The sequence below is a fragment of the Bacteroides sp. HPS0048 genome (assembly GCF_964240755.1).
In the GTDB taxonomy this organism is placed as follows: domain Bacteria; phylum Bacteroidota; class Bacteroidia; order Bacteroidales; family Bacteroidaceae; genus Bacteroides; species Bacteroides nordii.
In genome coordinates, this window is record NZ_CAXSVC010000018.1 from 57,672 (window position 1) to 115,342 (window position 57,671).

The window sequence follows — 57,671 nt, forward strand, 5'->3', positions numbered from 1 at the left end:
TGGTCACCTCTTTCAATCCGGGTAGTGGAAAGAGTTTCTTTTCAGTGAACATAGCCATGAGCTTTGCCATTAAAGGGAAAAAAGTATTAGTGATAGATGGAGACTTACGGCAAGGATCCACTTCTGCTTATGTAGGGTCGCCTAAGAAAGGCTTGAGTGACTATTTGGGTAACAGGGTGGCCAATTGGAATGAAGCACTTGTAACAGATAAGAAACATGCCAATTTGCATGTTCTTCCTGTGGGAACTATTCCCCCAAATCCGACAGAGCTGTTGGAAGATGGAAAATTTGCAACCTTGATGCAAATCTTGCGCAACGAATACGATTATATCTTTGTGGATTGTCCACCGATAGATATCGTGGCAGACACACAAATCATAGAACAGTATGCAGACCGGACACTTTTTGTAATACGAGCCGGACTGTTGGATCGCTCACTGCTGTCCGCATTGGAAACTTTCTATCAAAAAAAGCGTTTCAAGAACCTTGCAATTGTACTGAATGGCACGGAAAGTACTGGTGGACGCTATGGCTACCGTTACGGATATAGTTTTGGTTACCACAATGCCTATACATCTTATTATGGAAACAAATAATATAATCTGTAGTATTTAAGTTGAAATATGTGGTTTTTTGAATCTTCTATTTCCATTACAGAAAGTGGTGTCTTACAAGGGATGACTGATTGCCATAGTCACTTGTTGCCAAGTGTAGATGATGGAGTAAAGACGGAAAAGGATACGTTCGTTATTTTGGACGAGATGGAGCGACAAGGAGTTCGAAAAGTATGGTTGACTCCTCATATTATGGAGGACATACCCAATGAAACCGTTATGTTGCAGCAGAAGTTTCAGAATTTGAGGCAAGAATATCGGGGAAAAGTGGAATTGTCTTTGGCGGCAGAATATATGCTGGATGCCCTCTTTGAGAAACGATTACAACAAGATGATTTGCTTCCATTAGAAGAGGACAAACGATACCTATTGGTTGAAACTTCTTACTTCAATCCACCGATGGATTTACTTTCAACCTTGAAGCGAATTCAATCAAAAGGATATTATCCGCTATTAGCTCATCCGGAGCGGTATGAATATATGCAAATGAAAGATTATAAACATTTGAAAGAAGACCGAATCTCTTTTCAGTTGAATGTACCTTCGTTGACAGGAATGTATGGTAAGCATGTACAGAAGAAAGCAGAAATACTATTGAAAGCTGGGATGTACGATTACATCGGTAATGATACCCACTCTGTGGATTTTTATTTACGACTGTTACAATGTAATATTCGAAAAAAAGTGGCAATTAACCTCGCCAATCGTAACCGTGGTTTCGATTGACCTTTAATTTATCGAAAGTATATAAATTCAGTTTGCAAAACTTCAATAATAATAAAATAAATCAATGAAAGCTTGTTTTATGGGCTTGGGCTACATCGGACTACCCACAGCCATTATTGCCGCCAAACACGGTGTTCAAATAACGGGAGTTGATATCAATCCCCATGTAGTGGAAATGACTAATGCAGGACATCTGCACATTATTGAACCGGGTATGGAGAAAATGTTACAGGAAGTAGTGAAAACTGGCATGTTGAAGGCTTCGGTTACCCCAGAAGTAAGTGACGCTTATTTTATGGTAGTTCCTACCCCTTTCAAGGGGAACCATGAACCGGATGTAAGTTACGTGGAAGCTGCTACTCGTGCTGTATTGCCGTTGCTAAAAGAAGGAGATCTTTATGTAATAGAATCCACTTCCCCCATAGGAACCACAGAGGCCATGGCACGCATCATCTTTAATGGACGTCCAGAACTGGAAGGTAAGATTTATATAGCCTATTGTCCAGAACGTGTATTGCCCGGTAATGTAATTTATGAATTGGTACACAACGACCGTGTCATCGGTGGTTTAAATATCGAATCGACCGATAAGGCCATTGAATTCTATTCCCAATTTGTACAAGGTACGCTTCACAAAACGAACTGTCGCACGGCAGAAATGTGCAAACTGACAGAGAACTCCAGTCGCGATGTACAAATTGCCTTTGCCAATGAGCTCTCACTTATCTGCGATAAGGCGGGCATCAATGTTTGGGAGCTTGTCAACCTTGCCAACAAGCATCCGCGTGTAAATATCCTGCAACCCGGTTGCGGTGTAGGGGGACATTGCATTGCGGTGGATCCATACTTTATCACAGCAGATTTCCCTGCAGAAAGTAAGTTGATTAGCGATGCCCGTGATATTAACAACTATAAGAGTTTCTGGTGTGCCGAGAAGGTAAAAAACGCCATGTTAGAGTTTGAATTGAAACATCATCGCAAACCTTGTGTCGCCATGATGGGACTTGCCTTCAAACCCAATATCGACGATTTACGTGAAAGTCCTGCGAAATATATTACCACGAAAGTGATGCAAAGCTGTAATAATGCCGACATTTTGGTTGTGGAACCGAATGTAAAAGAGCATAACGTGTTTAAGTTAACCGATTATCGTGAGGCTTATGATAAAGCAAACATCGTGGTATTCCTTACGGCTCACAAGGAGTTCAAAGAGCTATCTTGGAGAGAAGATAAGATGATGTTGGATTTTTGTGGGGTATTTAAGAAGTAAAAGTATATGAAAGAATTATTTCGCTATATACAATCTGATTATTATCGATATACAGGGGAAATGAGGGGGGGGGGTAAAATACTACTTTACCTTCTTTTCAAACGGAATCACTGCTTTAATTACAGTTTTTGGTTACGGTTGGCATCAAGGAAGAACATATTGTTCCCTTTAGCCGTTCTGATGCATCGTCACCTAACCAATAAATATGGAATACAGATCCCACGAACTATAAAAATAGGGTATGGATTCTATATAGGCCATGGTATAGGCATTGTGATTAACGCCGGAACTGTGATAGGAAATAATGTAAATATTAGTCAGTTTTTATCCATCGGAACCAACAAGCGGACTCCGGCAAGAATAGGCAATAATGTCTATATCGGTCCTAATGTTTGTATTGTGGAAGATGTTAACATTGGTAATAACAGTTGTATTGCAGCAGGTGCGGTGGTTGTGAAAGATGTACCGGAAAACACTACTGTGGCAGGATGTCCAGCAAAAGTGTTAGGTGAAAACAAGCATTCCGAATATGTACACAATCGTTATAATATCAATCATTAGGTAAAAAATTGACCGCTTTACAATACATCAACTACACAAATAACAAACTGTTGGAAGAACTAAGTACGTACCGTTCTAATTCTACTAACGAGCAATTCAAAGTAGCACATTACAGCTTAAGCAATAAGCTATTTTTATACAATCGTTTCATGAGCACAGTATCTGACAATAATAAACGAATCGCCAAGAATACTCTCATACTTTATGCGAGAATGTTCTTGGTAATGTTCATATCTCTATACACCAGCCGTATCATATTAAAAACGTTGGGTATTTCTGATTTTGGTATATTTAATGTTGTTGGAGGCGTGGTAATGATGATGAATGTAGTAAACAGTGCTATGTCGGTGTCTACACAGCGATATTTGACTTTTGAATTAGGGAAAAAAGATTATGTCCAATTTACCAAGACATTCAGTATGTGCATGAATATATTTTTTCTCTTGTGTGTTTTGATATTAGTTTTAGGAGAAACTGTTGGTTTATGGTTTGTAAACACATACTTGATTATTCCTCAGGAAAGAATGGAAGCAGCTAATTGGGTTTACCAATTCTCTTTACTTTCATGTATGTGTACACTTTTAAGCAACCCCTATAATGCCACAATTATATCGCATGAACGAATGAATGTATACGCTTATATCGGCATTACGGAAGTCTTTCTTAAACTTGCCATTGTTTATGTTTTACAGATAATTCAGATAGATAGGTTGACAACTTATGGAGTATTGACTTTTATCAGTTCGTTAACAATAACACTAATTTACCGCTGGTATTGTGTGAAACATTTTGCCGAGGTACGGTATTCATTTTATTGGAATAGGCAATTATTCAAACAATTAGCTTCTTATTCAGGATGGAATCTATTCGGTTCTCTTTCCGGAGTAGCCAAAGGGCAAGGATTAAATATTCTTATCAACATATTTTTTGGTCCATCGGTGAATGCTGCACGTGGAATAGCTTATCAAGTCAATGGCGTGATTCAATCTTTCTTCTCTAACTTTTATACAGCAGTGCGCCCACAAATCACAAAATACTACGCTCAAGGTAATAAAGAAGATATGTTTAAATTGATATTCAATAGTTCTAAAATGGCATTTTTTCTTATCTTATTTATTTCTCTTCCATTGGTTATAGAAACTCCATTCATAATACAATTATGGCTTGGGCAAATGCCAGAATATGTTGTACCGTTTGTTAGATTGGTAATTGTTATTACAGCTATAGATTCCATGTCTACTCCATTGATGACAGCCATTCATGCCACAGGCAATAATCGTTTATATCAATTTTCGGTAGGTTTAATTATGATAATGACCTTACCTATTTCCTATATATTTTTAAAATCAGGTTATTCTCCGTTATCTGTTTTTGTCATATCATTGGTATTAAGTATGATTAGTCTATTTGTGAGACTTGGAATAGCACACAGACAAATTGGATTACCATTCATGGAATATACAAAGCATGTAGTGTTCCGTTCATTTCTTGTCGCATCATTGGCCTTTATAATTCCAGCATGGTTGCATTGCATAATGCAGCCGGGTTGGATTGCAACTGTTAGTGTGTGTAGTATGTGTGTAGTAAATAGTCTTTGTTTTGCATTTTTTGCTGGACTTAGTTTATCCGAGCAGCAAGTTTTAGCCAACCTACTAAAAAATAAACTAAAAATAAACAAATGATAAAACTCGTATCCAAAGATAAATGTACCGGATGTGGCGCTTGTTCCTATATATGCCCCAAGGGATGTATAGAAATGAAGGAAAACGATATGCATGAATTACTGCCTGTTATCAATGCATATATGTGTGTGGAGTGTGGGAAATGTGTTAAGATATGTCCTGTTCTGAATCCCGTGGAAACTTATGTTCCAATAGAGGCTTATGCAGCACGTAGCAACGACAAGAAAGAGGCTTTCAATAGTGCTTCCGGTGGAATTGCCAGTACTTTATATCGTGACGGCCTCAAAGAAAATGCCTATATTGCAGGTGCTGTGCAGAATCCTGATTTTAGCGTAAATCTTATCTCTGGGAAAAATATTGAACTTATTAACCAGTTCAAGAATTCCAAATATGTATTTAGTACGGCTTATCGGTTATATCCAGAACTGGCAACTTTATTGAAACAAGAAAAACAAGTAATCGTAGCTGGACTTCCATGCCAGATTGCAGCTATCCGTAAGATATTCAAGGATAATCCTAAGTTATTCTTGATTGACATAGTATGTCATGGTACTACACCAACGGCTTATTTACAACAGCACATCAAAAAGATAGAACAAGAAATGGAACAATCTGCCACAAAGATGTTTTTCAGAGACCCTTATGTTTATACTTTTACTTTTACTTTTACTTTATATAATAAACATGGCGAGCGCTTCTATGCAAAACGAACAAAAGATGGTGATACATATCAATTTGGCTATCATCGAGCCATATCCTATCGCGAAAGCTGTTATTATTGCCCATTCGCATGCAATAAACGAACCGGTGATTTATCCTTGGCAGATTATCCGGGTTTAGGTTGTATTATCCCTTTTACTCACGAACGGGAATTTATCAATTGTGTATTGGTCAATACGCTTAAAGGTAAAAATTGGTTTCGGAAATCAATAAACAAAGGGAGTATTCTTGCATGGGAGCGTCCTATAGACGAAGCTATTGCCTATAATAGGCAGTTAAACACTCATGCAGAAAAAAGTGCCTATCGTCTTATGTTTGAGAAAACGATGCGAACAAATGGAGCAGATTTTGAGAAAGCGATGGTTCCACTTATGCGTAAAGGTTTACGTAAAGAAAAGATAATCCGCTTGTATATGTTACCGAAACGTATAGTAGGAAAAGTTAAACGGGTAATAAAGAATTTAATAAAATGAAAAGAGTAGGAATTATAACCATACATCATTCTCCTAATTATGGAGCATGTCTCCAATCATACGCCCTTTATAAATACATAGTACAACAAGGGGCATATTGCGAAATAATTGATGTACACCGTCCGATTCATTCAGATTATATTTATGAAAAACGTTATTCGTCCTATAGAAACAATCAGTTCAAACCTTCTGTACGAATTAGAAAAGCTTTAAAAAACATAATTAAGAAGGTACTGGGACGTGAAACGGTTGTAAAACAATTTACTTCTCCAATATCTGAACAGCGTTTCAAAGAATTCAATTCCATTATAAAATATTCACAAACATATAATCGACTATCGGATCTAAAAAAAAATCCTCCCGTTTATGATTTGTATATATCAGGAAGCGATCAACTTTGGAATCCAGCGCAACCCTACTGTTTGGAACCTTATTTTCTAACATTCGTTCCTGATGGAAAGAAAAAAATATCTTTTGCCACAAGTATAGGACTTACCGAATTAACTCAGCAAGAAAAGTCTGATTTTAAAAGATGGTTAAGAAGTTATGATGCCGTTTCCGTCAGGGAAAAACAAGGCAAAGCACTACTTGATGCATTTGTAGAAAGAGATATTGAGCAGGTTGCAGATCCCACATTCTTATTGGACACATCATACTGGAATGAAGTAGCAATATTTCCACAAACAAAGAAAAAGTATATCCTACTTTTTCTGCTAACTGCAAATGCCGACATTTTGGATTATGCAGTACGTTTAAGTCATGAAAGTGGACTTGAACTAATTGTTTTAAAGACTTCACAGTTGGCAACTACAGAAGAAATGTATACTGTTGATAATGATTGTGGTCCACGGGAATTTATTGGATATTTAGGGCATGCCAATATGGTAATAACCGACTCTTTTCACTGTACGGTTTTTTCTTTATTAATGGGTGCGAAAAACTTCTATACATACATAAATGTAGCCACCAAACGTGGAAGTCGTATCACAGATTTGTTGAGTACATTCGGATTAGAAGATCATCTACTACCAACAGATTTTTCTAAAAGTTATCAAGAACTCACTCTAAAGCTAATCAACAGAGAGAAGATATTCAAAATTATTGAAAATGAAAAAAAACACGCAAGAGCATTTTTAGATAGATGGATAAAAGCATGAATAATATAACTCAATTTTCCGATTGCTATGGCTGTGGCATGTGTGCCATAGTGTGCCCAAAACAGATTATATCTATTCAACAAAATATAAACGGTTTTTATGAACCTGTGATAAATAATGATAATGAATGCATCCATTGCGGTCAATGTTTAAAAGTTTGTTCTTATGCTGACGAACAATTGGCACAAAACAATGATGTACTGGCAAGTTATGCTGCCTGGAGTAAAGATCCTGTTATACGAAAAAAATGCTCGTCCGGCGGCGTAGGATTCGAAATTAGTAAAATACTACTTGAGCAAGGCTATAAAATATGTGGCGTTCGTTATAATCCAACTTTAAATCGCGCAGAACATTATATTTCGGTTTCAAAAGAAGAATTAGTACAATCGGCAGGAAGTAAATACATTCAGAGCTATACTGTCGATGGTTTTCGTTCAATTGATCGCAAAGAAAAATACCTGGTGGTAGGTACTCCTTGCCAAATAGATTCATTTCGTAGATATATTCGCAAAAATCATATAGAAGAGAACTTCATTTTGATGGATTTCTTTTGCCACGGTGTACCATCCAAAAAAATGTGGGATAAATATCTGTCAGAGACGGAAAAAATTACAGGAAAAGTGATATACGCTTCCTGGCGTAATAAGATAACCGGTTGGCACGATTCATTGGCAATGGACATTGATGGTGAACATACCGGAGAGAAAGTGAATTGGCATGATTCTTACAATCTGTTAATAAAGGGGGAAAAAACTTTCTTAAATTCCCGGTATTCTCAAGGTGATGCCTTCTATCAGTTATTCCTCAGTGACAACTGTTTGGGTAAAGCTTGCTATGACCATTGTAAATTCAAGTTTCGTTCATCTTCAGCAGACATTCGTATTGGTGACTTATGGGGAAAGAAATATCAGGAAAATGAAGATGGAATCACCGGTGTAGCTGTATTTTCGAAGAAAGGAAAATCTGTTTTGATGCAGTCTAATTGTGAATTTGTGGAAGAGCATTTTGATACTGTTGCCGAAGGGCAAATGAAAGCCCCTGCAAAAAGAGGTAGAATGTATCCTATAGTTCAAAAAATGTTACTTAATGATGATACTTCTATAAAAGAAATCAATTTGTTGATATTAAAAGAAAAAAAGAGACGGATGAATATTGAAAGGATAAAACATCCGTTACGCACATTACTTAATATTATAAAAAAAATAAAATAGATGAAAATTTGCACAATTACCTGCCACGATGTATATAATTACGGAGCTTCACTTCAAGCATATGCTTTGCAACAGTATCTGTCATCATTAGGGCATGATGTGAAAATCATAGATTACAAACCAGATTATATGCGAGTTCATTATAAATTTTGGTTTGTACCGCAAAGTTCACATTACTACAAACGAGCTATAAAGTCTCGTTTGTTCCGATTCTTTTTATGCTGTTATTTTGCGCCTAAACGTTATTCCACATACGGTAGAAAACTAAAATTTGATTCTTTCACAAAAGAATATTTGCTGTTGACACGACGTTACAACTGTTACCAAGAATTAAAAGACAATCCTCCCGTAGCAGATATCTACATCGCTGGTAGCGACCAGATATGGAATAGTGTACTCCCAAACGGAAAGGATCCTGCCTATTTTTTACAATTTGGAGATGAAAATGTAAAGCGAATTTCATATGCTGCAAGTTTTGCTATATCACAGATTGCATGCGATATTAAACCTCTCAATAGCAAATGGTTGAAAAAGTTGGATGCCATATCTGTAAGAGAACATACAGGTCTATCTGTACTTCAATCATTAAAAGTGAAGGGTGTGGAAGTCGTTGATCCGGTTTATCTATTAAATCGTATGCAGTGGTTAAATTTTGCAGGAAAGGATCGTCTAATAAAACAAAAATATGTACTTGTTTATGATTTATACATGAATGATGAACGATTATGTATTGAAGCCAAAAGACTTTCTAAATTATATCATTTGACAATCGTTTCAGTGGATGGAAACATTAAGTGTCCATATGCACAAAAGAACATATCTAATGCCGGACCACAGGAATTTGTCAATCTCATTTTCCATGCAGAATATGTAATAACTAATTCTTTTCATGCCACTTCGTTTTCTTTAATACTGAACCGCCCTTTTGCCGTATTTTACAATTATGATAATATTTCCCGTATATCAGATATTTTAAATCACGTAGGATTAAGTCATTGTCTTAATGCGGATAATCCAATATATAATTATAACTGGATGAATATAAACCAATATCTGGCCGAAATGTGCAAAAAGAGTTATCAGTTCTTAGTTTCTAATCTGAAATAGCATGCTATACTGGTTATTTGTATTAATTTGGTTTTTTTGTGGTATCCAAATATTAAGAAATAATGGGATAACGAGAATGTGTTACTTTTTTGTAGGCATTTTTTTCGTTCCTTCCGTCTTAAAGATTATTCCACAAGCTCTTTTGATGGGACATACCTTTTATGCTACTACATTTATAGTTTCAATGTTCCGATTTCGGGAATTGAAATTGGAAACGTTTTTATCTTGCCCTTTTTTTTATAGTCAATTTTTCATTTTATTAGCATCTTTGCTCATTGGAATTTTTGACTTTAGAATAGGTGTTCCATTAGGCCTTTTAAGAGGAATCACTTCGTTTGTAAGTTCTTATTTCTTGTTTTTTGTAGGCTGGGTATCTTTAACATCAGCATCACAAGCAGACTTTGTATCTAATGACACAAGTGCGATAAAAGAACAGACCTTCTTTGAAAGAATACTTCCGTTAATCATGCCAATTTTATTGTTTGGGGTTTGGAGCGCATTTTCTCGCAGTAACCCCATCTTAGATGCTGTAGGTCTTAATGGACGTTTTTTTTATGAAAATATGGACAATTTCCGTAGCTTTAGAGTTACTGGAGCTTGCGTTTCTTCTTCGGTTTATGGACTTGCTTGTGCCACACTTTTTCTATGCTCTTTTTTTCTTACTAGATATAGAACTAAAACCATGATATTTACTATGATTTTATTATTAGTAAATTTAGCTTTGTCTGCCACTCGTGCTGCTATCATTCCATTTTTAATAGGATTGTGTACATTTATTATACTTAATAAAAATATAAGCAATGTTGCACAAAAATCAATCATTAGCATCCTTGTTTTGTTATTAATATCTCCATTATTACCTCATTTTATAAATGATTTCATAAGCCAATTATTAGATTCTGTAATGGACGTTTTTCTTCCCTCAGGAAGCGGAGGTACTAAATATGGAGGAAGTAATGTGGATGCACGCGAAATGCAAATTATGGCAGCTTTCCAGTATCTGAAACAAAAACCATTTTTTGGACATGGATTTGCGTATTTTGCAGAGGTAATTTCCCATGGTAAGAAACACCAAGAACTGTTAGGAATGGAAAGCTATTTGTGTATAATCGGAGTTGAATATGGTCTTATCTATTTAATCACTATTATCGCTTTTTATGTACAGTGTTTTATCTATTTTTGGCGTAGTAGAGTATATAATAAACTTTATTCAGATTTAGGTTTGTCATTGATAACTATGTTTATACCGTTTCTGATTTTCGCATGGGTAGGTGGCTGTTGGTTCTTTTTCCTTCCGCTACTTGGATATGTAGCAAAAGCTATTTATATAAGTAAAAACGAACAAATTGTCTAATGAACTTTAGAATATGAAATCACAAATCCACTTTGTATTAGGAGCCGGAGTATATCCATACCTTACTGGAGGTATGGAAATATTCAATTATTATCTCATTCAAACTTTACACAATAATTTCAAGATTTCGTACACAAGTTACTTCCGCTTAAATTATGAAGGTGTGAAATTTAAACGTTGTTTACCTATTAAGCCTACCAAATATCTTTTCCCTATACAACTGTTTTTTCATCTGCTTTTCACGAGAAAAGTCAAATGCGTACTTTTTTCATATTCGGCAGCTCACGCAATTGTATGGCGTTCATACAACTTGATTTGCAGGGCATTGCATAAGAAATATATTGCTGTAATTCATTATGGCGATGTTACACCAAGTAAAGATATTGAAACATATAAGCGCTTTTTTCGTGATGCTGAAATTGTTATTGCTGTTTCAGAGGACATAAAAAAGAATTATGATTCTAAGTATGGTATCAATTGTAAGGTCATCTATCCTCTTGTACCATTCTCAGAAGCAGAAATGGACAAACAGACATTAAGAAACAAATATCATATACCTACAGCACCTCATGTGATCTGTATGATAGGTTCCTTAAAAGATATGAAAAATCCGGAGACAATTATCGAGGCTTTGAAACTTTTCTCTTCAGAGGAACTGAAACTGTTCAATCCACACATAGTCTATGCCGGTGATGGAGCATCGCGAGAATATTTGAAAAAAAAAGCAGCAGAATATAAATTAGAAAACAGAATATCTTTCTTAGGAAATATCCCTAAAGAAAAGGTAAAAGATATATATAAGTTATCTGATTATTACCTGATAGCATCTGATTTTGAAGGAACATCCGTTTCTCTGCTTGAAGCGATGTTTAATCGCAAGCCAATCATAGCCTCACGAGTATCAGGTATTGTAAATACAATTCGAGAAGGAAAAGATTGTCTAATGTTCACGGTGAAGAATGCTGCAGAATTGAAAGGATGTCTTATTAAATATATACAGCAACCGCAACTAGCGAAAGATTTGTCTTCAAATGCCTATGAGCATTATTTATGCAATTATAATTATGATAATGTTGTTGCAGAGTATATTGAAATTCTAAATCGATAAAGATTGCATTATGAAGATAATTCAAATAATATATAGCCTTTGCCCTGGTGGGGCAGAAAAGTTTGTAGTCGATTTGTCCAACCAATTGGCAACAATGGGGCATGACGTGACTTTGTGTATGCTGCGTGACGTTACGGATGAATCATTAACCTTCAATAAGCAGTTCCTGCAAAGTAATGTCAAACTACATTCCATGAAATTCTCCAGAGGATTCTCGTGGGGCAAGTGCCGTAGCGTGGAGAAGTATATTCAAAACGAACGGCCAGATGTAGTGCATTGCCATCTGAATGTCATTCCATATGTGTATAGACTTGCTTTATGTTGTAAAAAAATAAAGTTTTTTCATACGTTGCATAGCGTAGCTTCAAATACAGGGGGAACAGGTCTACAATATCAACTAAATCGTTTGTTCTATAATCATAATTGGATTCGACCTATATGTATATCTAAACTGTGTAAAGATTCCTACGAAGATTATTACAAATTGTACAATGCTCCATTTATAAATAACGGACGAGCCTTGGTTGCTGCTTCTCCCTACTATGAAGAGACTAAACGAGAAGTAGAATCTTATAAGACGTCTCCTGACACGCGGATATTTATTCACGTTGCACGTTTCAACCCACTAAAAGACCAACAACTATTAGTGGATTCATTCAATCGACTTAATCAGGAGAATATTGATTTCACCTTGTTGGTTATTGGCAGTGATTATGACTGTGAAGAAGGACAGAAATTGCAGCAAGTTGCATGCTCAAAGATTCACTTTTTAGGTAAAAAAAATAATGTGAACGACTATCTATATTGTGCAGATGCCTTTTGCTTGACCTCCGTTTATGAAGGACTGCCGATTAGCTTACTGGAAGCCCTTTCGTGTGGTGTCACACCTATTTGTACTTCTGTGGGTGGTATTCCTGATGTGGTTATTGATAACGTGAGTGGCTATTTATCAATAAACAGAACAATCAGTGGGTATATGGAAGCAGTGAAACGTTTCCTTACTTATCCACTTCCTCGAAAAGAATTAATACGGTACTATCACAAACATTATTCAATGGCAGTGTGCGCAAAGAAATATGTAAATTTATACGAACAATAAAGATAGTTCAAATGAAATGTAAAATTTGCCAAATAGAAGAAGCAAACAAGACTAATTCGCATCAATTTCCAAGTTTTCTTGCTAAAATAATTAAATTCAACAGTAATTATAAAAGAGATACAGAGTTGATGTTCTCTTTTGATAAATACAAAACAAATATTTATGCTAGAGAACATAGTCAAATAAATGGGATGACTTGTTTGATAGCCTCACGGATAATGAAAGATTAAAAGAATTAAGTGTGAATCCTGTTTCTGAAAATTACGTGTTTTGTGAAATTTGCAAAAAGGCACTAAGCCAATATTTAGAATCACCATATAGCTCGTTTCACAAGAATAAGCAACACGTTTCAGCAGAAATTCCCTTGATATTTTTATAGTTTGGAGAATCTCTACACAACGGAAGAGCGGGTTTTCGTTAGGTAAAGAATTAGAAGAACAACTTCGTTTTATTTTATACCAATATATACTTTTAAAACAAGAAAAGAAAGATGCTACTTCACTTGTACATTCTTTAAACATTAAATGTCGAATAGAGACATATAGGGATTATTGTCGTAAAAATGCAGTTTTTATCATTGTAATTATGATGCAAAAAAATAAAATTTCCTCAATGATAGTTGGAGATATTTGTATTTACATAAACTTTGAAAATGAGAGTATTTCATCTCATTACAATTTTGGGAATTGGAAAGTTTCTTTCGTGATGCCGCAATAAACAGTAGGAAAGAAACTGAAAACACACAATCTATAGATTGTGTGTTTTATCAATCTGTCATGTCTCGATTTATTAAAAAAGCCACAACGATAAAAAATGTGGGCTTTTTGAAATAGCCGATATCATGTGGCATAAATCTGGACGTTTTGATTTTATGCCTATCAGAATGAAAATAGAATTTATATCAGGCATAGTAAATGAGAATATGAAATTGGGAGACCGATACCAGCCTCAATATTTCATTGATAATAAAAAAAATGCAGTGTCAAATCCTATGCTTTATATTTAAGATGCTAACAAGAAAAATTTCAGGACATATTCTAACCATAGGCTGCGAATATCGTCATCCTAAGGGAGGAGTGGCACAGGTGATGTACAACTATGAGAAATATGTATTCCCTGTGTTCAATTGCATAGTTAACTCAGGAGGAACAAATAATGTAGCGAAGCTGCTTAAAGCCATTTCTGGCTATTTACTTATGGCTATTCATTTGACAACAGATAGTCATCTTCGTATTGTCCATATCCATACGTCTTCTTACAACAGCTTCAAACGATCTGCATATTTCGTAAGGTTGGCAAAAGCATTCGGGAGGAAAGTAGTATTACATATTCATGGAGGTGACTTCAAAAAATATTACGTTACAAACCCGAAATGGATTGCTTCCGTGTTGAATCGGTGTGACATGATTGTTACCTTGTCCGAATCATGGAAAAATTACTTTCAGACCATTACTAATGGTCCTCAAATACGCATCGTGGAGAATATCGTGGCACCTCCCCAAGAAGGATGTCAGTTGTGGAACGATGGTAAATGCCATTTGCTTTTTTTAGGAAAGGTATGCAAGGAAAAAGGCATCTTTGACTTGCTGGATGTAATACGCAAGCATAAAATGGAGTTTGAGGGTAAAGTTGTACTTCACATTGGGGGAAACGGAATGACGAACGAACTAACTGGTAGAATGCAACAGGACGAGTTGAGGGACATAATTGTGTATGAAGGCTTTGTGCTCGGTACACAAAAAATTGATTTGCTATATAGCTGTAGCGCATTCATCCTGCCCTCATATACCGAAGGCTTGCCTATCTCCATCCTCGAATCCATGTCATATGGCAAACCGATACTAGCTACACCCGTAGGAGGAATCCCTGAAATAGTGAAACAAGGCGAGAATGGCATACTGTTTCAGCCAGGAGATAAAGAAGCTATCTATGCAGCGTTAACTCAGTTTGTATGCGACAAGGAACAGCAAAAGTACATGGGCAAGAAGTCCGCTGTGATGATTGAACCACATTTCCCCAATAACGTGAGTAAGAAATTAGATAAACTTTATAGAGAGCTGCTGTAAGAAATGCAACAGTTTAATAATGAAAATATGAAACTAAAGAAATATCTATACGAAACAGCCAAGTATGTCTTGCGCAGTTATCCTGTCATCTATCCTTACATCAAGGAGGTTGAAAAACTATATGCTATGTCTCCGGAGGAATTAAACCAACGAAATGAGAAGCGATTCCTGGAAATTTTTCACCGGGCTTACGACAAGTCTCCTTTTTACCGTAAACTATATACGGAGGCAGGCATACGAAAAGAGGACATCACTAGTCTTACCGATATCAAGAAGTTACCTGTGGTTACCAAAGATATGGTGAAACAACATGCTAACGAGATGCTAACGGTGCCGAAAAGGAAAGTGCGTAAAGGTAATACCAGTGGAACTACAGGCACACCACTGTCTGTGTACAGCGATTGGAAATCTATTTGGATGGTACAGGCATACTTGTATTGCACTCGAAAACGCTATGGTTTCACTTATGGACAACGATTCGTTTCTCTTCGCGGACATCTAGACAAGAACAACCTTTCTCTGAAAATACATTTAAGTAACACGTTGTTCTTGTCTAGTTATAACATCAATCCTGCTAATACCCAATTTTATTATGACAGCATTAGAAAATTCAAGCCAAGGGCTATAGAAGGTTATCCTAGCAGCCTTTATACATTGGCTTTGTTATTAAGTGATGCCGGATTAAAGTTGGAAATTCCTGTTGCATTCACATCTAGTGAAACTTTGCTGCCTTACCAAAGGGAAAAAATAGAACAGCAATTTAACACTCAGATATTCGACTTGTATGGCATGACGGAACGAACCATTTCGTTAATGGAGGCCTACAACCATCAAGGGTATTACGAGATGCCTGGATTTAGTATCAATGAGTATCTTGAAGATGGTGAAATTTGTACTTCGCTCATCAATGAGTCTTTCCCCATGATTCGTTATAAGTCAAATGATGTGATGGAAATGATGGAAACCACCGAGGACAATCCTCAAATCGTGGTGAAACATATAGAGGGCCGAAAAGCAGATTACTTGTGCTGCAAGGATGGCTCCCATATTATACTTTTGGACTTTTTGTTTAAGGGAGTGAAACACGTGAAGATGAGTCAACTTGTACAAACTAAAGATGACACATTGGAAATCTACGTAGTTCCTGAGCCTGACTTTGAAGATGTGGATAAGCACCAAATTGAGTACAACTTGATGGATCGTGTAGGAACAGGGAATATAGATTTTCGCATTAAACTGATAAATGAAAAAGATATCAGATATACTCCAAGAGGGAATTTTAAATATCTAATTAACCTAACGTTTATTAAATATCAAGAGACGATTTTTAAAGTAGTAGGTAGAGAAGATGATTATGTAATATGTAAGGATGGCACCCGAGTAACCCGAATAGATTTCATAGAAAACGGAGAACATATCAAGGCTTGCCAATGGATACAGGAAGAGGATGGAAAAGTAGAAATACGCATCGTTCCAGACAAGGGCTTTACAGAAAAAGATCGTTTGTATGTTGTTCGCGAAACTGAGCGAAAAGTCGGCCAAGGCAATCTGGACATAAATACAATCATTGTATCGATAGATAAACTGATATATACCCGCAGAGGGAAATTCAAATTGATAGTGAGGAAATAGCTAATAGTTTAGCTCAATGAATAATGTTGGGATATTCAGTAAATAGTTTTATTTTTCATCGTTTTAAGACAATATTTGTGTCATGTTTTCAAAGAATTCATAAAAAATTATCCTTCAATAGCAAAATCCCCAAATCCAGCTTTCTTGTAGACGTGTCAATTCGCCTATAGCATGAGTACTTATCGTTCCAGATGAAGGTTTTATAGAGAAAGACAGCCTGTTTGTAAAAGAGACAATCTAGAGGTGCATGGAGGTGAACAATTTAAATGTAAAAATAAAAAAAGTCTCTTGGGATAATCTTCTATATACTTTAAGAGAAAAGTTTAAGTTGACAGTAGATAAGTATCTTAATAACTAAAATTAAATAAATTGTCTATAAAATACGGTCAGGTAATCCAGCACGATTTATCAGAAAAAAAATAGAATTCATGCCAAACGAATATTTTTATAGAATTTCAAAAGTGATTATATCTGCATCATATATTTTTTAAAATTAATTTAAATCTTTATTTTCTAGCTTTAAAATACCAAAATCACTACTAACTCTTAAATCCATAAAGGAACTTATTTTACATATAAAGATATAATAACATGTTGATTCCAATGTAGTATTTTTTATCCTGTTTAGAACGAAAATTATTGCATGGGTAATAACAATCTATTTATAAATAAATCATTATACAGAAAAAAGTGATTATAATAGGAAATTCTATAAAAAATCATTGGTTTTAGAAAAGATATGAAATACAACATATTTTCTATGTAGAAAAAACGTAGAAGGTATTATTCTTTTTCAAAATTAAAATAACCATAATATGTTAGAAATAGATAATATTATCAATTCTTTCCTTGCACTAAAAAATTATTGTGAAAGGGAACAATTTAAAGGTTGGGATCCGTATGATGGGTTGAACTCCAAAGTATTTCAAGCATTGCCATTGTTGAAAAAGTCGGCATTATGCAGATTGGTAGTGATACAGGGCTTTAAACGTTGTCCTTTTAATTTGCGCAAATTGGTCCTTGTCCCCAAGGAATATAATGCCAAAGGAATCGGGTTGTTCCTTTCTGGATATTGTAATCTTTATCATGTTGTACATAAACATCCAGAATGGTCGGAAACTTTAGGAACACTTGAAGAGATAAAAAATAGGATCAATGAATTGTCTGAGTTGCTTATCTCTTTGCAATCAAAAGGATATAGTGGCGCTTGTTGGGGATATAACTTCGATTGGCAAGCGAGAAGGCTTTTCCTTTTTCCGAAATACACTCCTACGATTGTGGCAACAAATTTTTGTGCCACAGCTCTGATAGAGGCATACGAAATAACAAAACATATGAAATATTTAGAGGTGGCACTTTCTGCAGCGAATTTTGTAATCAAAGATTTGCATCGGACATCTTATAAGGAAGGTTTTTTGTTCTCGTATAGCCCGCTGCAAGGAAACGATACGGTATTTAACGCTTCATTACTGGGGACTCGACTGCTAAGTTTCTGCTATCATTATACACAAAAAGAGGAATATCGAAAATTGGCCGTACAAAGTATACGAGCTTGCTGTGCAGGACAGAGGGACGACGGTGCTTGGGTATATGGAATGTTACCTATACAGAATTGGGTGGATAGTTTTCATACCGGCTATAATCTGGATGCACTTATCGCTTATCAGGAAATAACAGGTGACGAGAATTTCAAACGATATATAGAGAAAGGATTTAACTACTATATCCAGCACTTTTTCGAACAGGATGGGACACCTAAATATTACAATAGCAGCATGTTTCCCATCGACATTCACTGTCCAGCTCAGTTATTCGTAACACTTTCGAGATTGCACAAATTTAGCGATTACCGTGATTTGGCAGAAAAGGTGATGCTATGGACTATACTGAATATGCAGGACAAAAAAGGGTATTTCTATTACCAATTGAAACCCAAAATCAGTTCTAAAATATCATATATGCGATGGAGCAACGCATTTATGTTTAATGCTATGAGCCATTATTTACTTGCCGAATAATATTTTTTAATCTTATGGATAAAGTTTCATTGAATGGGGTCGAAATATTCCCATTCGATTCCGACCAGCAACTACTGCATTATGTGGACACACATAAGGGTATATTGGTGGCGATCAATGCTGAAAAGATACTGCATGCCACGGAACAGACACGTGCCATCATCAATCGAAATATTGGGTATTGTGATGGAGCCGGTACACAAATAGCTTTAAAGCAGAAAGGTTATAAAGAAGCTTGTAAGATTCCTGGATGCGAACTATGGTTAAAAATTATTACTCACTTTTACAAGGAAAAAACATTCTATCTAGTTGGAGGAAAACAGCAAATCATAAATGAGACCGTAGAGAAACTACGTTCTGAATATGAAAATATCCGAATTGTAGGCTACCGTAACGGCTATATCAAAACGGATGATGAGAAACGACGATTGATAGACGATATTTTGGAGAAGAAACCGGATGTCGTGTTCGTGGCCATGGGGTCACCAAAACAAGAACTGCTGATGGAGGAGATACAGCAACGACATCGTGCCATCTTCCAAGGCTTGGGAGGAAGTTTCGATGTCTATACAGATCATGTGCAGCGCGCACCGAAATGGTGGGTAGAGCATAATCTAGAGTTTGCCTATCGTCTGATAAAAGAACCGAAGCGCTTCAAACGGCAGATTCATTTGGTAAGATACGCATGGTGGTTACTAAGGAGAAAATTATAAACAGAGGATATATGAAGAAAGTAATGTTGGTCTTTGGCACCCGTCCGGAGGCCATTAAGATGGCTCCGTTAGTGAAGGAGTTTCAGAAGCAGAAAGAACGGATAGAGACTGTGGTGTGCGTAACCGGACAGCATCGGGAAATGCTGGATCAAGTGTTAGAAATATTCGACATCAAACCGGATTATGATTTGAATATCATGAAGCAGGGACAGGACCTGTATGATGTGACAGCTCGTGTGCTGACTGGTATGCGTGAAGTATTGAAAGAGGTAAAGCCCGATGTGGTATTGGTACATGGCGATACGACTACCTCAACAGCCGCAGCGTTGGCAACCTTTTACCAACAGATACCAGTGGGACATGTGGAAGCAGGTTTACGTACACATAATATTTATAGCCCGTGGCCAGAGGAAATGAACAGGTTATTGACGGGACGTCTGGCGACCTATCATTTTTCTCCCACTCCGTTAAGTCGTAATAATCTGATTAAAGAAAGCATTGATGACCGTAATATAATTGTAACTGGCAACACAGTGATTGATGCGCTCTATTGGGTAGTGGATAAAATAAAGAACAACAAGGAACTGAATAATGAATTGGAAAATGTATTGAGCAAAGCGGGTTATGATGTAAACCGCTTGAACAATGGCAAGAAGCTGGTATTGATCACGGGGCATCGTCGTGAGAACTTTGGTGACGGATTTATCAATATGTGTACAGCTATTAAAGATTTGATGGTTAAATATCCGGATGTGGATTTTGTTTATCCTATGCACTTGAACCCTAATGTACGCAAGCCGATTCATGAGGTGTTTGGAGAGAATCTTTCTGGCTTAAAAAATATGTTCTTCATTGAGCCATTAGAATATTTGAGTTTTGTGTATCTGATGGAGAAGAGTAGCATCGTATTAACGGATAGCGGTGGCATTCAGGAGGAAGCTCCGGGATTGGGTAAACCAGTACTGGTGATGCGCAATACTACAGAGCGACCGGAAGCGTTAAATGCCGGAACGGTGAAATTGGTAGGTACGGACTATAATAAGATTGTAAACGAAGTATCATCTTTGATTGATGATAAAGCAGCTTATGAAAAAATGAGTAAGGCTGTAAATCCGTACGGTGACGGATTGGCTTGCGGACGTATTGTAAATGCATTGCTATATAGGGTATAAGCTGAATTATGAAGCTGATACTAAATTTTTACCAATCGAAATACTTGTTATTGCTTATGGTTTGTATTACCAAGAGCTAATAAACTTAAAGTGGAAGTTTTTTCTGAAGTTGAACTTCATTATCGAGACTTGTTTCATGGTAAGATATACGAAGTGTTGCTAAACCTAACATCGGGTATAAAATGAAGAATGATGAACGAAAAAAGGAATTTTTTCGGTGGATATTCCTCGGAGAAATTTTGTTGTTTGTGACTTTTCCAGTTTTTACGCAGCAATTATACAAGAATGAGTGGATTGATTCATGTGCTGAGTACGGACATGAATGATGCAGGAAAAACTCGCATAGGTGGTCACTTTTTCAGAAAAGAGTTTCTGCCCAATGTCTGCTTGAATTCGTTAGGAAAGTGGGTGTATCATACAGGCAATCATTTTTGAGCATCACTCCTTTTTCATGGATTGAGTTGGAATTATTTGTATTATACAGAAAATATAAAAAAAACAGTAATATAGATAATATAGGTTTTTATCACAAGAACTGATATTTATCTAAAAGAATCAGGCCTATCAAAGAAAACGAATGATGATCCGATATTACTATTGGAAGTAATGATCACATTACGACGAGTGACAAGGTGAAAAGAGATGATTGGCCGGATAGTAGAAGAACCATATTGGGGAACTATTATGTTGCTGCCACTAAATATACGAAAAAAAACATATCATAGGTTTCTATGTCACCTACCGAAAATGAAAACGTGATTACAATTAAATGGAATGGAGTGGCAGACTGTGTGACTTATCAGCCCTCTTTGCAAAAGAATCTTCGCTTCATTACCCAATATACGGGGAATGATGTAAATGTAGTGTTCGACAGGGAACCGTGGAAGCACTTACAGTCCTCTTTGCAAAACGGGAAATATTCCTTGGAAGGTATATATGCTTTTACATCAACCTACTATAAAATACTAATCAAGAAAATAATAAGGATGCCTACAGTCGTTGTCCGTTTTGAGACTTGTAAGAAAGCCACAGGGTACGGTACGGTTTATTACCGTATCTACAAAGGACATAACCGACGCATGGAATTTTCTTTCCACCTTCATCTACCGACTTCTTCTTGGGATGAAACTACAAGAACAATCCGGGAAGAGCATCCTAAAGCCTGTCTCTTTTGTGCTCAGATAGAAGCGGATCTTCGGCTTTTGAACCGGATTATAACTGAAGATATTACCGGTCGACTGACAATGGGTGATATGATAGCCCAAACAGCAAAGGACAATAATCAAATGAACTTTTTAACTTGTAAGTAAATAGGATGGTACCGTCTTTGACAGATTGCTATCTCCGTCTAGGCTTCAAGGTAACAGAATCCGAAGAGGGACTACGGATAGGCTTCAAGCTGGGAATGGTACATGCCATCGTGAAGGAGGTCCGAAACGAACGTCCTTTGACTCGCTCGGATGCTGAATTGTTCTACGAGAAGTTCTCTACACTAAGTAAAGGGCATCGAAATCTATATTTCAGGATCGTGGCACACGGCGGATTCCTGCCGGAAGCATTGGACTTTGAACTGCATGGGCTGACCGTTTCGGATGAAAGCTATATTGAAAGCCTCTTGTCCGGAAGACATGTGGAGCTTTATCCGCATAACGAAGCGGCTTACAGGGCGATCATGCGGGGATTCAAACAACATCGTATCGGTGCGGTCGTGCAGGCTACCGGGACAGGGAAATCCTATTTGCTGGCACGCTATATCGCAGATCATGCAAAGGAAAAGATATTGGTCTTTGCTCCGAACATCACGATTTTGGACGAGATTCGGAAAGCCGTCGGATTCTCTATTCCGCAAGTGACGTACCGGACATTCCAGTCACTGATCCGTAACCGGGAGGACAATAGGTTGTTACGGGCAGATCATATTCTTATTGATGAATTCCACCATTTCGGGGCGGAAATTTGGGGAGGCGCTTTGCAGGATGTGATAGAAAATAATTCCCGTGCCTACGTCCTGGGAATGTCGGCAACACCGATCCGTCCGGAGGGAATGATTGATACGGTGGATCTTTATTTCGAAGGGAATTTGTTTTATGAACTTACCTTGCTTCAAGCTTGGTATTACAATATCTTGCCGGTTCCGGTTCTGGTACAAAGCGCTTACGGGTTGGACAATAAACTGGACCGGTTGCAAAGGAAGTTGGAACGCAGTGGTTGTTCAAAGGAGCGAAAAGAAAAGGTACAGAGGAAGCTGGATCTGGCACGTGTGGATTTCAAAGAGGCTTTGGGAGCACCAGAGGTCATCCGGAAGTTCCTGCCAACAAGCATACGCAAGCTGCTGGTCTTCTGCCGCAACCTCACCGACCTAAAACAGATGGTGCCGGAAGTATGCGGATGGCTCACGCAGGCTGGACGTACCATCACTCCGTTTGAGATCCATCATGCCCAAGGTGAACGGCAGAACGGCCGGATACTGGATGCATTCCGGGAGGAATCAGACCGGCTGCACGTATTGTTTTCCGTCAACATGCTGATAGAAGGACTGCATGTGGAAGGTGTGGATGCTGTCTTATTCCTTAGACGGACAGAATCATATATCGTTACCTTGCAGCAATTGGGCCGTTGTCTAAATGCCGAGGCTGGAAAACGACCGGTCGTCTTGGATTTTGTCAACAATCTTTCAGGAAAATCGGTCTATGATGTGATGGCTCCCCACTTGGAGCGTCTATCTCTCCTTCCGTCACCCAAAGGATTCGAAGGAAACACCTCTTTTTTGACTACGGGTTTCCTATCAGACATACGGCTGCGCATAGAAGAGATATTGGCAGAACTAGAGCCCTGGCAGATTATGTATGAGAGGCTGATTGAATTCCGTCGGGAAGAAAACGACTGGCCATCAATTACGGAAGGGAAACTCGGTTTGTGGTGCAACACCCAACGCATTGCCTATAAACGGGGAAAATTGCAGGAGGAACGCCGCCGTCAGCTAGAATTGATCGGCTTCGAATGGAACCAGCTCGACTCCAAATGGATGAAAGAATACCGTGCGTTGAAAGTCTTCTTTGATACCTGCGGACGCTGGCCCAAACGTGAAGACGGCCCGCTTGCAACTTGGTGTTATACCCAACGGGAAAGGCGGAAGAATGGACGCTTGAGCAAAGAGCGCATCCGGGCTTTGGATGAGATCGGCTTTGTTTGGAATCAAGACCTTCAAAGGGAATGGATGAAGAATTACGAGGAGTTGAAGTCTTTTGTCGGAAAATATCAGCGTTTCCCTAAATCGACGGAGGGGAATCTGGGTGGATGGTGTCATACACAACGAAAAATGCACAAACTGGGGAAATTATCCCATGATCGCTGGCTTCTGTTGGATAAAATAGGATTTGTTTGGTCAGCGGAACAAGTCTGGCAAGGCAACTTTGAGCAGTTGCGCCTGTTCCATAACCGCCAAGGGCGATGGCCAGGTTGCCGTGAAGGGATATTGGGACGCTGGTGTACTGTTCAGAGACGGGATTATCGAAAAGGATGCATGTCGAACGAACGAAAAGTGCAGTTGGAACGAATCGGTTTCCCTCTGATATGAACCATTGGAATCAGTAGACGTGTCACAAATATTGATGTAGAAAACCTTTCGACAACCATATCATGAATAGGAATTCACTACTACCCCAACGGATGATATATTTGTATTTGAAAACGTAACCAGAGATACTTATACCTTGAAGGCGGAGCAGATGGCAAGATTTCCCTAAAGGCTTCTATTATCGTGAGCAATGAGGGGGACAACGATTATCTCGAACACCGATGGTTCGGTAAACGTCGATGTCGCATCCGAAATATTGAAGGGAAATGAAGAGAATGAGATCGCAATGCCCTTGATCACTCCGATAGATACCGTAGAAGCGGATACGTAAATCATTGTTACTCCCATTTATTCAATGGATGAAGTTGAGCAAGCTGCACTTCATTCCGTCAGTATGAAAGCTGTCGTAAACCCTCCTACTGATCGGTGCAAGAATCAACAGTACCAACGCATCAGTCACCTTGTAGCAGCCGGTAACGCTCGAATATGAGCGGGGCTGGAAATTGCAGAGATCATCATAGTACAAAAATATGTGAACGGCATGCGGGTGGATGTGGAATAGATAGAAAATGGAGGAAAAAGTCACAGTCGTGATTAATCAATTTACCTCCTACTCACTATTATACAGCGTAACTATCAATTCATCAACAACTTCAGAAACCATCAGTTGTACTTTTGATTTTTGAGATAACCTATACGGAAATGGTAATATAGCTATTTCATCAGCTTCTTACCCCTACAAGATCGGTACGGACATCAGATTTTCTAGCACCAACAAAATTACAGCCTACCTGATTGAAACCGTGGCACATGCCGCAAGAGTTGGAGCGACAACGGTTACCAGTACTTATCCTATCAATGTAACTTTGTCGATCGATATCGCAATGAATATCAGCGAACAGCAGGAAGTGACCACACTTACCTTAACGTGAGTTCGATATAATCAGAAAAAATTTAATTGAGTCAGTCAAAATTGCACACAGATTCTTTTCTATTGAAGAACATAAAAACAAAATGAAAAAAAGCTTGTTTACAATTGAACAAACAACGTTCTTTGTATTATTACTTGTTTTCTGAAGTATTGCGGCATGGAGAGTGGCAAACAACGAAGGAGACCTTGGCTATACAAAGGAGTATGAGCTTGGCGATTTTGAGCCGAGCTTTTTTTATTTGTGAACTTTTATGACATTATTATATGCCAGTACTTTAACTATGACGGAAAGCGTATCCTGCTAAGGGGTGCGCTTTTTTGCCTGTATGGCCTCTCTTCTTAGGAACGGCCAAACTGTTAAAGTCCTGTCAGTCCATTGTTTTTTTAAAAATTAAAAATTTCCGTATATCACTTTATTATTAACATGGACTTGATATAATCAGAATAAATTCAATTGTCCGTCATTGATGAGGTTAATATCAATGGCGGACTTTTTTTCAAAGAAGCAATAAGCAGCAATAGCCGATAACACGTTTGTCACAAAGTTGTTGAATGAGCGGTGCCTGGAGTACTCGATCTGTGCGATGTTCTTCAACTCATCATTAACCGTTTCAATTAAAGCCCATTTTCTGATCAAGATTTTATCGGCCATACTCATCATGCTGTTTCTCATGCTGTTCTTCGCCTTTATTACAAGCTGTACGCCATTAAGAAACAAATTCTCAACCAAGGCCTGTCCAATATATCCTTTGTCAGCACATAATTTTCCTTTTATGTTTTTCTGAAACCGCCCCTGCTTTAAGGGGTCCCGGTCATCCACATTCCCGGGAATGAGCATGAAATTGAGGATTCCCCCCCTGTCATAGATAATCAGGTGCGGCTTGAATCCGAGGAACCAGCCCATAGAGCATTTCTCACGCACCGCAAGCCCCCAAAGGTCTTGTGAATCAATATGCGTTGATTACGACAAACACGCAAGGAGGTTGAATCGACAAGGCTGATGCCTGTACAGGTTCCAAGCAAAACATTCTTAATAAAAATAGTCAATGGGAAGTAACACGCTCTTTTCCAATTCCACAAAACGGTTATAAGACACGCGTTTGGGAAACAGTCCCTTCAAATGTTTACAGACATATTCCATATAATAATGCTTGAAGCATCTGAAACCGCCGGAATGAAACAGGATGAGAATAACCATGATTTCCGCGTCGCTCATACGGTTCGGTTTGTTACGATGCTTGCGGTTCTTATCTTCAAGCATATATTTTTTCTGTTACAATGCAAATTCCTTGCAAAAATCATCTGCCAGACAATAAATCTCTATAACTTTAGCCTCTGAGAACATAGCGGTGATCGTTTAAATGTTATATTTGGCACTATAAAGTTAACACTTTTATCGTTATATTCTTATTATTCAAGTAGATATTTATTGGGTTATATCGAACTCACGTTACCTTATCTGATCTGGGATGTAGCGTACTGCCAGACAGTAGGAACAATGTCTGGCACTACCCGGACTTGGAATTGCGAGCATACGGATAAAACTGACTGATCAAATTGAAATAAGACCAGTTTCAAGACATAAATCGTTATTGATTTATCCCGTATGGAAGCCTCTGTCTGAATCCGGTTATCGGAGAAGACAGGGGCTTCTTCTATATTTTATAAATGAATTATAGACAACTAGTAAACTGTCTTGACGAATCCGTTACAAATCCTTGATAGTTTAAAGCGAGTGTTTATGTAAAATGAAAATATTTATGGTAACAGGAAAGGCTTCATTGCAGCATAAGGTCCTTTTAGGATATATGGTATTGATCATGGCTGTTTGTGGCATGGTTTCCATCTTGTTATATGAACGGAGTCGCATGTGTGAGATAAAAGCAGAAACATCAGAGATACGCAGGATACGCCATAACATCAACACGGCACATCGTCATATCACGGAACTCGTCACTTATGGAGAGTCCGTTATTGTCTGGGAGGATGCCGATTTTCGTGAGTATCGCAGAAAACGCTTGCAAACGGATAGTTTATTACAAATACTAAAAGTGAGTTGCGGCACGTTCGTCTTGCCAGGACAGATAGACTCCCTATGTCATTTACTAGAGGTCAAAGAGGTACACCTGCTCCGCATTATGGAGACCATTACTAGACAGGAGGAGGCAGACAGCCTCCTCGCAAACCGTCTGCCTATCGTTATTAGAGATGCAGTTCGTATCCGAACAGTCATCCAGAAGAAAAAAGGTGTTGCCGGCTGGTTCGGGGGAAAAAGGAACGTACAGGTCTTTGAGCCATCGAAAGGACTTCAAGAATTGAATGACAAGCTAATCGCCATGCAGGAGGAACGTGACCGCCGGATAGACGCCTATGCCGACAGCCTGCGTAGGCAGAACAGAACTTTAAACCAGAAGTTGCATATTCTTATCACCTATCTTAACGGGCAAGCGCAAGCAACATTCATCAGTCGTGAGGAAAAAATCACAGAAGCTAGAGATTTCTCTTTCAGATTATTTGTTTTAGTAATCGTCTCCGCTTCCTCCTTGTTATTCATCTCGTTTTTGATCATACGACATGACATCAGGAAAGAAAGGGAAGGACGGATACAGCTTCAAAGGATAAACCGTGAAAACGAGGAACTGCTAGGCATGCGTAAACAGATCATCCTGACTATCTCGCATGACATACGGGGACCTTTGGGTAATATCAGCAACTGCGTGGAACTAGCCTCGGAAACCCGTGAGAAGAAAAAACGGGAAGGCTATCTGGAGAACATCCGCCATTCCTGTCGCCATATACTGAACCTAGTGAACAACCTGATGGATGTTTATAAGATCAATGAGACCAAGGATACTCGTAACGAGATTCCTTTCCGTCTTAATAACTTGCTTGACAACATATCAAAGGAATATGCCCGCAAAGCGAGTAACCGGGCCCTGCTGTTCGAGCATCGGCATAAGAACGTCGGCGATATTACGGTGAGAGGAGACGCGGACAAACTGGAACAGATATTGGATAACCTGTTGACAAACGCCATCAAGTTTACCCTGTCGGGTACGATCCGTTTCCATACCAAATACATGGCAGGCAAATTATATGTGGAGGTCGGTGATACCGGTATCGGTATGGACGAGGAGACATTGGAACGCATCTTCCGGCCATTCGAGCGTGCGGCGCAGGAGATAAACTCGGAAGGATTCGGTCTTGGTCTTTTTATCACGAAAGCTCTTGTGAAGGTACTGGACGGAAGCATTGGAGTAGAGAGCCGACCAGGTAAAGGTACAACATTTCGCCTGTCGTTCCCTCTTCCCAAAACAACAGAAGAACCGGAAACAGAAGAACTTCCGGCACAATCCGTTACGGTACTCCCCAAACATGTACTGGTGGTGGACGATGACAGCATCCTTTTGAAAATAACGGAAGACATGCTCGGACGCAACGGGGTGGAATGCACGACCTGCCAAAATGCAAAAGAAGCCGTTCTCGCACTCGACCGTCAGGATTATGATCTAGTATTGACTGACATACAGATGCCCGTGACCGATGGTTTCGGCTTGTTGAGATTACTCCGCAACTCGGATATCGGAAATTCCCGCACCGTTCCGGTCGCTGTCATGACGGCACGGGGTGACGGAGACTCGGGCGTGTATGTGAAATCCGGTTTTTGTGGTTGCATACACAAACCTTTCTCTTCAAAAGGGTTGCTAACCTTTATCTCCTCTGTTACGGCAGGTGGGATTGCAGGCATGTCTCCATTCGATTATTCCCGTCTGATGGAAAGTACGGATGATCGTCAACATATGTTCAGTCTAGTAGTGAAAGAGTCGGAAAAAGATCTTACCGAACTAGAGGAGGCATTACGGAAAACAGACCGGGAAACCATGCGGAAAACCGTACACCGAATGGCTCCGGTCTGGGAGTTGTTGAATGCAGGCGATGTACTTTTCAGTTATCAGAAGATACTGCATGACAGAACCTCAAGCAACGAGACGGTCAGAGGATACACAAAGAGGATCATGAAACAGATACGGCTACTGATAGACGAAGTGAATAATGAATTAAGAAAGAAAAATGATGGGAATGAAAAAAACTTTATTGATCGTGGAGGATAACTTGATCCTCTGCGATATTCTTAAGAGATGGCTGCAGAAAGCCAATTATGGGGTATTGACGGCCATAGATGAGCCTTCGGCACGCCGGAAAATCAAAGAAAATGACGTGGCACTAGTGTTGACGGATGTCCGTCTTCCCGAAGGAGATGGCATCAGCCTGCTAGAATGGAGCATCTCCCAAGGATTACATATTCCTTTTGTGGTGATGACCGAATATGCCACTATTGCAGATGCGGTGCATGCCGTCAAATTAGGTGCGAAGGACTACCTGCCCAAGCCTGTCCATGAGGTGCAGCTAATGGATCTGTTACGAGGATTGCTCGGACTACCCTTTTTTGTTCCCTCAAAAAAATCATTTATGAAAAGACGTAGCCTGGCGATTCGGGAGACTGACAGGATTGCCTGTCGTGTAGCTCCTTTGGATTGTTCCGTCATGATCCTTGGACCTAATGGTAGCGGAAAAGAATCTGTAGCACAGTTGATCCAACAGCATAGCGGACGTAGGAACAAACCTTTTGTGGCAGTAAACTGCGGTTGTATCCGGGGAGAACTTGCCGCATCAGAGTTCTTTGGCCACGTACAGGGAGCATTTACCGATGCAAAGAAAAATACCACCGGCTATTTTGAAGCGGCCCGGGGCGGTACGCTCTTCCTTGACGAAATTGGAAATATGCCTCCCGAAATGCAGACACTGCTACTCAGGGTATTGCAGGAAAGAGTGTATTGTCCTGTGGGCAGCCGCAAAGAGCTTGAAGCCAATGTACGGATATTGTCGGCCACCAACGAGGATATGGAGCGTGCCATACGGGAGGGACGTTTCCGGGAGGATCTGTACTACCGTCTCGCCGAGTTTGAAATACACCAGCCCTCTCTCTCCGAATGCCCAGAAGATATATTGCCATTGGCTGATTTCTTCCGTGAACAACATTCAGAAGAGATGCATGTGGAAACCTCCGGTTTTACCGAACAAGCCAAAATCTCCATGCTTTCTCATCCATGGCCGGGCAATGTACGTGAACTTGGAAACCGGGTAAGGCGTGCCGTATTGCTAACGGATGCTCCATTGTTAACCCACAAAGATCTAGGTCTTGACGTGAGCATTTGTAAAACAGGTGGAAAAAGCAAGAAAGGCTTAATGGAAGAAGCAGAAGAGAAAGAACTAATAAGGAAAATTCTGGAAGAATGTGGAGGTAAGATCAGCCGTGCGGCGAAAATGTTGGGGATAAGCCGTCCGACGCTATACAAGAAAATGGAAAAATATGAATTGAGATAGAATTTTCATTCGTTTCGTTTATATATAAGCCGGCAAATTCCGTTGGAGAAAGTTTTGTAGCCAAGAAGTTTCCAGCAGGCAGACTGGAATTCTCCAGTCAGGGAGATTCCGCCCATAAGAAAGGGGTAACAAATAAAGTACTGTCTCGTCCACTAGATTATACAGGAAAAGTCCATTAACATATTCTGCGCTTCCTCCATCTCCTACTTCCGCTAGATAAATACAATCCTTGTCGTATTTTTCCCTTACATTCAGCAAGTCCATCAAACCGTAATAAGGATAGATGTGAAATGTGGCCTGCCGCAACCAGCATGGGAAACTATTTCACTTGTTTTCCCTCACCCATCGCACAAGCATCTCGTCTTCATGCGGAAGAAACCCGTCCAAAGTGAGTACCATGATAACTTGAATTTTTACAAGAGGTATGGCAAAGCCCAACACAGAAACCCGCATGGGCTCATTATAAGGTATAGCATAAGCCTCACGCAATAACCTCTGTGCTTTTGAATTTGTCAAATTCCTGTTCAAGACGTCTTGCGACTTATGTATAATAATGGCAGTTCCAATTACCGGAACAGCCTTATTTCTCTATTTTAAGTTTTAAATATACGATATCTTTTTCAATAATCCGATCAGTTGGGGCATAATTTCTTTAATTCCCCCTTCATCTGTCATGATTTGTCGGATTCCTTTCCTTTTTCGTCTTCCAGACCTAGTCGTTTACGGAGTTCTGGATCATTTTTGATACGCTGCATCTCCTCATTGATAATAGCCTGTGCGTCCGCTTTGATCTGGTCGTAATTACGTTGTATCTGTTGCATCATGATATCGTCACCATTCCTGTCCTTGAAGTCGTTGATGATAGGTATTTTCCGATAAGCCTTTTCTTCTGCGCTGATCTTGACATGGTCCACGACAATTTCTGCATGAAATATTTTCTGCTCTATCTTCTCATCAAAATTATCCACCACAGCCCCGACAAACGTACCTTGTGAGAGGTTGGCGATCTTTGATGCGGGAATGAGCGAGTCTAGCTGTGTGTTGATGGAGGTGGATACGTCCTGACGGTTGATGGATACGGACTGACGTTGCTGAAGCACCTTGCCGAAGCGCTCTGAAAGCGTTTTTGCGGTTTCACCGACCACCTGTCCGCTGAAAATATTCCCCACCGTGTTCTGGATGACCTTGGATTCTTTTTCTCCGTAGTCACGTGTCAATTGACTGAAATCCTGAAAACCCAGAAGCACACCCACCTTGTTGCTTCTCGCCGTCGCGATCAGGTTGTCAAGCCCACGGAAATAGATGGTGGGAAGCTCGTCAATGATAACGGCGCATTTAAGCTGTTTTTTCTTGTTGATAAGCTTGACGATACGGGAATTATATAATCCGAGCGCTGCCGAATAAATGTTCTGCCTGTCCGGATTGTTGCCCACGCAGAGCAGTTTGGGCTCTTTCGGATTGTTGATATCCAATGAAAAATCATTACCGGTCATCACCCAGTAGAGTTGTGGGGAGATCATGCGCGTAAGGGGTATTTTAGCCGAGGCTATCTGGCCTTGGAGCTGGTCCTGGGCATTTCCCTTCCATGCGTCCATGAAGGGAGAAAGATAGTTTTCCAGCTCCGGATAAGAGGTCAGAATGGTGAACAGGTCTGAGTAGGGTTTGTTGAGCAGTTCTACCGCATGGGGAAACGTACAGTAAATACCGTTTTTGTAAATCTTTAAATACCAGATTATTGCCGCAAGCAGAATGATAGGAGACTCCACGAAGAAGTCCCCCTGCTTTTCGATCCAGGTGCGATTGAGGTTGAGCATTATCGTATAGCTTGCCTCGTACGCGTCGGAAATGTCCGTCATGAATTCCGGATTGATGGGATTGCACCGGTGAGACCTGCATGGATCGTCGAAATTTATGACATAGAACCGGGGCTTAACCTCGTACTTGTCCATATTCTTCAACAAAGAATTATAGGCGATGGTGGACAGGTCATCAAACTTGTAATCGTAGATGTAAATCGCAAAGCCTTTGGCTATAAGCTGGCGTATGTAACTGTTGACTATCGCATAAGATTTGCCGCTGCCCGGTGTCCCGATAACCATGCAGGCACGGAAAATATTGACAATATTGACAAATCCGTTATTCCAGCGCTTTTTATAATAGAATCTCGTCGGGAGGTTTACCGAATATTCATTCTCCATCAGTCGGGTTTCCTGCATGAAACTCTCATTTTCCATATTGAACACATCTTCCATGAGGTTGTGCCTGTAAAGGCGGCTCATCCATAACCCCGACATCAACAGGGCGAGATAGCCTGCCGTAAGAGTAAAAATATAGAATGCGGTATTTGCCATGTGTGGCAATGGCAGTTCAAGAAGCCACCAGTTCAGAAAAAACAATACGCATCCTGCCACCAACGCCGCATAAATTTTAGGCCAGGTTATCTTTTCACCTTTGACCCCGTGCGTACCCAGACAGGAAACGGCCAACAGAAGCACTGCCAACAGTTTGCTCCAGAGAATACAGTTGAAAATTCCGGTCGTGTCGTTGAAGTTTACCAGAATCCGGTCTATCACCTCAAGGCTCAGGTGCCATGCGGTGATACTCGGATAGCAGTACACATAGACGTGTACCACCAAAAGAAAAATACTCACAGCCCTGCCGAATTCCATTATCTTAGCGAGAGCCCTCAAATCATCTTCCTGCTGCATAAGAATTGTATATAAATGGGTTGATACTTGTTTTGTCTAAATGCCACGCTTGCGTCCGGTCTTCTTTTTTTTCTTCATGCGGCGTGCAAAGGCTTCCTCCTCGTAATCCCGCAGATTGGTTTCCAAGGAGAGAATGCCTGCCGCCAGTTCGAGCGTGCTAGAGGATTCGTGACGGTGATGCTGCCAAAGTTCTGTAGCGGAATGTCCGCCCCGTTCCTTTTCGGGTATGTTTTCCAACCATTTGAAATAGTCGTTGAACACATTGGCAGAAAACACCTTGCCCATGCGTGAGCCGTTGAACACCTCCCGATGGTTGTGATCAATAAAGGTGACACCATAGATACGTCCCCGCTCATTCTTGCGGAAAACCACATCAATACGCCTTTGCCCGAGCAGTTCCACAAACCGTTTCTGTGAATCCGCCTGCCGCAAGGCACGAACGATGTCCGCCTGTATGGAGGGGGCCCATTTCCCGTCTTTGAGAGCTTTCAGATTCATCAGCATCCGCTTTTCCAACTGTTCATTTCCGAAGCGTTTCCCAAATCGGGAACTTTTGAACGGTGGGCTGACAACCTTGCCGGTATCATCCGTGACCGAATATACAATACCGGTATATGGTGTACCGTTGTATTCTCCCCTGACCTGTTTTGCCTCGATGTTGAGCGTGGAAAGCAGCGCATTGTATTCCCCGAAAGTTTGGAAACGGTAGCTTTCCAATACGGCTTTAAGGGTATTGCCTACCTGATGGCGGACATCTCCCAAGGAAGCGTCCACCTTTCTTAGTTCCGCTTTTGGATTCCGCTTTTCCGCATCCGCTCCGTTTCGCAGACCGAAATCCACTTCCAGTTCCCGACAGGCGGTCATGGAACGCCGATGCTCGTAGGCATCGCTGATCTTTTTCCCCTGTTCATCCACACAGACACTAACAATATGGATATGGGTATTGTGTGTATCGGCATGTTTGTAGGTGATGTAAGGCTGATTCCCATACCCCATCTTCTGCATATAACGTTCCGCCAGTTCTGCCAGCCGCCCGTCGGTCAACCGGTCTTCCGGTGCCGGGGAGAGGGAAATGTGCAGGACGGGCTTCTCCGTATTGCGGTTTGCCAGCAGGTAATTCTCAAAAGAGAGCAATGCCAGGCGTATGTCCTCGCTTGGCAATCCGAGCCGGTCGGAAATCATACGGTTACCGGAAAGGATCTCAGCCGTACCAGCCGCTACCTTCTCATAGTTATAAGCAAGTGCTCCGTAAAGACTCATGCCATGGCTTATTTTTGCAACCATTTCCGCTCGTATTCCGGGGTTAGCGCCATGACCTTTTTACAGATGAGCATCAGCTCAAGACTCAATCTTTCCAACTTATAGAGCAATGCCCTCGCCCGTTTTTCCCCGAAATTGTTCTTTAAGGCACGTACCACCTGGTTGTAGTTGTTGCCGACAGCCTGGAACTGTTTGTGGAATTCTGTCAACCTGATGTAATAGTCCATCGTCGCCTTGTCTATTTTCACGACCTTTATCTGTCCCGAGAAGATGGATTTCTTGATGAACAGCGTAAGGTTGCCGGCTCCTGAATCCGCCAGCAACTTTTCAAATCTTGTGTTCTCCTCGGCGTTCAGGCGGAAACTGTACTTGTGGTCCGCCGGATCATTTTTAGGCTTTCTGCCCGTCCTTGTCCCTGTTGTTTTCTCCATACACATGAGATTTTTGGTTTGTACTTTTTTCTCTTCCAGAATCCGCGACTTTGGAGCGGATTCCCCCCGCCCCGGGGGGCGGGCAAGTTGGTCCTTGTCTGACAAAAAGTCTTTTGTCGGACAAGGACACAACTTGCTCTGTTCGCTTGAACAGAGAATCCTCCTATGGTCGGATTGCTGCGCGACGCTTGCGGCATACCGTGGTCCGTGAAGTCCTTCTTCCTCCATTGCGTGATTCTGACTTTGCAAAAATAGAAGAACGCAACAAGCTGTAAAACAGGGATAAGTATGACATTTGATGACATCTGACGACATCTGATGTCAGAGCGAGGCAATATTGGCGGAAGTCTTGGAAATAGCCGTTACTTTTGGACTGTGACAGGGAAACAATCTTCCGATGTGCTGATAAAATATACCCGTGTTACCGGCAGGTCATCCTCTGTCCACGGCATGTTTTTAAAATATTATGTTATTGTGTCAAGAGAAAAAAACGGAATGATAACCATGAAAAGAGAAAATACAATGATACGGCCATTTGGCGACAAGATGCCGGGAGGGTACAGGCATGACAGCCTGTACCTATATGACAATCTTCCATTTTTCAGGCATGACGGTAATATTGTGCCATGATCCGGTAGGGAGACAAGCCCCTCATATCTTATGAGGATGTTATTCTGTAGTGATAACAAGGCCTGAATATGCCATCCGTACCGTGTCATGTCCCATGAACCCGACAAGCCGTTGAAAAGAAGAAACAGCGAGAACATTAAAACGATTATTAACCCACAATTCGAAAGCTTATGAGCAAACGATGCACATTCATCGCCTTGAGCAACCAGAAGGGCGGTGTGGGCAAGTCCACCATGACGGTGCTGCTTGCCAGTTATTTCCACTATGTGAAGGGAAAGAATGTCGCGGTTATAGATTGCGACTATCCCCAGTTCAGCATCCAGGCGCTACGTTCCCGTGACATGAAAAACGTCGAGAGAAGCGAGTCCCTCCAACAGTTGTTGTGCAGGCAGTATGAACGAACGGGGAAGAAAGCCTATCCGGTCCTTACCTCCGGGCCCGGCAAGGTACTGGAAACAGCAGACCGGTTGTCGGGGAACAGTGATATCCTTTTCTTTGATTTGCCCGGAACGGTGAATACTCCGGGAATCCTTGAGGCCATCATCAACATGGACTATGTGTTTACGCCGGTCGTGCAGGACCGGATGGTCATGCAGAGCAGTCTGTCTTTCGTGGCGACGCTCCGGGATTTCATCCGGCAATATCCTGAAGCACCGTTAAAAGAGATCCTACTGTTCTGGAACAAGATTGACGGACGTGTCTCCAGAGAGGTTTACCGTCACTATAACGAGATTTTTGAGAAGATCGGTCTGAAGACGCTCTCGACGGTCATGCCGGACATGGAACGTTATAACAAAGAGACCTCTTCTGGCGGGCAGACATTTTTCAGAAGCACCTACTTTCCACCTTCGGAAAAGTTGTTGAAAGGGAGCAATATGGATGTGCTGGCCGAGGAGATCGAACGGATTATCCATCTTAAATCCGACAAGACATGAAAAAAAGGGGCGTATTCAATGTCAATGAGGAACGGTTGAAAGAGTTCATGGCCAACGGTACGGATGCCGAGGGCACTCCTAAGACTCCTTTTGCGGAAGAAAAGACCACAAGGGAAACCGATATTTTCCCGTCCGTACGGGAAGATGCGGACAAACCGCTTCCTGTTTCCCGCGAGCCGGCCGGAAGCGGAACCTCACTTCCGGAGAAGATACAAGAGTACCGAAAAAATTTTCTCAACCGTAAGATTGCCGTCCATCGAAAGCAGACTTATATCTGTTATGACACCTACCGTAGGCTTGCACGGATTCTGCCGTTGCTCAGTGACGGCATGACTGTTCCCGCTTTTCTGGACAACGTGCTTGACCATCATTTGGAAGTGTATGAAAAAGAACTGGATGAAATGGTTCGCTTGAGTACCCAAAATTCACATTAGATTATGGAACATCTGTTTATTTATCCAGTCCTGCTGTTTGTAACATATTTGCTGTACAAGGTACTTAAAATGAAAGCAGGCAGGAACCGGTTGAGGAAAGGCGGGGCTCTCCCCCCGATGCAAACGGATATGAGGAAGTCAGTCCGTGATACGACTTATATGGAAACCGTATTTCCGGCAGAATTCAAAGAACACCCTGACGATGCGGATTTCTTTCCTGATTTCGCAAAGATGGATATTCCGGAAAATTTAGGGGAAACCCTGATTGAAGCCTTGTCCAATAGCGGGATTCCGGAAACGGACGCTATCGGGACTTCGGTAGAGGGAACGACCGGTCTGCAAACCGGTCTGGTTTTGAAACAATTCAAGCAAGAAGAAGATATGGAAAACAAAGATTTATTGAAAGGCATGGAAAATGCGAGTGCTTACAGAGAAATGTTCCTGACCCGGAAAATGACCGGAGCCAGGAGACAAACCTATATTGATGAATCCTTGTATGAGACATTGACCGGGATCCTTCCTGTCATTGCGCCGGGAATATCTGTACCCACGTTCGTGAACAATGTGTTGGCGGAGCATATGGAGAAATACCGGGATATCATTGATGAGACGTGTCATCGAAAATTTAAAGAAATGATGGTATGGAAAGACTCGTCTATCTGTCGGTGAGGGTCGGCTGTGCCGCTTACCTGTTATATAAGGTATGGGAACAAAAGAAAAAAGTACGTGAGCTGTGTGACCTGCTGTACACGCCGGCGAAAAGAGAACAAATGATATCGATGTCACCGGAGCCGGCGGATGAGAAAGAAGTGATGGGAAAGACACGCTTTGTCTATCTTGACGAGAACGCCGGGAAGACGGCGGCCCCCTATATGAGTCAGCCGTTGGAACAGGGGACGGACTATATCGGTGAGGATGAGGAAATCCGGGAAGAGGATGTGGAATGTCTGCTTCCGCTGGAGGAGATGGAACTCCTTCGGAAGGAGCAGGAAGAACTGGACAGCGCATTACCGGAAACGGAAGTGATTACGCAGGCGGTTACGCTGGAGGAGTTCAGCCTTGTCGGGGATGTGCTGATGAGGGTGAACGGGGCGGATCAGGATGCGGACAAAAGAAGCAGTGCCGCACGGACGCTGTTCGCTATCCGCAATACCAGTCTGTTCGATCTTTTCATTTCCCAGGTAGGGAATGAGGAAGCCGTGAATAAACTGCTGGAAGAGAACCTGGATGAAGATGGGAACCCGCGACCTTTGAAAAAAGGGGGGAAAAGGAACAACGGCGGGGTTGACTGGCGGGAGTTGGTGTAAGAGGGAATACTTCCGGGAAATAGGATTCCGCCTGCGGACATAGGCGGAATTCTGTATTTTACAGAAAGGCGGCTTTCATTTATATGCCGTTCGGCATGTGGCTTCATTTCGGAAGTAATTTTGGTTTAAAAAAGAGGAGCTATTGTTTTATTTTGAGCATTTGTTCATTATATTTGCAAGCAGAAACAATATATATAATGTCACCACGTCCTAAAAATATCCGTAAAGTTAATGACATGCCTGTTGCCGCAGGATTCAAGCCCATAGGGCTGAACGGTTGTTGTAAGAATACCATATTCTTGCATTTTGAAGAGTATGAGGCGATACGGTTATGCGATTATGAAATGAAAACCCAACAGGAAGCGTCTGTTTCAATGGGAGTATCACGTCCGACACTAAGTCGGATATATGTCAGCGCAAGGCAAAAGATTGCCAAGGCATTGGTTCGTGGTGTTACCATTATGATAGAAGGCGGAGCAGCGTACACAGACAGTGAATGGTTCCGTTGCGGAGCATGCGGTTTCTTATTCAACAATATCAATCCCACGCTTAAAATCCGCAAGATGGAATGTCCGGTATGCCACTCCGATGACTTAAGCGCAAGTAATATTAACATTAATAAAAATGAGATTATGATGAAAATTGCTATTCCGACCAGAGACAATGTAGTCGATAACCATTTCGGTCATTGTGAGTATTACACAATCCTGACAGTAGGACAAGACAACCAGATTCTAAGTAGCGAGACTATTCCTTCTCCGCAAGGATGCGGATGTAAATCCAATATCGCAGGAGAATTGGAAAACATGGGAGTCAGCGTTATGCTGGCAGGAAATATGGGGCAAGGTGCCTTGAATGTACTTACGTCCCACCATATCAAAGTCATAAGAGGCTGTTCGGGTAATCTATTGGAAGTTGCCGCTGATTATTTAAGCGGGAAACTTACAGATTCGGGAGTGGGCTGTTCATCCCATGAACATCATCATGAATGTCATGGACATAGCCATAAAGAATGATGTCCGGAAAGAATAAGATGCCGCTTAATATTATCATAGACTTTGTCATGCTGATGGCAATGGCTTTGGTAAGTATAAGTGGCTTCATATTGGAAATAGTAATTCCTTCCCGCCATGCTGTAAGATTCCAAGACGCTACCCCATGGTGTTCACATTTGCTGGGCTTGGGAAGGCATGATTGGGGTAATATTCATTTGTGGGCGGGAGTTGTATTGGTCACTCTGCTTGCCATTCATATCTTGTTACACATAAAGATGGTATCGGCTTTTGTTACAAAGAAATGCCCGAACCATACACTACGGATATTGCTTTATGTTTTGTTATTGATGCTGTTAATGATGACAATAATGCCTTGGCTTTATTTATGTTATTAATTTAGAACAAGCCAACTTATTACTTTATGTGGTAGAATAGGTTGGCTTGTTTATTTATGAATATCCGATATGGTAGAACATTGGAATTTAGATTCAAGATCCTCCTCGAATTTCATACCAAGTTATTGAAGGCAATGGCAGTATACGACATTATTCCTTATATTCAGGCAGTTACGATTCCTTTCAATCCGCAATCTCAAACCGCACAAGCATAGAGTATTTCTTTTTAATTGTACGGAAACTATCAAATGAAACGACACTGGAGGACAGCACGTTACTCTGTGAGAAAGGAAGGCTGCTACCTGCTTCGTCTTCTACAATACGTATTACCGGTCCCAATTTTTTACCCAATGCCTCCACCAGATAGGACGCTTTCCTCTGCGCCGCTTTCAAGGCTGCGATTTTTCCTTTTTGATGGTAGGACAACATGTCCTTGTTTTCCAGTTCACCGATGCGCATGGTATGGATGCCTTTGGTATCCATACGTTTGAGGATTTCATCAATCTGTTTGAAATCCAGTAACGTAATATCGAAGGTCTTGGCCACCAGAAAGTCCTGCCCTTGCTTACGCCAATAATCACCGATCTCCTGCGTACGGACGGCATTCGGAGAGATACCCGCGTCATGCAGCACTTCCCGCAGTCCCTGTTCGATCCGGTCCAAAGAGATCTTTGTACGATATTCCTCCGGTTTGGACCTGCCATCAAACTCCTCCTCGAAGTATTCACGGATTTCGATAATGTAGTGAATCCTGTCCGGCACGATCTCAATCTCGGATGTCCCGGTCACTTCAATGTAGCGTCCGTCTGCCTGCGCCTGCACCTGTGACAGGCCGGCTAGCGGCAGGAGCATTGCCAATAATAATAGTCTTGTTATCATAAGCGGTTGTATTTATTTTACTTCAAATTCCGTATCCATATAAATTTCGAGTTGCAGTCCTATTCGGTATTTTCCTGAAAGTAACCTGCCTGCTTGGAATCGTTTCTTGTCGTTTCTGTCTGTTATCCGGTTGACATCCCATGAGACAGGAATGGTAAACAGTATCGCTTCTCCACCTTTCAAACGGGCACGGCTTTTCATATAATTCGCTTCTCCTACCCAACCGGAACGGGCAAAGGGATGTACCATATATCGCTCGTCTGTACTTATACTAGGGAAAAAGACCGGTTGTACCTCCAGGTTTGTATGGTTTTCAAATAAAATACGTATGGAATCATTATTGGATGGTAATACCTTGAAAGCAAAGGCACCGTCCATTTCCGTCTCCTTTATGGAAACAATACTTTTACCTGTCAGATTGCAATAGGTATGGATGTTGGCAAACACATAAAAATTAGCCTGGTACCTGTTGGGCTTTAACGGATATTTAAACTCGGACATACGGATATGTTCGGGTAGCGTATCGCCTTTGGATAAATCTCTTCCTCCAATGGCGAATACAAGATTGTCTATAAAGGGGAAACCGAGCCATTTGCCATTTACCATCTGTTTGAGATTATGATATTCAAGCTCGGCTGTAGGGCCATCCATATTGATTATATCAAGCACAATCTCTTTTATCCGAGGAGAATATACTGGTTGTCGTGTCCTGATTTTGTAGGCGTCCGCATGGGTGATGGTGACAGCGGGAAGCCTTTGTATGCGGATGCGGCTCTCATACTTTTCTATTTCCGACAGTGACAGCGGAAAATCGATATCCTGCGCTTGCAATTTGGGTAACAAGCAGAATAAATAAACTGATAACAAGTACGCTATTTTTTTCATACGTTTTGACTTTAAGGTTGTACAAACTTACATCTTCTGTTTATATATCTCCATTCTTCACTATCCCAATAATGTTTTTCGCCGTCAGACCCGGATACGACTTTTTGTTTTCCCGTAAATGTAACCTTAGCCTTTCCTCCCTCAAAAGGGTATGCAAACTTGAATTGGGGAGTAATGATTATGTGTCCCGACGAATCGGCAAAACCCATCAGGCCTTTCTCATCCATGATTCGGAACAACCCTTCCTTGACATAATCAGGTCCGTTATCACATTCGACTACATAAAAAAGTTTCTTGCCTGCATCGTTAATGCAGACTATCCTGGCATCTCTTGGCTTGTCTTCGTATACAAAGCCTATACCTTTGATGGTATCGGTTTGACAGAATTTATATCTGCCGTATGGCACAATGGTATCTCCACGCTCATTTAGATAACAGACCGGAACACCCGCTTCCAAACGAGGTTCAGGGGTATGGGCAATCAAGGTGGCATCATATCTCATCAAGACGGGTTGGTCGCAGGTGGAATAACCGGTAATAACCACATCCGCCTTCGGAAGGAGTGGCATGGTATCCAGTCTGTATTGAATGCATAGCGTATCCTTTCCAGGGCATAAGACAGTAGGTTCATTTCTAAACGATTGTAAAACATCCAGTACTGATTTTCGAAATGAACGGGGCGTTTTACCAAGAATAGTGGCCGTGGTGATGTAACCATCCTGATTCACTTCGTAAGCAACTCGCAAGACACAGCCTTTGTTCTTCTTCTGCCAGACTATCGGGTATTTACATCGTCGGCTCAATGTCTTGATAAGCCAGCTTTCATCCCGTAGCTCATCCAATGATTTATCCAGTCCGAAGATGCCGGGAGGTACTTCCTCGCGCCATGTTTTCCCGTATTTTTTATCCAGATAGCGGAACACTTCCCGGTTGTAGGCTGTCAACAGACGATTGGGCGTGTTTAAATAGCAATCCATCTTTCCGTTTTCTTTCAGGGGATAATAGCTATAATATTTGACTCCATACTTTTTCCAAAAGATATGTTCCCGTACTTTTTTGTCTTGTTCAATGGGTATGACCAGTTTTAGATTCGGGTGCCCTTTATTGATATATTCACGTGACAATTTCGGTGAACATACATATTCTTCGATATAGTCATAAGGCAATGTCAATACCAGTTGTAAGGTGTCCGTGCATGTTGTTCCGGACACGGTGACGAGTGTGTCACAAGGATTCAAGCCAATAAATTCTGCCCGCAAAAGACATTGTCCTTTTTTTAAATGTTTTATTCTGAAAGTTCCTGTAGAATCAGTCAGCCAACCTTGAAAAGGCAATCCCTCTACTCTCAGATTGGAACCGGTCAACGGCCTTTTTATAACATCATAGGGCGGAATCTGTCGCACTTCTTCCCCATAAACTTTACCTATAATGGAATATCCGGTTGTATCGTTATCTGCTTTGGATGGTAAATCATTTTTCTCCCAAATACCTAATACGCAGTTTAGAGGTTCCATGGTATATTTCCCGTTGATGAATAGTCTCTCCCATGGATAAATACTTTTCAGTGTCTCTTTGAAAGCTTTCACTAATGGGTGATTCCGGTCTTCAATGTTTTCTCCTTTGGGACGTATGAACAAAGTTCGGACATCAAAGTCCAGGAGATGGCCATCCGGGGTACATTGGATATTACGTATACTGAATATCAGCCGCTGTCCTTTGTACTTCGGAAAACGATGCCAGGGGAACCGCCGGATGATTTCATCTTGTGATTCTAAAATCTTTATTCCAGGTTGTTTGAAATTATGGTATGTCCGTACACTTTGTATCCTGCCTTGCCTGAGTAGAATTACCTGTTCGGCTTCCATATTACGGTCGAAACCGGAGTGGACATAATGTACCAAATCACCTTTGCCGGCCCGTAGTTCACCGCTGAACCAGCGGGCAGGAATCCTTCCGTTCTCATAATAAGAGGCAAAAAGTGTTTTCAGAGCGTCTGTGTGGTAAATCAAAGTGGAATCTTTCCGACTTGCCTTGTCATATACGCATATTTCCATACGTTGCAGGTAAAGACAGCTGTCCTCTATTTTCCAAAAGGCCGTATAACCATCCCAGTTGGCGGTTGACATACAATGATTTTCCGGAAGAAAGTCCCTTAACCGTGTATATAGGGCGGAATCCTTGTCTATTGGTCTGGCCATCAGCCACCATTGCTCACCATTGATGTAAATGACATCACAAGACTGTCCCGTCGCCTTTATATACAAAGAGACGAATAGAAACAAGATTACGATAGAATATCTCTTTATACGCATGGATCTGTTTTACTTAATTGTCACACTATCCTTTTCAGAAATACAAAAAAGAACACTCTTTTTGTATTCTTCTTAGACAAAAATGTGGTTGTAAGCACTCATTTCTAAAACTCCAATACGCTTCTTGCTCAATTCTATATATCAGCCCTTTACTGAAGCAATTTTCAGTAAAGGGCTGATATTGTTTTATTATAGAATAAATTAAAAACGATAAGCGAATCCCAAATTGAATACAGCCTGATCAAAATCACTGACCAGTTGGTAGCGTAACTCGAAATTCATAATCCAACTACTTGTCAATGCGAAGTCGGCTCCACCACCGATATTCACTCCTACCCTGCATTCGTTATGATTGTCATCATCTTTGTCTATATGAATATGGTCTCCGTCCACATCAATATCAAAACCATCTCCTAGGTCAAACATCCAATTAGAAAATGTAAAACCGAATAGGGGATATAACTTTACGCTTCTGCCTACGGGACATAAATAATGGAGATTCATATTTATGTCCAACATACTAACATTGTCGTTTTCTATAAAGTAATTCAAAGACGGCTCAAGACGTATGGGGTTGGTTATATTGTATTGATATTTCAACCCAAGGCCAATACTCTCAATTTCCGTCCCATAACTCAGTCCGAATCCAATAGCTTGTCTACCTTTTTGAGCATAAACGCCACTCAACATAACAAACAACAATCCTAAAAAAATTAAAATCTTTCTCATTTCAATATACTTTTATACCTATAAGTGTTAATCGTCATCCCAATCATCATCGTCATCGTCATCCCACCTATAATGTTTGTTGTGTTTATGCTTCTTGTGTTTTTTATAATGTTTGTGATGATGTTTTCGGTGATGGTCACAGTATGAACAATAATGTTCATGCCAACAATTACTATGATAATTTACCCTGTCATAGAAAGGATTGTAATATACCGATCCCGGCCTTATACCTATCTCTATCAAAACACGATCCCAGCCGTGCCTATGGTAACGTTTATAATAATCACATACATCACGCATGTGCCTGCCAGATGTTTTGGCTATTTCAAGGGCCAAACCTACATTCCCCCAATCTCTTCCACATTGCCTATAATAATCATCCAATAGATTGTTGGGGGTATTATATTCTATACACAAACGTTTTCGGTAATCCGAAAGTTCCACAGAGGCATATTTATTTGCCCTGCCAATAAACAATGATAGCCTATCTTGCGCAAACATGGAACAAGAAATAGCTATGAGCAATAGCAAAACTTTAAATTGTCTCATATTTTTACAAAGCTTTTTGTTGATAAATACGGTTATATTCGCAAACATAGGTATAAAAAAGACAAAAAGCAATTTTTGTCTAAAAATTATAGCAAAACTAGATTATTATGGTCATTTAGGACATTTGATGACATCTGGTGACATCTGATGACAGCACTGAATTACAGTACGTTATTCCATTTTACATTCGCTGTCGAATTCAAATTTATGTCTCACCTAAATGATTCGACAATGAAGAGAAGAATCCTTTTTTCTGTGATGTGTGCGGTTATTACCGCCAGTGTTTTTGCGCAGGGCCAAGGTCAGGGCCTTGCCGGTATCAACGCGGCGACCAGTCTCATGACCTCGTATTTCGATCCCGCCACTAAGTTGTGCTACGCCATCGGGGCCGTCCTGGGGTTGGTGGGCGGTATCAAGACCTACGGCAAGTTCTCCAGTGGCGATCCTGATACCTCGAAGACAGCCGCCAGCTGGTTTTTCGCGTGTATCTTTCTGATCGTGGCCGCCACCATCCTGCGTTCCTTCTTCCTCTAGAGGCATGAAGTATCCGGTAAACAAAGGTGCGGGCAATCCCGTCGAGTTCAAGGGACTCAAGTCTCAATATCTGTTCGTTTTCGCCGGCGGACTTGTGATGGTGCTCCTTGCGGTGGTTATCCTCTATCTGGTGGGTGTGGACCAATGGATATGCATCTCCTTCGGGAGCATATCCGGTGGCCTACTGGTATGGATGACTTTTCGGTTAAACGCCCGCTACGGTGAACACGGACTGATGAAGCTGCTGGCCGAAAAACGCCATCCGCGCTACCTAATTCACCGCAAGAGAGTCTTCAGATTATTCACGAAAAGAAAAAACAAAAATCATGAGAAATGTTTTAAAGGCGGAAACGCTAGAACGCAGATTCCCCCTTCTCTCAGTAGAGAACGGCTGCATCGTGAGCAAGGACGCCGACCTGACCGTGGCTTTCGAGGTGGAGCTGCCCGAGTTGTACACGGTGACGGAGGACGAGTATGAAACTATGCACTCTTCCTGGATAAAGGCCATGAAGGTGCTGCCGGAGCATAGCATCGTCTGTAAGCAGGACTGGTTCATCCAAGAAACATACCGTTCTAAAAGTGATGGTGAGGAACAAAGCTTTCTTACACGCAGCTATGAACTACATTTCAATGAAAGACCGTACCTAAACCACAGATGCTACCTGTTCCTGACAAAGACGACCCGAGAGCGTAGCCGCCAACGGAGCGATTTCAGCACCCTCTGCCGGGGATTCCTGCTGCCCAGGGAGATAACCGACAAAGACACGGCTGCCCGTTTTCTGGAGTCGGTGGAACAGTTCGAACGCATCATGAACGATTCCGGGCATATAAGGCTGCGGCGTCTGGAAACGGACGAGATTACTGGCACGAAGGAACGTCCCGGACTGGTGGAGAAATACCTCTCGCTCTCGCTGGAGGATGAGAGTGCCGTATTGCAAGACATCTGCCTCAGGCCCGGACGGATGCGTATCGGAGACAAGCGGCTTTGCCTGCATACCCTCTCGGATACGGAGGACCTGCCCGGCAAGCTCTCCACCGACATGCGTTACGAGAGGATGTCCACGGACCGCAGCGACTGCCGCCTCTCCTTCGCGGCGCCGGTGGGACTGCTGCTGCCGTGCAACCACATCTATTCACAGTACGTGTTCATTGACAACGCACAGGAAATCCTGCAGATGATGGAGAAGAACTCACGTAACATGCTCTCGCTGTCAAGATACAGCCGGAGCAACGCCGTAAACCAGGAATGGACGGAAATGTATCTGGACGAGGCACATACCAAAGGGCTACTTCCCGTCAGATGCCATTGCAACGTCATCGCCTGGGCCGAGGACGCGGATGAGTTCCGTCGCGTCAGGAACAACACGGGCAGCCAGCTGGCCATGATGGAATGCACGCCAAGGTATAACACTATCGACATGCCGGTCCTCTATTGGGCGGGTATTCCCGGCAACGCAGGTGATTTTCCAGCCGAGGAGTCGTTTTACACCTTCCTGGAACAGGCGGTATGCCTCTTTTCCGGAGAGACCAATTACAGAAACTCACCCAGTCCTTTCGGTATCCGTATGGCGGACCGTCAGAACGGGATTCCGGTACATGTGGACATTTCCGACCTTCCCATGAAACGGGGAATCATCACCAACAGGAACAAGTTCATCCTCGGTCCTTCAGGCAGCGGGAAGTCCTTCTTCACCAACCATCTGGTCCGGCAATATTACGAGCAGGGCACACATATCCTGCTGGTAGATACGGGCAACAGCTATCAGGGATTGTGCCGCATGATTCACGACCGCACCCGTGGGGAGGACGGGATCTACATTACGTACGAGGAGGACAACCCGATAGCCTTCAATCCGTTCTATACGGATTGCGGACTGTTTGACGTGGAGAAACGGGAAAGCATCAAGACATTGATCCTGACCTTGTGGAAACGGGAGGACGAGGCACCGAAACGTTCGGAGGAGGTGGCCCTTTCCGGGGCGGTGAACGCCTATATCCGGATGATTTCGGAGAACCAGGGTATCAAACCGGATTTCAACGGTTTCTACGAGTTTGTCGCCGATGACTACAGGAGAATGATTGAGGAGAAAAAGGTGCGTGAGAAGGATTTTGACATTGACGGTTTCCTGAACGTGCTGGCACCTTTTTACAAGGGCGGAGACTATGACTTCCTGCTGAATTCCGACAAGGAGCTGGACCTGACAGGCAAACGGTTCATCGTGTTCGAGCTGGACAACATCAGTGGCAACAAGGTACTGCTTCCCGTGGTGACGCTGATCATCATGGAGACCTTCATCGCCAAGATGCGCAGGCTCAAGGGGATCCGCAAGATGATTTTAATAGAGGAATGTTGGAAGGCCCTGATGTCCGCCAATATGAGTGAGTACATCAAATACCTTTTCAAGACGGTCAGAAAGTATTTCGGCGAGGCCGTAGTGGTAACCCAGGAGGTGGATGACATCATCAGTTCCCCTATCGTGAAGGAGGCCATCATCAACAATTCCGACTGTAAAATCCTGCTTGACCAACGAAAATACATGAACAAGTTCGAGCACATCCAGCGGCTTCTCGGCCTGACAGAGAAAGAAAAAGGGCAGATACTCTCCATCAACCAGGCGAACCATCCCGGGCGGTTCTACCGGGAAGTGTGGATCGGGCTTGGCGGAACCCACTCGGCAGTATATGCCACGGAAGTGAGCGGGGAGGAATATTACACGTTCACGACCGAGGAGTCCGAAAAGATGGAAGTACAGCGGCTGGCAGAAAGATTGGATGGCAACCTGGAACTTGCCGTCCGCCATCTGGCAGAGAAAATGCGAGAGGAACAAGGACAAAGATCAACCCTAAAATGAAAACGATTATGAGAAACAAACCCCTTATGAGACTGGCGGTATGCCTGATCGGCATGGCCGCCCTGGTATTGCAAAGTTGTGCGGACGGTGGTACCGACCGTGACAGACTCTGCGGATCGTGGACCAGTGTGGACGGCAAACCGGACGTGTTGGTATATAAGGAAGGAGAGGCCTACAAGGTGACGGTATTCGCCCGTAGTGGCAAGACACGCCGCCTCAGGCCGCAGACCTACCTGTTGGTGGAAGAGAACGGCAACCTCTTTATCAATACGGGGTACCGTATCGATGTATCCTACAACGAGGAGACGGATATCCTGACTTTCTCACCCAACGGGGATTATGTACGGAAGGAGGAACGCCCATGAGAGCGAGGACATTCCTGATCGGGATAATGCTTGTGCTGGGCGGGAACATGGCCCGGGCGCAATGGGTGGTGACCGATCCCGGAAATCTGGCCCAAAGTATCATCAACATGTCGGACAACATCGCCCATACCTCCAAGACGGCGGTCAATACGGCCGACAATTTTGCGGAGACGGTAAAGATCTACGAGCAGGCCAAGAAGTACTACGACCAGTTAAAGGCGGTGAACAACCTGATACAGGACGCCCGCAAGGTGCGTGACATCATCCTGATGGTAGGCGATGTGTCCGACATCTATGTGACGAACTTCAAAAAGATGATGAACGACGACAACTTCTCGTCCCGCGAGCTGGACGCCATCGCCTTCGGTTACACCCGCCTGCTGGAGGAGAGCAACGGCGTGTTGCAGGACCTCAAACAGGTCATCAACGTGAGCACGCTCTCCATGACCGACAAGGACCGTATGGATGTGGTGGACAACTGTTATTACGAAATGCGCCGTTACCGCAATCTGGTGAGCTATTATACTAACAAGAACATAGCCGTGAGCTATCTCCGTGCCAGGAAAAAGAACGATATGGAACGTGTGATGCGGCTCTATGGAAATGAAACCTCCAAATACTGGTAGCCCATGGTTCCTTTGACGATAGATTTTGCCAACCTGCATACCATACTGGGAACCCTGTATGAAGATATGCTCCCCCTCTGCAAGGACATGATGGACGTGGGCAAGGGGCTTGCCGGGCTGGGTGCCCTCTTTTATGTTGCCGTACGCATATGGCAGTCGATGGCACGTGCCGAGCCGATAGACGTGTATCCCCTGCTGCGCCCCTTCGCTATCGGCATCTGTATCCTGCTTTTTCCCACACTGGTACTTGGCACGCTGAACACCGTGCTCAGTCCTATTGTGCAGGGTACGCACAAGATGCTTGAGGGGCAGACGCTGGACATGGAGCGATACAGGGCGCAGAAGGAGGAGCTGGAAAAGGAGGCCATGCTGCGGAATCCTGAAACCGCCTATCTGGTGAGTGACGAGGAGTTCGACCGACAGCTAGACGAGTTAGGCTGGTCAACCGTGGATACCGCCTCCCGGCTGGGTATGTACGTGGAGGTGGGCATGTATAACCTGGAGAAGAAGATCCGTGACACGTTCCGCAGCCTGCTGGAACTGATATTCGCCGCGGCGTCGCTGCTGATAGATACCGTGAGGACCTTTTTTCTGGTCGTGCTCTCCATTCTGGGACCGGTAGCGTTCGCCTTCAGCGTATGGGACGGTTTCCAGTCCACACTCGGACAGTGGTTCACGAGGTATATCTCCGTCTATCTGTGGCTTCCGGTCAGCGATCTGTTCAGCACCCTGCTCGCCAAACTCCAGGTGCTGATGCTCCAGAACGACATCCAGGAATTGCAGAACAATCCTGACTACTCGATAGACAACTCGAACAGTGTCTATATCATCTTTATGCTTATCGGGATTATCGGGTATTTTACCGTTCCGACGGTGGCGGGCTGGATCGTGCAGGCGGGAGGAGCCGGGAATTTCAGCCGCAACCTGAACCGTACCGCCACGAAAACCGGCAGCTTTGCGGCAGGAGTGGGCGGTGCCGTATTGGGAAATATCGGAGGACGGTTGAGAGGCAAATAAGCCTTGCCGGAAATATTTGTTTATTCATTCAAACCAATCATTCGAGAAATGGAATTCAAGTCTTTGACCAACATTGAGAGCAGCTTCCGCCGCATCCGTATGATGGCGGCCGTTTTTATCTGCTGCTGCACTCTTGTCACCGGCTACGCGCTTTGGAGCTCGTACCGCTTCGCCGAAAGGCAGCGTGAGAAAATCTATGTACTGGACGGGGGTAAGTCGCTGATGATGGCCCTTTCGCAGGATCTTTCGCAAAACCGTCCTGCCGAGGCGAGGGAACACGTAAGACGCTTTCACGAGCTGTTCTTCTCGCTCTCTCCACAGAAAGAGGCCATCAGCCACAACATCGACCGTGCCCTGCAACTGGCGGACAAGAGCGCCTACCACTATTATGTGGATTTTGCCGAGAAGGGATATTACAACCGCCTGATATCGGGCAACATCAATCAGGTGGTGCATGTGGACAGCGTGGTGTGTGATTTTGCCCGTTACCCTTACAAGGCGAGGACGTATGCCCGTCAGATGATAATTCGTGAGAGCAACGTGACCGAGCGCAGTTTGGTCACCACCTGCTCACTTCAGAATACGGGACGTTCGGACGACAATCCGAATGGGTTCATCATCGAACAGTTTACCATTCTAGAGAACAGGGATATCAGAAGCACGGAACGATGAGAAAAGAAAAAAAACACCTGAGACGTATGGACTGCTGTATCCGGCTGTTCTGCCACCGCCTGACAAGGAAACAACGGAAGATCGTGACAACCACGGCATTCCTCTTGTTTCTGACGGCCTGCCTCCATGCCATCCTCGCCTCGCTATCCGGCTTGGGAGAGCTTGGGGGAAAGATGAAAATAGAATATGTCCGGCCGCTTGACTTGCGACCGGAAAAAAGTACAATCAATTTAAACACCCCATCCGATGAAAATAGATATCCAGAAGATTAAAAAACAGCTGGGATTCCCAAGCGACCGGCCGTTGACTCTCCAAGAGAAGCGCCGGTATATGAAGTTCGCCGTCTATCCGCTCTTCTTCCTGATATTCGCGGGGATTGTCCTGTTGATATACAGTCCGACCGAAAAGGAAAAAGCGGAGGCGGAGAAAGAGAGGGGATTCAATACCGAGATCCCGTCTCCCGAAGAGAGCCGTATGGAAGGCAACAAGGTCAGCGCCTACGAGCGGGAAGCCTTGTCGAAGAAAGAGAGAGGACGGAAAGACACTTTCCTGGAAATGTCGGAACTGTTCAACCGGAACAAGGACCGGAAAGACACCGTACCGTCAGTGGACAGCGGAGTGAACCTTGAACTGCCGTCCGTACCGGAAACCGTACAGACGCATAATCCGGTACGTTCCTCCACCTCTGCCTACCATGACATGAACCGCTCGCTTACGACCATTTACACGCCACGGGAAACCTCCCGGGAGGAGGAACTGCTCCGGCGTATCGAGGAACTGGAAAAAAGACAGAACATGGAACCGTCCCAGGAACAGTCATTGGAGGAAAAAATGGCCCTGATGGAAAAGTCATACGAACTGGCGGCCCGGTACAACGGCAAACAGACACCGTCCGTTATCCCTACGGATGACCGGAAAGACAGGACATCGGTCAAGCCGGTCAAGCGGATACGACAAGAAGTGGTATCTTCCCTGGCGCAACCGGTGAATGACGGGGACTTCATAGCCGGAGTGTCCGAAGAAAGGAACACCGGTTTCCATACGCCGGTGGGCAGGACACCGGTATCGGACCGTAATACCATTGCCGCCTGTGTGCACGGCACGCAGACCGTATCGGACGGACAAGCCCTGCGTGTCCGCCTGCTGGAAGCGATGGCAGTGGACGACCGCCTCATACCCAAAGGAACGGTATTGACAGGCGGAACACGGATCCAGGGAGAACGCATGGATATTGTCATCACCAATGTGGAATATCAAGGAACCGTCATTCCGGTGGAACTGGAAGTGTATGATGCGGACGGTCAGCAAGGAATATTGATACCCAACTCACTGGAGTATGATGCCGTGCGTGAAATAGCGGCGGGCATGGGCGGTTCGATGGGAAGCAGCATCAGCATCTCCACCGACGCGGGAGCGCAGATAGCCTCGGATCTGGGTAAAGGCGTCATACAGGGCGTGTCACAGTACATCACCAAGAAGATGCGCACGGTCAAGGTCACGCTGAAAGCCGGACACAGGCTGCTGCTTCACTCTCCGAAACAATGAAACGGTATACAGACGAGAAAACAGAAACCAATTATTCAACAAACAACCAACAATAATCGGACATGAGAAAGATTCTGATGATGTTTGCCCTACTGACGGGCTTCATGGCTGCGTATGCGCAGCAGAGTGGCGGAGATTATTTCGAGGGGCTGAGCCGCAAGATAGGCTTCAGCCGGATGATACCTCCGCATGGTCTGGAAATCACTTACGACAAGACCGTACACGTGATTTTCCCCTCTCCCATCAAGTATGTGGATCTCGGTTCCACCAACCTGATTGCCGGCAAGGCGGACGGCGCGGAAAATGTGATCCGTGTGAAAGCGGCCAGAAAGCATTTTCGTAATGAGACGAATATGAGCGTGATCACGGAAGACGGAAATTTTTACACCTTCAATGTCAAGTATGCCGATGAACCGTTGCTGCTTAATGTGGAGATGTGTGATTTTATTCATGACGGGGAGACGGTGAACCGCCCGAACAACGCGATGGAAATTTATTTGCAGGAGCTGGGCAGTGAGTCACCGCGTCTGGTACGTCTGATCATGAAATCCGTACACAAGCAGGACAAGCACTGGATCAAACACATCGGCTGCAAGCGCTTCGGGGTACGGTTCCTGCTCAAAGGACTTTATACGCATGGAGACCTGCTCTATTTCCATACCGAGGTGAGAAATGCCACCCATGTGCCGTTTGACGTGGATTTCGTGACTTTCAAGATAGTGGACAAGAAGATAGTGAGGCGTACCGCCATGCAGGAACAGGTGATTTATCCGCTGCGTGCGTTCAACTATGTCATTCGTGTGGAGGGAAAGAAGGACGAGCGTACCGTGTTTGCCCTGCCCAAGTTCACCATTCCCGACGATAAGAAACTGGTAGTGGAAATGTATGAGAAACAAGGCGGCCGTCATCAGATCTTTGAGGTGGACAACGAGGATCTGGTGCGTGCGGAAACTATCAATGAGCTGCAAGTGCGATGAAGAGGTATTTATATATCACCTTTGCGCTGCTGGTACTTCTGGCAGGGCAGGCGGGAGCACAACGCCGTCTTCCAAAAATGAAGGGCGTCAGTCTCACGGCAGGAATGACGGACGGCTTTTACTGCAAGGCGAATAAGCCGGATGCCGGTTTCTCTTTCGGGCTGGCGGTTTCCACTTATGCAAAAAAGAGAAACCAGTGGGTGCTGGGCGGCGAGGTACTGAAGCGCAATACGCCTTATCGTGACGGTTCTATCCCTTTAGTGCAATATACCGGTGAAGGCGGATATTATTATAATATCTTTTCCTCCCCTAATAAAACGGTATTCTTAAGCATTGGCGGTTCGGCGATGCTGGGCTATGAATCGGTGAACGGGGGGAAAAGACTGCTGTATGACGGTGCCACGCTGGGACAATGCGAATCCTTTATCTATGGTGGTGCGATAACGTTGGAGGCAGAGACCTACCTATCTGACCGTTTAGTGCTGCTGCTCCGGCTTCGTGAACGCATCCTTTGGGGCAGCGCTTCCACGCATGCCCACTTCCAGTATGGAATCGGTATCAAATACATTCTCTAATTTTTAAACCCATATACCCATGAAAAGGAAAATCGTTGACTTTATGACGTTTATATGCTGCCTGGCAGTTTCCTGTCTTTCTCTTGCTTCTTGTGACAGCGAACTGGACGTTCAGCAGGAATACCCGTTTACGGTGGAGTCGATGCCGGTAGTCGGTAAGATCGCTGATGGTGAGACGGTGGAAATCCGTCTGGAAATTAAAGCGGAGGGAAATTTCTCCGGAACAGTCTATACATTGAGATATTTCCAACCGGACGGTAAAGGCAGCTTAAAGATGGAGGACGGTACGGTGTTGAAACCCAATGACCGCTACCTGTTAAATGAACTGAGGTTCCGGTTGTACTATACCTCGCAGAGTGCGGATGCGTCACAGACCATCGACCTTTATTTTGAGGATAACTGGGGGAATTTGCAGAGGTTGAGTTATGACTTCAACGCGGATGACACCCCTCTAGCTGAAAAGGATGATACGCATGGAAAGGAGGTACAACCATGACATACCTGTATTTGTACATACCGGGAATGGCCCATGAGGTACAGCTGTCGGAATCGGCCGACCGGATTCCCAATATGGGGGACCGGCTCGAAATTGACGCGGTACGGCTCGACAAGTCCTCCCGCAACCTGTTGGAAACGACACCGGCCTGTCACTGCTTTGAAAAGAATGCGGAAACGGAACGGCAGTCCCTCGCGGAATACCTGGCGGAAAGTGTGGTGACCGTAACGGGAAGAAGGTGGAGCTACGGGGATGGACATACGTATTGCACGTTGGATGTGGAGGTAAGGAATTGAACGGAATGAGGAAACTTTTGTTTATTCTGATGGTACTGCCGTTCACTTTGAATGTTCGTGCCGAAGATCCGCCCTCCATGCTGGAAAAGGCGGTTTCCAACATCAAACGGTGGGAAGGCTGGCATCGGGGGAAAATGCCTTACATCGGTTTTGGACACCGCCTGCTCCCCCATGAGAAGCTGACCGAGAACCTGAGCGAGGCGCAGGCGGATTCACTTTTGAGATGCGACCTTGAACGGTGCCTGAAGGTATTCCGTAAATATGGAAAAGACTCGCTTCTTTTAAGTCTGTTAGGTTTTAATGTGGGCTGTTACCGTCTGATTGGAAACGGGAAGATACCCAAAAGCAGACTGATTCAAAAACTGGAAAGTGGCGACCGGGATATTTACAGGGAATATATATCGTTCCGCTGTTATCAGGGGAAAGTCATTCCAAGCATAGAGAGGAGAAGAAAAGAGGAGTTTGAACTGTTCTATATACCTTAGATTGAAATTATGCAAAGCCGTGAACGGATGCTGGCCATCGTCGTTCACGGCTTTAGTCTTAGCCACTCTTAATTTATCTTTACCCGGTTCATCAGCTGTCCCGAAATTTCATGCAGTTCCCGGCAGCGTTCCGGCTGCTGTTCCCTTGCAAAGGCGGTGATTCCCTGTGTCAGTTTCCATAGCGTGGCCCCGCCTGTAACTCCGTCGTCAGGATTGTTGTTCATTAGCAGTTTCTCGACCTCACGTCCCTCGTTTTTCAACAAGGCACCTTTCTGCACCAGATTCTTCAGTTCCTTGTCGAAATCCACGTCTATTTCCGATGCTCCTTGAATTTCGATGGCCTTCTGCATGATGGTGTCTTTGCTGTACAGTCCTTTGGTCAGGTCGGAAACAGCCGATACGGTGGTCTGCGTGTCCAGTTCGTAGGTCTTTTGGGAAAGGGACAGGGATTCCGGCAGTCGGCCTCCAAGGTGTATTTGCCGCATGACGGACTCCCTGACCATCCCGTTCAGGCACGCCCCGTTGAGCAGGAACGACCGCATATCGACCGATCCGTTGCCATAGTCGGATGTGGAGAAGCGTGCTCCTGCGAAGATGATGACCGTTCCGTTCTTACGGGTGGGTATCTCTATCGGAGTGGGCAGGATTGTCTCACACCATACTTTCGTGTCGTTCATATAGGCATCGGACACGACCGCTCCCTGTCCTCCCGCCTCACGGATGAAAGCGGTCAGGATATCCACTGAGTTCAGCCGACGGTAGGAGTCCGACAATACGCCCCGGACTTCCATTCCTACCGCCCGTATCAGTACCCGTGTACGCTCGGTCCATCCCGAATGCTCGTTCAGGATGGTGGCGCACAACTGTTTCTGCCAAACATCCCCGGCGGAAAGCTCGCGCAGGTATTTGGCGGGAATGCCCATCTTCTCCGAAATCTGGCTTATGGCGTTGCCGTGCAGGTTGAAGTTCCCTTCGGGCATTGCCATCTGTACCCTTCCTTCCGCTTTGAAAGAGATAACGGGGCGTTCCTTGCTACGTTGGCTTACCCCGATGGGAGCGATGAAATCCTGCGCGATCCGTCCCTCACTGAGCAGACGGTTGATGGTGTCCATGACATCCCCCTGCCTGTCTTCTATCATCCGCTGTACCTTGTTGATGACTACCTGGTTGAGTCCCTGCTGTTTCTGTACCGGTGCAGTGGCCGGCATGACTGTTGCTTCCATATTTTTTGTTTTTAAAGTTGATAAATTACAATTTGTTCTTATGGCTTGTCTTGCTTGTTTTAGTAAATTCAGATCTGTACTCTTTTGACAGACGGATATAATCCTTTTCGCTATATCCGGCCGGTCCGAACAGTTCATAATATCCGGGGAAGGGCTTTCTTTCCGTTTCCGGTATATGCGTGCTGGTTTCCTTATGGCAACAGATGATGTGCCGGACAAACCTGTAGCACTTGCAAAGATCCGCCAGGATGGTGTACTCGTTGTCCGTATGAGGTTCATAATATCCGCAGGAGAGATTGACGCAGGATACTTCCAGCCCGTTCCTTTTCAATGCCGCCACATCCGTAGCTAGCCCCTGTGCAGGCTTGTAGCCGTACCTCCGGAAATCGATAGCTGAAATGAAGTCATTGGAGCAGAGCTTCATTCCGTTGATTTGTGTTACCATATCCCCGTTCCCTTTCCGGTCACACTGGATGACGAAACGGCAATCGGAAAAGAAGGACATATCGGCATGGCCGCTGCCTATGCATCCTACCTCCTCCTGTACGAAGAAGGCGCATTTCACCGCCTTGAAATCCTCCAGGCATTTCAGGCAGATCCAGATGCCGTTCTTGTCATCCGCGCCGATTCCGGTCATCCGTTTACGCTTGTGATCATAACCGACAATCATCGAGTCCGCCACAAGATGGGCCGCATAGGAGCCTGTCTTGCGCCGGTGTACCTCGTCCATGTGCGCCACGACACAGGGGTAGCTTTCCCGGTTGCCTTTGACTGCGTAGATGTTTCCGTACCGGTCTTGCCGGAAAGGAATCCCCATCCGCCTGAGTTCCCCGATGATGAACCCGGCTATCTTCCCCTCCTTACCGGAGGGGGAGGAGATGTTGTAAAGAGCCATTAATTTTTCCATGATACTGACTTTTTAGGAGATGAACAACTTTTCGATTTGCAGGTACCGTCTGAACTCCGGTACGGGACGTCCCTTC

The 57,671-nt window shown here is 43.1% G+C and carries 52 protein-coding genes and 3 pseudogenes (2 of these 55 cut by a window edge); 42 read left to right on the forward strand and 13 right to left on the reverse strand.

The annotated features are described in order from the left end of the window. The 20 genes from ACESQI_RS14620 to ACESQI_RS14715 all read left to right on the forward strand — a co-directional run. A protein-coding gene (locus tag ACESQI_RS14620) for a GumC family protein (protein ID WP_373126467.1) crosses the window boundary here: on the forward strand, nt 1-596 show its 3' portion. 1,777 nt of this gene lie to the left of the window's left edge; 596 of the gene's 2,373 nt are visible here — the last part of the coding sequence; the start codon falls outside the window, past its left edge; the stop codon is at nt 594-596. A 27-nt stretch (nt 597-623) separates the two neighbouring features. Next, on the forward strand, nt 624-1,340 hold the full coding sequence (locus tag ACESQI_RS14625; RefSeq protein WP_070737800.1) for a tyrosine-protein phosphatase: 717 nt from the start codon (nt 624-626) through the stop codon (nt 1,338-1,340). A gap of 64 nt (nt 1,341-1,404) precedes the next feature. Beyond that, nucleotides 1,405-2,610: a UDP-N-acetyl-D-mannosamine dehydrogenase gene (gene wecC / locus ACESQI_RS14630; protein WP_070737797.1), complete on the forward strand. Its 1,206-nt coding sequence runs from the start codon at nt 1,405-1,407 to the stop codon at nt 2,608-2,610. A gap of 6 nt (nt 2,611-2,616) precedes the next feature. Further along, entirely contained in the window at nt 2,617-3,171 is a 555-nt protein-coding gene (locus ACESQI_RS14635) for a serine O-acetyltransferase (protein ID WP_122116126.1), read from the forward strand. 149 nt (nt 3,172-3,320) lie between these two features. Then, the gene (locus tag ACESQI_RS14640; RefSeq protein ID WP_070737871.1) at nt 3,321-4,853 is read left to right on the forward strand and encodes a lipopolysaccharide biosynthesis protein; all 1,533 of its coding nucleotides are present in this window, start codon (nt 3,321-3,323) and stop codon (nt 4,851-4,853) included. Continuing rightward, nucleotides 4,850-6,046 (forward strand): Coenzyme F420 hydrogenase/dehydrogenase, beta subunit C-terminal domain, encoded by a 1,197-nt coding sequence (locus tag ACESQI_RS14645; protein WP_070737791.1) that lies wholly within the window; start codon nt 4,850-4,852, stop codon nt 6,044-6,046. Before ACESQI_RS14640 ends, ACESQI_RS14645 begins: the two co-directional genes overlap by 4 nt. Continuing rightward, on the forward strand, nt 6,043-7,203 hold the full coding sequence (locus tag ACESQI_RS14650; protein ID WP_070737788.1) for a polysaccharide pyruvyl transferase family protein: 1,161 nt from the start codon (nt 6,043-6,045) through the stop codon (nt 7,201-7,203). The genes ACESQI_RS14645 and ACESQI_RS14650 overlap by 4 nt, the downstream gene beginning before the upstream one ends. After that, on the forward strand, nt 7,200-8,414 hold the full coding sequence (locus tag ACESQI_RS14655; protein ID WP_070737868.1) for a Coenzyme F420 hydrogenase/dehydrogenase, beta subunit C-terminal domain: 1,215 nt from the start codon (nt 7,200-7,202) through the stop codon (nt 8,412-8,414). Before ACESQI_RS14650 ends, ACESQI_RS14655 begins: the two co-directional genes overlap by 4 nt. Then, entirely contained in the window at nt 8,415-9,521 is a 1,107-nt protein-coding gene (locus ACESQI_RS14660; protein WP_070737784.1) for a polysaccharide pyruvyl transferase family protein, read from the forward strand. Nucleotide 9,522: 1 nt separating this feature from the next. After that, nucleotides 9,523-10,875: an O-antigen ligase family protein gene (locus ACESQI_RS14665; protein ID WP_070737781.1), complete on the forward strand. Its 1,353-nt coding sequence runs from the start codon at nt 9,523-9,525 to the stop codon at nt 10,873-10,875. Nucleotides 10,876-11,038: 163 nt separating this feature from the next. After that, nucleotides 11,039-11,983, forward strand: a complete 945-nt coding sequence (locus tag ACESQI_RS14670) for a glycosyltransferase family 4 protein (RefSeq protein ID WP_373126471.1) — start codon at nt 11,039-11,041, stop codon at nt 11,981-11,983. Between the two features lie 10 nt (nt 11,984-11,993). Further along, a complete protein-coding gene (locus ACESQI_RS14675; RefSeq protein WP_070737774.1) occupies nt 11,994-13,082 on the forward strand; it encodes a glycosyltransferase in 1,089 nt (362 codons plus the stop codon). Between the two features lie 1,007 nt (nt 13,083-14,089). Beyond that, nucleotides 14,090-15,148: a glycosyltransferase family 4 protein gene (locus ACESQI_RS14680; protein WP_070737768.1), complete on the forward strand. Its 1,059-nt coding sequence runs from the start codon at nt 14,090-14,092 to the stop codon at nt 15,146-15,148. Nucleotides 15,149-15,175: 27 nt separating this feature from the next. Then, nucleotides 15,176-16,780, forward strand: a complete 1,605-nt coding sequence (locus ACESQI_RS14685) for a phenylacetate--CoA ligase family protein (protein ID WP_180960037.1) — start codon at nt 15,176-15,178, stop codon at nt 16,778-16,780. Nucleotides 16,781-17,595: 815 nt separating this feature from the next. Then, a complete protein-coding gene (locus tag ACESQI_RS14690) occupies nt 17,596-18,798 on the forward strand; it encodes a delta-aminolevulinic acid dehydratase (protein WP_229032904.1) in 1,203 nt (400 codons plus the stop codon). Nucleotides 18,799-18,812: 14 nt separating this feature from the next. Beyond that, entirely contained in the window at nt 18,813-19,511 is a 699-nt protein-coding gene (locus ACESQI_RS14695) for a WecB/TagA/CpsF family glycosyltransferase (protein WP_070737760.1), read from the forward strand. 11 nt (nt 19,512-19,522) lie between these two features. Beyond that, nucleotides 19,523-20,683: a non-hydrolyzing UDP-N-acetylglucosamine 2-epimerase gene (gene wecB, locus ACESQI_RS14700; RefSeq protein ID WP_070737863.1), complete on the forward strand. Its 1,161-nt coding sequence runs from the start codon at nt 19,523-19,525 to the stop codon at nt 20,681-20,683. A gap of 285 nt (nt 20,684-20,968) precedes the next feature. Beyond that, nucleotides 20,969-21,118: a hypothetical protein gene (locus ACESQI_RS14705; RefSeq protein ID WP_269107672.1), complete on the forward strand. Its 150-nt coding sequence runs from the start codon at nt 20,969-20,971 to the stop codon at nt 21,116-21,118. Nucleotides 21,119-21,414: 296 nt separating this feature from the next. Continuing rightward, nucleotides 21,415-21,993: an Arm DNA-binding domain-containing protein gene (locus tag ACESQI_RS14710; protein WP_229032903.1), complete on the forward strand. Its 579-nt coding sequence runs from the start codon at nt 21,415-21,417 to the stop codon at nt 21,991-21,993. Nucleotides 21,994-21,998: 5 nt separating this feature from the next. Then, the gene (locus ACESQI_RS14715; protein WP_195489615.1) at nt 21,999-24,260 is read left to right on the forward strand and encodes a Helicase associated domain protein; all 2,262 of its coding nucleotides are present in this window, start codon (nt 21,999-22,001) and stop codon (nt 24,258-24,260) included. Nucleotides 24,261-25,630: 1,370 nt separating this feature from the next. Here ACESQI_RS14715 and ACESQI_RS14720 read toward each other — a convergent pair. After that, nucleotides 25,631-26,452, reverse strand: a pseudogene (locus ACESQI_RS14720) (IS982 family transposase). Nucleotides 26,453-26,951: 499 nt separating this feature from the next. On the opposite strand from ACESQI_RS14720, the gene ACESQI_RS14725 reads away from it, so the two are divergent. After that, nucleotides 26,952-29,303: a hybrid sensor histidine kinase/response regulator gene (locus ACESQI_RS14725; protein WP_373126473.1), complete on the forward strand. Its 2,352-nt coding sequence runs from the start codon at nt 26,952-26,954 to the stop codon at nt 29,301-29,303. Beyond that, nucleotides 29,272-30,576: a sigma-54 dependent transcriptional regulator gene (locus ACESQI_RS14730; protein ID WP_070737858.1), complete on the forward strand. Its 1,305-nt coding sequence runs from the start codon at nt 29,272-29,274 to the stop codon at nt 30,574-30,576. Before ACESQI_RS14725 ends, ACESQI_RS14730 begins: the two co-directional genes overlap by 32 nt. A gap of 5 nt (nt 30,577-30,581) precedes the next feature. Here ACESQI_RS14730 and ACESQI_RS14735 read toward each other — a convergent pair. The 4 genes and pseudogenes from ACESQI_RS14735 to mobA all read right to left on the reverse strand — a co-directional run bounded on the left by ACESQI_RS14735 (nt 30,582) and on the right by mobA (nt 34,975). Then, nucleotides 30,582-31,029 (reverse strand): annotated as a pseudogene (locus tag ACESQI_RS14735) (hypothetical protein). Nucleotides 31,030-31,247: 218 nt separating this feature from the next. Then, complete coding sequence (gene mobC / locus ACESQI_RS14740; RefSeq protein ID WP_373126475.1) at nt 31,248-33,284, reverse strand: conjugal transfer protein MobC; 2,037 nt, start codon at nt 33,282-33,284, stop codon at nt 31,248-31,250. Between the two features lie 36 nt (nt 33,285-33,320). Beyond that, nucleotides 33,321-34,568: a conjugal transfer protein MobB gene (gene mobB, locus ACESQI_RS14745; RefSeq protein ID WP_122116122.1), complete on the reverse strand. Its 1,248-nt coding sequence runs from the start codon at nt 34,566-34,568 to the stop codon at nt 33,321-33,323. Further along, nucleotides 34,553-34,975, reverse strand: coding sequence for a conjugal transfer protein MobA (gene mobA, locus ACESQI_RS14750; protein WP_122116121.1), 423 nt, complete (start codon nt 34,973-34,975; stop codon nt 34,553-34,555). Before mobA ends, mobB begins: the two co-directional genes overlap by 16 nt. Before the next feature lie 504 nt (nt 34,976-35,479). Between mobA and ACESQI_RS14755 the strand changes: the two genes are divergently transcribed. From ACESQI_RS14755 to ACESQI_RS14785, 7 genes are all read left to right on the forward strand, one after another. Next, on the forward strand, nt 35,480-35,605 hold the full coding sequence (locus ACESQI_RS14755; RefSeq protein ID WP_259007303.1) for a hypothetical protein: 126 nt from the start codon (nt 35,480-35,482) through the stop codon (nt 35,603-35,605). Nucleotides 35,606-35,775: 170 nt separating this feature from the next. Then, nucleotides 35,776-36,540 (forward strand): ParA family protein, encoded by a 765-nt coding sequence (locus tag ACESQI_RS14760; protein ID WP_122116120.1) that lies wholly within the window; start codon nt 35,776-35,778, stop codon nt 36,538-36,540. Then, entirely contained in the window at nt 36,537-36,974 is a 438-nt protein-coding gene (locus ACESQI_RS14765) for a DUF3408 domain-containing protein (protein WP_122116119.1), read from the forward strand. Before ACESQI_RS14760 ends, ACESQI_RS14765 begins: the two co-directional genes overlap by 4 nt. 129 nt (nt 36,975-37,103) lie before the next feature. After that, nucleotides 37,104-37,643 (forward strand): DUF3408 domain-containing protein, encoded by a 540-nt coding sequence (locus ACESQI_RS14770; protein ID WP_259007300.1) that lies wholly within the window; start codon nt 37,104-37,106, stop codon nt 37,641-37,643. Then, a complete protein-coding gene (locus ACESQI_RS14775; RefSeq protein WP_122116118.1) occupies nt 37,616-38,281 on the forward strand; it encodes a DUF4122 family protein in 666 nt (221 codons plus the stop codon). The genes ACESQI_RS14770 and ACESQI_RS14775 overlap by 28 nt, the downstream gene beginning before the upstream one ends. Before the next feature lie 197 nt (nt 38,282-38,478). Continuing rightward, nucleotides 38,479-39,297 carry a DUF134 domain-containing protein gene (locus ACESQI_RS14780; protein WP_008675184.1) on the forward strand — a complete coding sequence of 273 codons (819 nt, stop codon included), beginning with the start codon at nt 38,479-38,481 and terminating at the stop codon, nt 39,295-39,297. Further along, on the forward strand, nt 39,294-39,671 hold the full coding sequence (locus ACESQI_RS14785; protein WP_008778557.1) for a DUF4405 domain-containing protein: 378 nt from the start codon (nt 39,294-39,296) through the stop codon (nt 39,669-39,671). Before ACESQI_RS14780 ends, ACESQI_RS14785 begins: the two co-directional genes overlap by 4 nt. A gap of 183 nt (nt 39,672-39,854) precedes the next feature. On the opposite strand, the gene ACESQI_RS14790 is transcribed toward ACESQI_RS14785, so the two are convergent. The 5 genes from ACESQI_RS14790 to ACESQI_RS14810 all read right to left on the reverse strand — a co-directional run bounded on the left by ACESQI_RS14790 (nt 39,855) and on the right by ACESQI_RS14810 (nt 45,025). Further along, nucleotides 39,855-40,550: an SIMPL domain-containing protein gene (locus ACESQI_RS14790; RefSeq protein ID WP_008675186.1), complete on the reverse strand. Its 696-nt coding sequence runs from the start codon at nt 40,548-40,550 to the stop codon at nt 39,855-39,857. Nucleotides 40,551-40,562: 12 nt separating this feature from the next. Beyond that, nucleotides 40,563-41,435 carry a hypothetical protein gene (locus ACESQI_RS14795; RefSeq protein WP_055284993.1) on the reverse strand — a complete coding sequence of 291 codons (873 nt, stop codon included), beginning with the start codon at nt 41,433-41,435 and terminating at the stop codon, nt 40,563-40,565. Nucleotides 41,436-41,446: 11 nt separating this feature from the next. Then, complete coding sequence (locus tag ACESQI_RS14800; protein WP_008675189.1) at nt 41,447-43,747, reverse strand: WG repeat-containing protein; 2,301 nt, start codon at nt 43,745-43,747, stop codon at nt 41,447-41,449. A 201-nt stretch (nt 43,748-43,948) separates the two neighbouring features. After that, the gene (locus ACESQI_RS14805) at nt 43,949-44,476 is read right to left on the reverse strand and encodes an outer membrane beta-barrel protein (RefSeq protein WP_008675194.1); all 528 of its coding nucleotides are present in this window, start codon (nt 44,474-44,476) and stop codon (nt 43,949-43,951) included. A 27-nt stretch (nt 44,477-44,503) separates the two neighbouring features. Continuing rightward, a complete protein-coding gene (locus tag ACESQI_RS14810; RefSeq protein WP_055285027.1) occupies nt 44,504-45,025 on the reverse strand; it encodes a hypothetical protein in 522 nt (173 codons plus the stop codon). Nucleotides 45,026-45,256: 231 nt separating this feature from the next. Between ACESQI_RS14810 and ACESQI_RS14815 the strand changes: the two genes are divergently transcribed. The 13 genes and pseudogenes from ACESQI_RS14815 to ACESQI_RS14875 all read left to right on the forward strand — a co-directional run bounded on the left by ACESQI_RS14815 (nt 45,257) and on the right by ACESQI_RS14875 (nt 55,465). Further along, nucleotides 45,257-45,559, forward strand: coding sequence for a DUF4134 domain-containing protein (locus ACESQI_RS14815; protein ID WP_032934306.1), 303 nt, complete (start codon nt 45,257-45,259; stop codon nt 45,557-45,559). Nucleotides 45,560-45,563: 4 nt separating this feature from the next. After that, nucleotides 45,564-45,881 (forward strand): annotated as a pseudogene (locus ACESQI_RS14820) (DUF4133 domain-containing protein); the annotation flags it as partial. 4 nt (nt 45,882-45,885) lie between these two features. Next, the gene (locus tag ACESQI_RS14825; RefSeq protein ID WP_055284996.1) at nt 45,886-48,411 is read left to right on the forward strand and encodes a TraG family conjugative transposon ATPase; all 2,526 of its coding nucleotides are present in this window, start codon (nt 45,886-45,888) and stop codon (nt 48,409-48,411) included. A gap of 8 nt (nt 48,412-48,419) precedes the next feature. Beyond that, nucleotides 48,420-48,776 (forward strand): DUF3876 domain-containing protein, encoded by a 357-nt coding sequence (locus ACESQI_RS14830; RefSeq protein WP_008675209.1) that lies wholly within the window; start codon nt 48,420-48,422, stop codon nt 48,774-48,776. Further along, nucleotides 48,773-49,402, forward strand: a complete 630-nt coding sequence (locus tag ACESQI_RS14835; RefSeq protein ID WP_008778550.1) for a DUF4141 domain-containing protein — start codon at nt 48,773-48,775, stop codon at nt 49,400-49,402. The genes ACESQI_RS14830 and ACESQI_RS14835 overlap by 4 nt, the downstream gene beginning before the upstream one ends. 3 nt (nt 49,403-49,405) lie before the next feature. Continuing rightward, the gene (gene traJ / locus ACESQI_RS14840; RefSeq protein WP_008675211.1) at nt 49,406-50,419 is read left to right on the forward strand and encodes a conjugative transposon protein TraJ; all 1,014 of its coding nucleotides are present in this window, start codon (nt 49,406-49,408) and stop codon (nt 50,417-50,419) included. Between the two features lie 48 nt (nt 50,420-50,467). Continuing rightward, nucleotides 50,468-51,091, forward strand: coding sequence for a conjugative transposon protein TraK (gene traK, locus ACESQI_RS14845; protein WP_008675212.1), 624 nt, complete (start codon nt 50,468-50,470; stop codon nt 51,089-51,091). 83 nt (nt 51,092-51,174) lie between these two features. Continuing rightward, a complete protein-coding gene (locus ACESQI_RS14850) occupies nt 51,175-51,363 on the forward strand; it encodes a hypothetical protein (RefSeq protein WP_373126479.1) in 189 nt (62 codons plus the stop codon). Then, nucleotides 51,338-52,636, forward strand: a complete 1,299-nt coding sequence (traM, locus tag ACESQI_RS14855; RefSeq protein WP_012056217.1) for a conjugative transposon protein TraM — start codon at nt 51,338-51,340, stop codon at nt 52,634-52,636. Before ACESQI_RS14850 ends, traM begins: the two co-directional genes overlap by 26 nt. A gap of 62 nt (nt 52,637-52,698) precedes the next feature. Beyond that, nucleotides 52,699-53,613, forward strand: coding sequence for a conjugative transposon protein TraN (gene traN, locus ACESQI_RS14860; RefSeq protein WP_008675218.1), 915 nt, complete (start codon nt 52,699-52,701; stop codon nt 53,611-53,613). Then, entirely contained in the window at nt 53,610-54,188 is a 579-nt protein-coding gene (locus tag ACESQI_RS14865) for a conjugal transfer protein TraO (protein WP_008675220.1), read from the forward strand. Before traN ends, ACESQI_RS14865 begins: the two co-directional genes overlap by 4 nt. Before the next feature lie 19 nt (nt 54,189-54,207). Beyond that, the gene (locus ACESQI_RS14870) at nt 54,208-54,684 is read left to right on the forward strand and encodes a DUF3872 domain-containing protein (RefSeq protein WP_008675221.1); all 477 of its coding nucleotides are present in this window, start codon (nt 54,208-54,210) and stop codon (nt 54,682-54,684) included. 301 nt (nt 54,685-54,985) lie between these two features. Then, nucleotides 54,986-55,465 carry a glycoside hydrolase family protein gene (locus tag ACESQI_RS14875; protein WP_008675225.1) on the forward strand — a complete coding sequence of 160 codons (480 nt, stop codon included), beginning with the start codon at nt 54,986-54,988 and terminating at the stop codon, nt 55,463-55,465. A 68-nt stretch (nt 55,466-55,533) separates the two neighbouring features. Here ACESQI_RS14875 and ACESQI_RS14880 read toward each other — a convergent pair whose 3' ends face one another. The 3 genes in view from ACESQI_RS14880 to ACESQI_RS14890 are tightly spaced (at most 25 nt apart) and all read right to left on the reverse strand, a layout consistent with a single transcriptional unit that may run on beyond the window. Then, nucleotides 55,534-56,688, reverse strand: coding sequence for a hypothetical protein (locus ACESQI_RS14880; protein ID WP_055284997.1), 1,155 nt, complete (start codon nt 56,686-56,688; stop codon nt 55,534-55,536). Nucleotides 56,689-56,713: 25 nt separating this feature from the next. Then, the gene (locus ACESQI_RS14885) at nt 56,714-57,595 is read right to left on the reverse strand and encodes a hypothetical protein (RefSeq protein ID WP_008675230.1); all 882 of its coding nucleotides are present in this window, start codon (nt 57,593-57,595) and stop codon (nt 56,714-56,716) included. 12 nt (nt 57,596-57,607) lie between these two features. Then, nucleotides 57,608-57,671, reverse strand: partial view of a hypothetical protein gene (locus ACESQI_RS14890; RefSeq protein WP_032934307.1) — the 3' end only. Its footprint extends 1,172 nt past the window's final position; 64 of the gene's 1,236 nt are visible here — the last part of the coding sequence; the start codon falls outside the window, past its right edge; it ends in the stop codon at nt 57,608-57,610.

What these genes read in the sequence shown, in the direction of transcription:
- ACESQI_RS14625 (WP_070737800.1), top strand. Translation starts at nt 624, where the DNA reads ATGTGGTTTTTTGAATCTTCTATTTCCATTACAGAAAGTGGTGTCTTA.
- wecC (WP_070737797.1), top strand. Translation starts at nt 1,405, where the DNA reads ATGAAAGCTTGTTTTATGGGCTTGGGCTACATCGGACTACCCACAGCC.
- ACESQI_RS14635 (WP_122116126.1), top strand. Translation starts at nt 2,617, where the DNA reads ATGAAAGAATTATTTCGCTATATACAATCTGATTATTATCGATATACA.
- ACESQI_RS14640 (WP_070737871.1), top strand. Translation starts at nt 3,321, where the DNA reads ATGAGCACAGTATCTGACAATAATAAACGAATCGCCAAGAATACTCTC.
- ACESQI_RS14645 (WP_070737791.1), top strand. Translation starts at nt 4,850, where the DNA reads ATGATAAAACTCGTATCCAAAGATAAATGTACCGGATGTGGCGCTTGT.
- ACESQI_RS14650 (WP_070737788.1), top strand. Translation starts at nt 6,043, where the DNA reads ATGAAAAGAGTAGGAATTATAACCATACATCATTCTCCTAATTATGGA.
- ACESQI_RS14655 (WP_070737868.1), top strand. Translation starts at nt 7,200, where the DNA reads ATGAATAATATAACTCAATTTTCCGATTGCTATGGCTGTGGCATGTGT.
- ACESQI_RS14660 (WP_070737784.1), top strand. Translation starts at nt 8,415, where the DNA reads ATGAAAATTTGCACAATTACCTGCCACGATGTATATAATTACGGAGCT.
- ACESQI_RS14665 (WP_070737781.1), top strand. Translation starts at nt 9,523, where the DNA reads ATGCTATACTGGTTATTTGTATTAATTTGGTTTTTTTGTGGTATCCAA.
- ACESQI_RS14675 (WP_070737774.1), top strand. Translation starts at nt 11,994, where the DNA reads ATGAAGATAATTCAAATAATATATAGCCTTTGCCCTGGTGGGGCAGAA.
- ACESQI_RS14680 (WP_070737768.1), top strand. Translation starts at nt 14,090, where the DNA reads ATGCTAACAAGAAAAATTTCAGGACATATTCTAACCATAGGCTGCGAA.
- ACESQI_RS14685 (WP_180960037.1), top strand. Translation starts at nt 15,176, where the DNA reads ATGAAACTAAAGAAATATCTATACGAAACAGCCAAGTATGTCTTGCGC.
- ACESQI_RS14690 (WP_229032904.1), top strand. Translation starts at nt 17,596, where the DNA reads ATGTTAGAAATAGATAATATTATCAATTCTTTCCTTGCACTAAAAAAT.
- ACESQI_RS14695 (WP_070737760.1), top strand. Translation starts at nt 18,813, where the DNA reads ATGGATAAAGTTTCATTGAATGGGGTCGAAATATTCCCATTCGATTCC.
- wecB (WP_070737863.1), top strand. Translation starts at nt 19,523, where the DNA reads ATGAAGAAAGTAATGTTGGTCTTTGGCACCCGTCCGGAGGCCATTAAG.
- ACESQI_RS14705 (WP_269107672.1), top strand. Translation starts at nt 20,969, where the DNA reads ATGAGTGGATTGATTCATGTGCTGAGTACGGACATGAATGATGCAGGA.
- ACESQI_RS14710 (WP_229032903.1), top strand. Translation starts at nt 21,415, where the DNA reads ATGTCACCTACCGAAAATGAAAACGTGATTACAATTAAATGGAATGGA.
- ACESQI_RS14715 (WP_195489615.1), top strand. Translation starts at nt 21,999, where the DNA reads ATGGTACCGTCTTTGACAGATTGCTATCTCCGTCTAGGCTTCAAGGTA.
- ACESQI_RS14725 (WP_373126473.1), top strand. Translation starts at nt 26,952, where the DNA reads ATGGTAACAGGAAAGGCTTCATTGCAGCATAAGGTCCTTTTAGGATAT.
- ACESQI_RS14730 (WP_070737858.1), top strand. Translation starts at nt 29,272, where the DNA reads ATGAAAAAAACTTTATTGATCGTGGAGGATAACTTGATCCTCTGCGAT.
- mobC (WP_373126475.1), bottom strand. Translation starts at nt 33,284, where the DNA reads ATGCAGCAGGAAGATGATTTGAGGGCTCTCGCTAAGATAATGGAATTC.
- mobB (WP_122116122.1), bottom strand. Translation starts at nt 34,568, where the DNA reads ATGGTTGCAAAAATAAGCCATGGCATGAGTCTTTACGGAGCACTTGCT.
- mobA (WP_122116121.1), bottom strand. Translation starts at nt 34,975, where the DNA reads ATGGAGAAAACAACAGGGACAAGGACGGGCAGAAAGCCTAAAAATGAT.
- ACESQI_RS14755 (WP_259007303.1), top strand. Translation starts at nt 35,480, where the DNA reads ATGAAAAGAGAAAATACAATGATACGGCCATTTGGCGACAAGATGCCG.
- ACESQI_RS14760 (WP_122116120.1), top strand. Translation starts at nt 35,776, where the DNA reads ATGAGCAAACGATGCACATTCATCGCCTTGAGCAACCAGAAGGGCGGT.
- ACESQI_RS14765 (WP_122116119.1), top strand. Translation starts at nt 36,537, where the DNA reads ATGAAAAAAAGGGGCGTATTCAATGTCAATGAGGAACGGTTGAAAGAG.
- ACESQI_RS14770 (WP_259007300.1), top strand. Translation starts at nt 37,104, where the DNA reads ATGAGGAAGTCAGTCCGTGATACGACTTATATGGAAACCGTATTTCCG.
- ACESQI_RS14775 (WP_122116118.1), top strand. Translation starts at nt 37,616, where the DNA reads ATGGAAAGACTCGTCTATCTGTCGGTGAGGGTCGGCTGTGCCGCTTAC.
- ACESQI_RS14780 (WP_008675184.1), top strand. Translation starts at nt 38,479, where the DNA reads ATGTCACCACGTCCTAAAAATATCCGTAAAGTTAATGACATGCCTGTT.
- ACESQI_RS14785 (WP_008778557.1), top strand. Translation starts at nt 39,294, where the DNA reads ATGATGTCCGGAAAGAATAAGATGCCGCTTAATATTATCATAGACTTT.
- ACESQI_RS14790 (WP_008675186.1), bottom strand. Translation starts at nt 40,550, where the DNA reads ATGATAACAAGACTATTATTATTGGCAATGCTCCTGCCGCTAGCCGGC.
- ACESQI_RS14795 (WP_055284993.1), bottom strand. Translation starts at nt 41,435, where the DNA reads ATGAAAAAAATAGCGTACTTGTTATCAGTTTATTTATTCTGCTTGTTA.
- ACESQI_RS14800 (WP_008675189.1), bottom strand. Translation starts at nt 43,747, where the DNA reads ATGCGTATAAAGAGATATTCTATCGTAATCTTGTTTCTATTCGTCTCT.
- ACESQI_RS14805 (WP_008675194.1), bottom strand. Translation starts at nt 44,476, where the DNA reads ATGAGAAAGATTTTAATTTTTTTAGGATTGTTGTTTGTTATGTTGAGT.
- ACESQI_RS14810 (WP_055285027.1), bottom strand. Translation starts at nt 45,025, where the DNA reads ATGAGACAATTTAAAGTTTTGCTATTGCTCATAGCTATTTCTTGTTCC.
- ACESQI_RS14815 (WP_032934306.1), top strand. Translation starts at nt 45,257, where the DNA reads ATGAAGAGAAGAATCCTTTTTTCTGTGATGTGTGCGGTTATTACCGCC.
- ACESQI_RS14825 (WP_055284996.1), top strand. Translation starts at nt 45,886, where the DNA reads ATGAGAAATGTTTTAAAGGCGGAAACGCTAGAACGCAGATTCCCCCTT.
- ACESQI_RS14830 (WP_008675209.1), top strand. Translation starts at nt 48,420, where the DNA reads ATGAGAAACAAACCCCTTATGAGACTGGCGGTATGCCTGATCGGCATG.
- ACESQI_RS14835 (WP_008778550.1), top strand. Translation starts at nt 48,773, where the DNA reads ATGAGAGCGAGGACATTCCTGATCGGGATAATGCTTGTGCTGGGCGGG.
- traJ (WP_008675211.1), top strand. Translation starts at nt 49,406, where the DNA reads ATGGTTCCTTTGACGATAGATTTTGCCAACCTGCATACCATACTGGGA.
- traK (WP_008675212.1), top strand. Translation starts at nt 50,468, where the DNA reads ATGGAATTCAAGTCTTTGACCAACATTGAGAGCAGCTTCCGCCGCATC.
- traM (WP_012056217.1), top strand. Translation starts at nt 51,338, where the DNA reads ATGAAAATAGATATCCAGAAGATTAAAAAACAGCTGGGATTCCCAAGC.
- traN (WP_008675218.1), top strand. Translation starts at nt 52,699, where the DNA reads ATGAGAAAGATTCTGATGATGTTTGCCCTACTGACGGGCTTCATGGCT.
- ACESQI_RS14865 (WP_008675220.1), top strand. Translation starts at nt 53,610, where the DNA reads ATGAAGAGGTATTTATATATCACCTTTGCGCTGCTGGTACTTCTGGCA.
- ACESQI_RS14870 (WP_008675221.1), top strand. Translation starts at nt 54,208, where the DNA reads ATGAAAAGGAAAATCGTTGACTTTATGACGTTTATATGCTGCCTGGCA.
- ACESQI_RS14875 (WP_008675225.1), top strand. Translation starts at nt 54,986, where the DNA reads ATGAGGAAACTTTTGTTTATTCTGATGGTACTGCCGTTCACTTTGAAT.
- ACESQI_RS14880 (WP_055284997.1), bottom strand. Translation starts at nt 56,688, where the DNA reads ATGGAAGCAACAGTCATGCCGGCCACTGCACCGGTACAGAAACAGCAG.
- ACESQI_RS14885 (WP_008675230.1), bottom strand. Translation starts at nt 57,595, where the DNA reads ATGGAAAAATTAATGGCTCTTTACAACATCTCCTCCCCCTCCGGTAAG.